Origin of the sequence: Citrobacter sp. RHBSTW-00881 (assembly GCF_013728515.1) — a bacterium.
GTDB lineage: Bacteria > Pseudomonadota > Gammaproteobacteria > Enterobacterales > Enterobacteriaceae > Citrobacter > Citrobacter braakii.
Map to the genome: position 1 here is coordinate 4548510 of NZ_CP056269.1, position 57671 is coordinate 4606180.

Here is a 57671-nt window from a genome sequence, read left to right on the forward strand (position 1 = left end):
TGTCGGCCATATTCTGGGAAATGCCCGTACAGAATCTGAAAGCCGCGATAGGCTATGGCGCCCTGAAGGGGTTATGGCCGATTGTGATTGTGATCCTCGGCGCCATCTTCAGTTATAACGTCATGCAGACGACCAAGGCGCTGGATATTCTGCGCGATATTCTCGCCAGCATTAGCGAAGATAAGCGTATTCAGGTGCTACTGATTTCATGGTGCTTCGGCGGATTCCTTGAAGCCGCGGCAGGTTATGGCACTGCGGTCGCCATTCCGATCGGCATTCTTATTGCGCTGGGATTCAACCCGCTGAAGGCGGCGATCGCTTCTCTCGTGGCGAATACCGTTCCCACCGCGTTCGGTGCGGTCGGGATCCCGGTTTCTATTCTGGCGGAACAGGTTAACCTGCCGGTGTATACCTTAGGCGGAACCATTATTCTGCAGCTCGCGCTGTTTAATATCCTGCTGCCGTTTGTCATTGTCTGCATTATTGGCGGCGGCCTGAAAGCCATTCGTGGCGTATTTCTGATCACGCTGATTTGCGGCATCACCACGCTGGTTCCGCAATATTTTGTCGCCATCCATCTTGGCGCGGAATTGCCCGCCTTTGCCGGTAGCCTGGTCAGCCTGTTTGCCGTGGCGATGGTCAGTCGCCTGCGCAAAGGGAAAACCGATCCCGAGTGGCGCATTGAGGTCAGCCATACCCGCGAAACCACGCCGCGCTCGGCAAAAGTGTTGTTCCGCGTAGGCTCTATCTATCTGTTTATTTTTGTTTTTATCCTGCTGTGCTCACCGCTGTTCCCGACGATCAAAGGCGCGGCGTCCCAACTGGCCTCGGTGCTGCATTTCACGCTCGCAGACGGCAACACGCTGGCGCTGAAAGTTGAATGGGTGACCACGCCGGGGATGCTGATCATCTTTGCGACCCTTATCGGCGGTTTTATTCAGGGAGCGTCCGCACGCGGGATGCTGGAAGTGTTTATCAAAACCATTTTCCAGCTTAAAAATTCCATTGTGGCGATTATGGCGATTGTCGCGCTGGCCACGGTAATGGATCTCAGCGGGATTATCTCCACGCTGGCCCAGTCGATTGTCGATCTGACCGGCAGTTCCTACGTCTTCCTTGCCCCAGTGATTGGCGCGCTGGGCACGTTTGTTACCGGCAGCGATACCAACTCGAATATTTTGTTCGGCAAACTGCAAACCATTGCCGCCAGTAAACTGCATATCGATCCCAACTGGCTCGCGGCGGCGAATACTTCTGGTGCAACGGGGGGGAAAATGATTTCGCCGCAGAGTATCGCCATTGCGGTTTCAGCCACCAAAATGGACGGACAGGCCAACCAGATAATGTCTGGCACCATGAAATACTGCTGCGCCTACATTGTGATCCTCGGCCTGAAAGTTGGTCTCTTTTATTACTGGTTTATGGCGTAATCCATTGTCAACCCCGTCAAATTCACGGCAACCGTATTTGACGACGCGGTGACCAAAAAGGTTTACACCGCTTCAGGATCGAAACGAAGCGACTGGCTTTACGATTTGTCGGCGCTGACTAAAATAGCGCCGATGTTTCAAATCGAGGATTGTTGTTATGTTGTTCTGGAAAAAGATGGTGAAGAAGTTCGACGCCTTTTCCGCGTTGATCCCACCACGCTACTTCCGCGTGTAATGCCTGGCGCTAATGCCTGATGGCGCTTCGCCAGTCGGGCCTACGTTTCACGCTCATTTGTAGGCCGGATAAGGCGCAAGCGCCGCATCCGGCAGCAGAGAAAAATGTTCTCCCCTTTCACTTACGCAGCCCGCACGCTCTTAACACCCTGACCCGCAGACGAAGCCATGCAAAACGGTAGATCAGCGGATGCTGAAATCGTAGCAGTGTCAGAAACATATAGCCTCCTTGCGGCGCTACAGCACCGTTGCCTGATAGCGAATTTGCGGCTCCATTATCTGGTGACGCGCGTCTATCAGCCGCAGTTCATACGAGTCGTGCTCTTTCGTCAGCCGCATCACCGCGTCGACGACACTGGTGGTCCGCTCCAGCGCCTGCTTGTCCTCATAACCGTTGAGCAGTGAAGCCAGCATCACGCTGCAAATCAGATCCCCAACGCCCACCGGCATTTTGGCAAAGGTATACAGCGGCCGGGCGATGTGTAACGTCTGTTCCGCCGTCACCAGCAGCATTTCAAACGCCTGTTTGTCGCGCGAGCAGTCGCCGAGATGTTTCACCAGCACCTTCTTCACGCCCCACGCCACCAACTGCTGCGCCGCTTCCACCACCTCGTCAAAACTACGTAGTTGTCTGCCCGTCAGCACGCCCAGCTCATAGAGATTCGGCCCCATCACATCGGCCAGTTGAATGGCGTCATCGACAAAAAAGGACTCCACGCCCTGCGCGACGATGCAGCCTTTTTGCGGGTCGCCCATTACCGGATCGCAAAAATAGAGCGCCTGCGGATTACGCTGGCGAATGGTGGTGACCGCGAGCTTCACCTCTTCGCAATGGCGTTTGTCCCCGAGATACCCGGACAGCACGGCATCGCATTGCGCCAGTTTTTGCAGGTCATCCAGCCCGCTGATGATGGCGCTCAACTCGCCGTGCGGCATCGCCATGCCCTGCCACATCCCGTACTGGGTGTGGTTGGAAAACTGTACGGTGTAAAACGGCCAGACATCGATCCCCGAGAGCTGCATCGGCAACACGGCGGCTTTATTTCCGGCATAGCCATAAACGACTGACGACTGAACAGACAACACGTTTTTCATTTTGACTCCGTCTAGCGAAACGTTGGCAGCAGACCAAATACGTCCAGAACAACCGTCAGATAGACAACCGCCCCACAGACAATGACCAGATTGAGCACGGTGTTATTACACGGCGCGGTATAGCTGGCGGTCGGAAAACGTTTCCGCGCCGCTTTCACCAGGAACGGCGGCAGGATCACGCTCCAGATGGTAAAGGCCAGACCGGCGTAACCAATGGCGTGCACAAACCCGTTCGGGAAGAAGAAGCACACGGCGGCTGGCGGGAAGTAGGTCACCAGCGCGGTTTTCAGGCGACCCATGCCGTCATCCGGGAAGTGAAACAGGTCGGCGATGTAATCGAACAGGCCAAGCGTCGCCGCCAGCAGGGAACTGGCTACCGCAAAGTTGCCGAAGAAGGTCAGGATCAGATCCATATAACGGCTGGTGAACAGCCCGCTGATAGCCTCGACAAACACGTCGATATTGCCGCCTTTGGCGATAATTGGCGGGAACGAGGAACGGCTGATGTTGCCCATCGTGACGCCCAGCCAGAAGATATACAGCAGCAGGGCAAACAGCGTGCCGATGATAATCGAACGCGTAATATTTGAGATCCCGCTCGTGCCATACAGCTTCACCAGGCTCGGCACGTTACCGTGAAAACCAAACGAGATAATGCAGAACGGCAGCGTCATCAGGATATACGGCAGGTACTGCGAATTGGGCAGCGCCACCGCCACGCTGTCGACGAGTTTCGCCACTTCGATATGACCCACCAGGCCAGAGAAGGTGGCAAAGAACGCGATAAACTTACCGATAATCAACACGGTAGTAATACGTCCAACCAACAAGGAGCTGTACCAGGCAATCGCCCCGACCAGCATACTGACGATCACCACCGAGATATTCGCCGGAAAGCGCACGCCGCTGTATTTGAACACGGTTTGCGCCATCACCGCCGACGAACCAGATATATAGGCATAGGTCAGAATATACAGCACAAAGCCGAAAGCGATACCGACCACAATATTCCACTTTCGGCCTAATAAATCCTGAGTAAAAGTATTAAAACTGGCACCAGCGCCATAATGCAGGTTAACTTCGACCAGCATCAGACCGGTTAATAACATCATGATGGCGATAAACAGAAGAATAACTGACGCACCGGGGAACCATACGCCAGCCATCGCAATCGGCAGGGAAAACATCCCTCCACCCACTACGGTCGCGATAACCAACATGGTTCCGCTAATCAGTCCGGGGGTACTACTCTGTCGCTCAATGGCATTAATATCCATGATAAATGTTCCTGTAGACTATTCGTTATAATTACAGCTGTCATTTGTACATCATGCGGATAATAAAAATGTCGGAGTCAGGGTTTACTTTTGTAGTTATGTCACGGTAACGGGCACCGCAAAGGCTTCCTGTTCATGGAAAAGAAATACAAAAAAGCCCCATCCTGAGATGGGGCCATAATTATTATTTAGATATAGTCAAAGCGTGCAGTAAAGAAACGGAGTTGCTTCGGCTCGTAAATAAACTTCAGCCCGCGAATATCTTCTTTGTGCTGGTAAAGTTTAATAATACCGTCAGCCACCACATCCATATGCGCGTAAGTATAAACGCGGCGTGGAATAGTCAGACGCACGGTTTCCAGTTTCGGCCTGTGGTGTTCACCGGTCACGTTATTACGGCCCGCAGAGATAATTCCGCGCTCCATACTACGTACGCCGGTTTCCACATAGATACTGGCAGCCAGGCTTTGCGCCGGGAACTCGTCCTGCGTCAGATGCTCGCAGAAGCGACGCGCATCAAGGAATACCGCGTGACCGCCCACCGGTTCAACAATCGGTACACCAGCGGCTTTCAGCTTGTCGCCCAGATAGCGAACCTGCTTCACGCGGTGCTCGATGTACTCATACTGCATGGCTTCGCGCAGACCAATCGCCATAGCTTCCATGTCGCGTCCGGCCAGGCCGCCGTAGGATGGCATACCTTCGTAAACAACGACTAACTCTTTGGCAGAAGAGAACATTTCGTCATCGTTCATGCACAGGAAGCCGCCGATATTCACCAGACAGTCTTTTTTACCACTCATGGTACAACCGTCGGCGTAGCTGAACATCTCATGCACGATCTCTGCGATGCTCTTGTTCTCAAAGCCCTGCTCTTGCTCTTTGATAAAGTAGGCGTTTTCTACACAGCGGGTAGCGTCGTAGAACACTTTAATGCCGTGTGCTGCAGTCAGTTCACGCACCGCGCGCATGTTAGCCATGGAGACCGGCTGCCCGCCTGCGAGGTTAACCGTGACTGCCAGGCAAATATAGGCAATATTCTCGGCGCCTTTTTCATCAATCAGTTTTTGTAATTTTTTAAGATCGATATCACCTTTAAAAGCAATATTCAGACCGGCATCGTGCGCTTCGTCACGAACGATATCGACAAACACCGCACCATTTTTTTCCTGGTGATAACGGGTGGTAGTGAAATACATATTCCCGGCAACATATTGCCCCGGTTTAATTGCCAGCTGCGATAACAGGTTTTCTGCGCCGCGCCCCTGGTGAGTAGGAACAATATGTTTAAAGCCAAACAGTTCCTGCACGGTTCTTTCCAGATGATAGAAGTTTTCGCTGCCCGCGTAGGCTTCATCACCCATCATCATTCCGGCCCACTGCTTGTCGCTCATTGCGTTGGTGCCACTGTCTGTCAGCAGGTCAATATAAATATCTTTCGAATTTAACAGGAAAGTATTGTATCCCGCTTCTTGCATTTTCTTAAGGCGTTCATCACGCGGGATCATAGATACAGTTTCAACGCTTTTAATACGGAAGGGTTCTGCCGGATAATTCATTTTGTTTCTCCAGTAACAGTGGTCATGTACGTATTAATGTGAAGTAAAGCATACCTGGTTCATCAATAAAGTCTGATGAAATATAACTATTCGCCTCCTGAGTCAGGGGGAGAAATAATGTGGAGGCACTATGCAAGATTTAATTGATTATGGAAATAGCCTGGTCAACATTAATCACTGGCAATAATTTAAAAAGCTGTAAATGTAGGTGATGCAAATCACACGTCATTTTTTTACCCGTTCATATTCAACAAGTTTTTTTTTGCGTGTTGATTTGCCATTTGCGATGGTGCCCCCGTGGAGAGGGGAAATACTGAAAACTTAACTTTCCAGGCTGTGCTCATACTGTATTGCTGAATGAGTACACCCCATTTTGTGAGAGTCGGATCACTTCACGGGTTTATATTTGTGATTCACATCACTAAAAGTGTAAAGCAAAGTGTACAAAACGGCGTTATTTCAGAGTTTGCTATTTGCTTCAGTGAGTTAGATCGCATTTTTGGCCTGATACACATGGGCGTTATTTTCTGGAAATGGCAGGTATCAGGAGGATGGGACAGGAATGAATTTATACGGTGAATAATACTATGTTTATTGGGATAGAGAGGATTTCTATTTATTCCGAAAGCGTGCTAATCGCGCTTATTTCATGTTATTTACATCTGGACTTCCCGCCAATTACTGGGGTAATTTACAGGGGTTTTATTAGCGCGATGCGAAGGTGCGCCAACACCTCCGCATCGCTAATCGCAGTAACTATTATCGGAGAATAGTCACCATGACTGACACGCATTGTATTGCAGTTTCATTTGATCCAGAAGTGTACGTCGCAGATAACCGTTGCCTGAAGGTGGGTTATGCGAGCGGTTATCCTGATTACAGCCGTTTGCCGGTGAAGTATGTCCAGTTTCCGTCCATCGTGATGAAGGGCCAGTGGCTTAAAGCCGCCGGATTCGACACCGGCACCCGCGTCGATGTGCGCGTCATGCAAGGCTGCATTGTGTTAACCGCCCGCACGCCCGAACCCGAAGAGTCAGAACTGATGAAATCCCTGCGCGCCGTGGAAAAGCTCTCCGCGCGTAAGCAAAAGCAGGTGCTGGAGTTTATCGGGGTGATTGCGGGGAAAGCGGTGAAGGGGTAACGGTCTTGCTAAAGGCGCCTGTGGGCGCCTTTATTAGGATGTATTGCGTCATCTTTGTTATGCCGTAGTACGTTCGTTCCAGGCGTCGGTATATTGAATATTGCCATCTACAATACACCAGGTGATTTTTTCATAGCGCAGTTGTACGCTTTCCAAATGCCCGGTTCCCGTTACCGTACGTGTGTCATGCACGATTGGTGTCACTGATACAACTTTTACACCTTCAAGCAGGGTATTAAAATATTCCACTTCCTGGCCTGCGTCGTTTATGTGATAGAACTTAAGTTCCGCACTTTGAAGTGTCTGACCTGTCGCAACTGCTTTGTAAAGGTATGGGCTGGAGGAATCGATCTCTTTGTCAAAAAGAAATGGGCCATGTTGGCGTGTGCCGGTTAGCTTTCCAGTGGCACCATCGGTTGGAATGCTAAGGTTATGTGTTAAACCACGTAACTCAATACTGCCTTCACGTCCCTGGACATCCGAGCCTCCACGAATCATCGCGCCACCATCGTCTTTTAAAAATAAATGAACGGGTACAGCCATTTTCAACACTCCTTGTAATCAATCATATAACCAGCGGCCTGCTCTGGCTGATTCTGCGAACATACGCACAGTAAGCGGTTTTGACTCTTGTTTGATGGGTTCGTTGGTAAACCATTTTCTATAGACCGATTCTCTTTCCCACGGGTAATAGGCATCGAAATCAATCACAGAAACATCAACGTTATATTTCTCTCCAAAATCATCAATGGCATACGGTAATTCATCCCATTCAGCGTAACCTTGCAGCGGCGTATCAAGTTCAATCGGGATAGGCTTGAAAGTAAACGTTACCGCGAGAGATAACTCCCCCCGAAAAAATTCTAATACCTCATTATCCGTCACCATACGCGATCTTCCTCTCTGGCAATGGTGTTGTAGGTATTCACCGTTTTATAAACAATTTGGGCGACATCATTTGCGAGTAATACCCAACCAATCACAGGAATTGTTCGTCCAACGAATGCCCCCAGATTGTTAGTCATCATTGGTTTTAAATATTTGATGCTGGCATTGGTGATGGTAGGAAGCCTGACGGGCAATCTTACGTTAAGAAACTCACGAGAATATTTGGAGGCAATTGATGTACCTTGTGTTGCCCCATATGGCTTACCCCGTGTTTTCAACAATGGTAGCCCAAGAATGATACATGACATTTCTACCACATCTTTAATTCCCCCAAATTGTTCATCAATCTTGTCGAGGAAAATCCAGAAAAATAGCTCACCTGCAGAAATGTTGCAGACCCCTTTATAAAAGTATGTTCCGTTAAGTTCCTCAACTGTGTCCACTAGAGATCCTTTGATATGCAATAATTTGCATACTTATCGTACTCCTGCGTACTCTGGTGGGGGAACGGTAACTGCCGTGGCGTATGTGTTTTTCAGAAAACATAAAAGTGAAGTCGTTGATGTCAGACAACGTGCCGCGCATAGTGCTTTATCAAATTGATACCAATAAGTGACGTCGATAGCGCATCAACCCGTCTTTGCTTGATCAGGTGATATTTTGCGAGCATCATCGCAATTATTTACCTGATAATGAAATCAATGGCTTCCAGTAAACCCCTGCAACAGGCAATTGCCGACATCACCATCTGGCGTAAAGGCGAGCAGCGTGCGCCGCACAAACCTTTGCTGCTGCTACATGTGCTGGCGGGTTATCAGCAGGGTCACGGTCGCCTGTTTGACTACGGTTCGGAGGTTCGCGACCCATTGCATAGCCTGCTGGAACGATTTGGACCACAGCGCGCGCAGTATCGCCCGGATATGCCCTTCTGGCGCTTACAGGGCGATGGGTTCTGGGAGCTACAAAACGCCGAGCATTGCTCAACATCTGGCAGCAGCAAACAGCCCCCTGCCGGAGAACTGGTGACGCATAACGTTGCCGGAGGCTTTGATGAAAAACATTTTGCCCTGCTGAAAAAGAACAAGAACCTCATCAACGCCCTGGCCCAGCAAATCCTCGAAGCGCACTTCACCGAAAGCATTCAGGAAGAAATCGCGGATGAACTGGGGTTTGATATCCTGCAAATCCGCAAACAGCGGGACCCGTTGTTCCGCCAGCAGGTTCTGCGTGCTTATAACTATGAATGCGCCATTTGTGGCTTCAATATGCGCCACGACAGCACTTCAGTTGCGCTTGAAGCGGCGCATATCAAATGGAAACAGCATGGCGGCCCGTGCGAGATTTCAAACGGACTGGCGCTGTGTGCAATCCACCATAAAGCCTTTGATAAAGGTTCGATTGGGCTGGATGAGAGTATGCGGGTTCAGGTGTCACCCGCAGTGAATGGCAGCGGCATGGTGGGCAGACTGTTCTGGGATTTCGACGGTAAATCGATAGCGCTGCCGATGATGCGCGAGAATTATCCAAAAGAAGGGTTTGTAGAGTGGCACAGGAAGGAGGTGTTTAGAGGGTGATTTGCATACCTTCTTTTTCCCTGATAAATATCAATAATACGTTATTTTAATATGGGAAATTATTACAATTTTAAAAAAACACAATAAACATGCATATTTATTACCAAAATAAATTTTAAGGACAAAATGAGTATGACAACCTTTAAAAATAAAAAAAGCAAAACAGAACAACAAAAAATAAAGGAATTACTAAAATCATTACTACCTCATCTGCCTCATCTTAGTTTATTATCAGCCGTCATAGGATTTATTAACATCTGGATATATCTTTCCCGCATTGGGAAATTAAACCTTCTTCCTTCATTCCTGGCAAGCCCATCCACGCTCCTAGCTATTTTTGCATCAATGTGTTTGATTTTAATACTATTTCTACTCTTTATTTTAATGCCTACAATTATTTTTTATTGGCTTTGTGCAATATCTAAAGACAAAGATTCAAAAATAACGATCTATCAAACAATAACGATTGGTCTTTTACTGTCAATTATAGGCTCCACTGACGTATTATATACTACAGGTTTTTTTATCTTCATCACTGCGTTTTATATTTGTTACTTTCTTTATACAGCCCTACATAATAAACTTAAAATTAATATATTTGCACTCATCAAAGGTTTTATAATAAACATACCCACATTTATAATTATATCAATAATTTATAATAATACCGCTTTATCTGGCATAGATCGACTAGCTAAGATTTTAATTTTGTTTGTTTATCTTATCATAATATATATGCCATTAATTGCATGTGATGGAATCTTAAATAAACAAAAAGGGAGAAAAAAGGAAAGTGCTGCACGAATAATAACAACAATCATCATAATCAGCATATATTTCATTGGTGTAATGACACCTGGAATACTTATTAAGTTAAACAACTACACTATATCATTCTCAGGTCTACGTAGTGATATTATGTTTTGGTATAAAATCAATAAAAATAACTTCCCATCAGAATGGTTGAAAAATAACTGGGAAATCAAAGAAACAAGTCAAAACGAAATTTGGATTCAAGGATACCCTGTAGTGCAAAACAATAATTTTACATTTGTTTGCCCCGAAAGAACACATAAGTTAATGAATGAGTATGTTAATACAAGGTTAAACTCATTTGTGAAAGAAAAATCTGGCTCTATGGACACAGGTAATTGCATATTAATCCAGAATAACCTTGAAACATCAATGAAAGTCACAGATGTAAAGAATAATAGATGAGCACCTCAGGGATAGAGATGTAGCAACCTACCTATGGTGGGTTGCTATATTATCACCAGTGTACCAATATCGAGTGTTCGGCCACTTTCCGCACCATCGATTCGGTTGACGGTGTGATACGTGCTGCGCCGGAGCCCTCCCGAGCCGGTGATGCCACCGCCGCCGCGTAAAGTACAGGGCTGCTACAGCTCGCCGTTCCGGCATTAATCAGGAGAGAGACACGTGACCACTGTGACATTACAGCAGACCTTTGAGGCCTGTCAGACGAACAAAAACACCTGGCTGAAACGTAAAGCCGAACTGGCTGACCTTGAACGGGAATACCGTGAACAGCTCCTTGCCGGTGACGAACAAATCCCGCGCAGAATGCAGGATTTGCGCGACAATATCGACGTGAAAAAATGGGAGATTAATCAGGCCGCCGGTCGCTATATCCGTTCACATGAGGAGGTGCAGCACATCAGCATCCGCAACCGGCTCCATGACTTTATGCAGCAGCACGGCGCAGAGCTGGCCGCCACGCTGGCACCTGAGCTGATGGGGTATAACAAACAGCTTCCCGCAGTAAAACAGAGCGCCATGCAGCACTCGGTTGATTATCTGCGTGAAGCCCTGTCGGTGTGGCTGGCCGCCGGTGAAAAAATTAATTATTCCGCGCAGGACAGCGACATTTTAACGGCCATCGGATTCAGGCCTGATGCGGCTTCGCGGGATGATAATCGCCAGAAATTCACTCCGACACAGAACCTGATTTACACCCGCCGACGTGCAGAACTGGCCGCACGGTAGCACGCAAAAAAATCCGCGAAAATTCCGCTATTTTTTCCGAAAAAAGCCATGCATCCATAAGGTGCATGGTTTTGCATGCAAATCCCCGTATTTTATTTTCCCCACCGCGCCAGTACCGGCACGGCCTGAGCCGGTTCATGCACCTGCATGAAAACTACCCTACAAAGCGGGCAGGCGTGGCGGGGAGAGCATTGCGCGCAACTATAACCAATTAATTCTCTTGATAACTTTTTTGCACGATTAACTTATATATATTATTTATTTACAATAATGAACATATTGAAGATAGCTCAGACAAATAGTAATGTATGAAAACTATCCTCTTTTGTTCAAAAGGAATTTTCATGGAATATACATTCGAAAAGTCTACACTCTGGCAGTCAACTTTGGGAAAAAGCGATGACAAAGGCATTGAAAAATTAAGAAACAGCTTCCTTGATTTTAGAAAGAAAGTTGAAGCGCTAGTCAAAAATATTGAAACAGAATTGCCTGGATTAACTATTCATGACATTACCCACATTGATTCTTTGTGGGAGGTTTCCGATCAAATAATTGGCGAGAGATTATATTTAAATCCGATGGAAGCTTATGTATTAGGAGGTGCATTCCTATTACATGATGCTGCTCATGTAAGTGTCGCTTATGAAGGTGGATTTGAAGCGCTTAAAGAAAAAGATGAATGGAAAGATCTAATATCATTAAAGTTCAATAACATTGAGCCGGAGCATGGTTCTGCTGAAGAAAAAAAAGCCATATTTGAAATTGTGAGACAATTGCATGCACATCAAGCTCGATCGCTTATAAAACGCTCATGGAAATCTGAGGCATCAAATAGTTATTATTTCTTAATATCTGATGAAGAAATTAGAAACTATTACAGTGAGTTAATCGGTGAAATAGCAGAGAGTCATCACTGGAGTTCAAAAAAAGTCTACGATACTTTTCTAGAGCGAAGAGTTAATGCTCCAGCATTTTTTGACAATAACACATGGGAAGTAGATGCTTTAAAAATAGCATTTATATTAAGAACGGCGGACGCAGCACATATAGATTCTCGAAGGGCACCAATATACTCATACAGTTTCCTTTCTCCTGAAGGGATATCTAGGGAACATTGGCACTTTCAAAATAAGTTAGGTCGAGCAACCTTAACAAATAATAATTTTTTAAGAATATCTTCAGGATCATCTTTCACTGAAAATGAAAGAAATTCTTGGTGGCTTGCTTTTGACACTGCAAAAATGATAAACACCGAGTTGCATGATGCCTATAATTACTTATCTGAAGCGGGGAGAGAACCATTCGAAGCAAGAAAAGTTTTAGCTGTAGATACCCCTAGTAACTTTTCTAAATATGTTAAGGCTGAAGGCTGGGAGCCTGAAGATATATCTATTCATGTAAGTAACTTACCAAGATTGATTTCTACCCTAGGTGGTAAAGCCTTGTATGGAGAAAAGAAACACGTAGGCATAAGGGAGCTAATTCAGAACGGACTGGATGCGATTTTTGCTGCAAGAAAACTTGGATATCTGGAAGACAATGAAGGTGCAATAAATATTAATTTGCAAAAAATTGAAAATGGAGACTGGTCAATAACAATTTCGGACAATGGCTTAGGCATGAGCAGGTATGTCTTATCTGATATTCTTCTTGATTTTGGTAAGTCCTTATGGAGTTGCGATGATGTACGGTACGAGCATCCAAAGTTATCCCAAACTGGATTCAGCTCCATAGGGCAATTTGGCATAGGGTTCTATTCTGTATTTATGTTATCGAACAAAGTCAGTGTCATAACTAATCGTTACAGATCAAAAACAGATGAAAGTGGAACTCACTGGAAGCTTACCTTCCCCAATGGACTTAATGAAAGACCATTTATTTCGCAACCAACTGAAGATGAACGCATCAAGAGGCATGGCACAAAAGTGTCTTTTACAATAGATGCCGAAAACTTCCAAAAATTATTAATATTGAAAAAAAAACAAAAGTATAACTTTATAGAAGATATATTTGAGATCGCTCCTAGCCCATTAGATGAGGATGGTGAGTCGAATGAAAAATATATACATAAGGGATTTTCAAACCTTATAAAATGGATTTTTCCTTCATGTGAGATAAATATAACACTAAGCTATAATGGAATTAAGGAAACAATTTTAACAGCGGATGACTGGAAAACAATATCAGATGAAGAACTACTTTCCCGGATACATAATGGCAATGAAGCCAAAAGACTTTACCCCTTGAAGTATAATGGAGAGGTTGTTGGCCGATTAAGAATCGTAGAGGCGCCATACTATTATGTGACAGAAAGACCTTCGGCAGTTGTTTCATTTAAAGGAGCTCGCGCAGGCCAAATTTACGGTCTACAGGGAATATGCAGATCTATTTCAAATAATGAAAAAGCTGAAAGAAATGATGCTTTACCAGATTACCCTATGGAATGCTGGAAAGATTGGGCATATCAAATAGTAAAATCTGAACCGCTGTTACTGACAACATATTTACTACGCTTACATGCGCTTATTCCAGATGAGGACTTGAGAGTATGGTACATTGGCCATGAGCGCTGTTATCTTTCCGACATAAAATCTCTTTTACGGGAACAAGATGAAATAATCGTTGTAAATGGTTCAATTGACTATGAAGATGACGACGACATCAAACCATCAGAATTTGAAGGAAGCTTAATTTTAAATGACAATGTTATTTTAGCACCAATAAGGCAGTCACATTATTCACAAAACAATAACATTACCCTAGATGATATAATGTCAAAATTCAACATGCCTGAAATAAAATATTATGACCTTTTAGAAGCCACAATGCGAGATGTTTGGGGGGAGTTCACGGAAGATGATGAGGGCTATAGAGTTGTCGGTTACGTCAATGGAACAGAGATAACACGACATACCAGCATATATAAAAAAATGGATTAAAAAATAACTTGGCTGATTTCTATGTAGCACAGTCAGCCATATTATTTTTTTGCAAAATCATAAGGTGTTATCCCCTCACTTATGTTTCCATCAAGGTAATCAGCCCACCACTGCACCATCAGCCTACGCTCATCTAAATGCTCTGAAGTGTGAATGTAGGCAGCACGAACATTATTACGTTCTTAATGACTCAATTGGCGTTCTATAGCATCATCGCTCCACAATCCAGACTCACCCATCGCACCACGCGCCATCGTCCTAAAACCATGCCCGCAAACTTCGGTTTTCGTGTCCTAACCCATTGCACGTAAAGCGCTGTTTACCGTGTTTTCACTCATAACCTTAGTTGCGTCATGATCTCCTGGGAACAACAGCTCTTTATCGCCACTAATCTGCTTAAGTTGCTCTAACAAAATCATCGCCTGCCGACTAAGCGGAACGATATGCTCCTCTTTCATCTTCATGCCTCGGTACGAGTAACGCACACCTTTAATTTCTTCTCGTTTTGCAGGTACACGCCAGAGAGATTTATCGAAGTCAAACTCATCCCAACGCGCGAAACGTAACTCACTGGAACGCACAAAAGTGAGTAAGGAAAGCTCGACAGCGATCCGTGTCATCACACGGCCACGATAAGCAGCAAGACGAGCAAGAAACTCTGGGAATCGGCTAGAGGGTAAACCGGGGTAATGTCGCGCTTTGGTTGTCGATAGCGCACCGGCCATATCACTGGCTGGATTTGAGTCGATGTAATCGTTCTGTACGGCATAACGCATAATGGCCGTAACTCGCTGTTGCAGGCGCTGAGCAACATCATGCCTACCACTGGCATCAACTTTTTTAATCGGGGCTAATAGGTGACTGGTTTTGAGCTGGCGAATGTCGGACGAACCGATATGAGGGAAAATATAAAGCTCAAGATAGCGAAGTACGCGCGATCGATGGTCTTCACTCCAGCGCTTGTTACTGGCATGCCATTCACATGCGATTGTTTCGAAAGTATATGCCCCCGAATTCTCGGCCTGAGCTTCTTTCTGTTCAACTTTTGGATCGATGCCCTGCACTAACAGCTTTTTAGCTTCGTCGCGCTTTGCTCTTGCCTGAGCAAGCGTCACAGTAGGCCAAACACCAAAAGCGAGGCGATCTTCTTTTTTGTCTGAGGGGCGTCTGTATTTCATGCGCCAGTATTTAGAACCCTTGGCCGAAACTTCGAGATACAAACCGCCGCCATCGGCCATTTTATAAGTTTTGTCTTTTGGCTTTGCGGTCTCGACCTGTTTGGCGTTGAGCTTCATTTGGGGGCACATTTCTAATCGAAGTTAAGATGCCCCCAATTATGCCCCCAATGACATCCGGATTTCAACGGACTACCTCGGACGACTCAGGACGTAAAAATCGCTGCAAGCATTGATTCTTAAGGGATAATTGGACTTTCTCGGATGATCTTGGAAGTACTAATGGTGCCGAAGGCCGGACTCGAATTTCAAAGTTAATCAACTGAATTACAAGTTATTAATTGTTAATGCATTGATGATATATACTCAGTTATATACTCAACTATTTTCTTTCAAAAATTAGCGCTTAACGCAGCACATAAACCAACTCAAAGATGGCGCTGTGATTATACCCGATTGCATCATTTCAGCCTGGGGCGTTTTTTATTATCGGGAGGTAGCATCTCCGGATAATATTTCGGTCGGTTAAAACTACGACTTCAGTTTGCATGGTATTTTTTCCGTAAAAAAGTAAACGCACCCACCAGTACCAGCAGGCGCATTATGCAATGAGTAAACAAGGAACAAAGATCGGCGGTGTAAATCGGGAGATAGTTCGCAATATTCACAACGCAGAGTTATTACAGTTTCTTCGTAACAAGCCAGTTGCCTGTCGTGCCCGCAGGATATCGACAGCCCGGAGATAAGGGGATTGTTCCTGCCAGCTAAATCCTTTGCGATCTATTCGAATCAGCTCGTATTTTTCCACCAGAAAGTTAACGGCATCGGCCAGCGTGATACCGGCATCAATGTGTTCCTGAATAACCGTTTCATTACTGAACGGCGTGTCGTTCAGGGCCAAACCATAGTGTTGCTTCAGCAGACGTGTCAGCAGCATTTGCCAGACAGCCACAGGCGACAGACATAGCTTCGCCGCCTGCTGAGTTGTTGCAGGTAGAGTTTTCATGCTTGCTCTCGTGAAATTAGTTAGCGTTGAGTGGGATAAACAGCGATGTATACGTAGCCGCAATTGCCAAGGGTATCGGCTTCGCAGGTAAAACCGTTGTGATACAGGGTGACGCAGTGGGCATGGCGAGGATTCATTTCACCAGTGGTCAGCATCGACTCCATCTGGCTGATAAAATGTGGAAATACGACATCCAACTTCAGGCTTTCGACATCACTAAACTTACCGGTGATACTTGCCCGGTCAGCCAGATAGTGCAGTCGGTTGCTCTCCTGCACCAGACGTGCTCCCAGGCACGGCGTGATATCCCGCTGCAGGCCCCATGTGGGATTGCTCATTTATAACCTCTTTATTGTCAGTTCAGGGTGATACTCATCAGACAGGTATAAGGTCCATTGCGGTCCTGGCGGCGTTCGGCGTATACCGCCAGCACGCCGGGAATGTCAGGAACTACCTTACCGATGTAATGACAGACACTGCCGTGCCACTGGTATCTGCCGATGCAGTATCGAAAAATGCGTGAGGCTGGATGCTGACGGTAAATTGTCATCGCCCGGCGTTTACTGATAATTTTCATGTAATACCTCAAAGCAGACCATGCTCAGCGAACGACAATATCTGCGTACCACCGACGATAAGGTGGTCAGGCACACGGATATCAACGAGCTGAAGCGCCTGCACCAGACGCTGCGTTATGGTCTTATCTGCCTGGCTGGGCGTGGTATCGCCGGAGGGGTGGTTATGCGCCAGTATCACTGCTGCTGCATTGAAGTACAGGGCGCGTTTGACCACCTCACGGGGATGTACCTCGGTGCTGCTAATGGAACCGGCAAACAGGGTTTCATGGGCAATCAATTGGTTCTGCTGATTCAGGTACAGCACCATAAACTCTTCGCGCTCCAGCCCCGCCATTTTCAGTTTCAGCCAGTCACGGGCAGCCTGAGTGGAGGTAAATGCCACGCCTGTTTCGCGCAGGTGTCGGTCAAGCAGGGTTAAGGCGCGTTTTACCGTACGTTGTGCGGTCAGTGGAAGTGCCGGAGCCTGTGGGATAAGTGACTGTTCTATCATGAATATCCTTAATCAATAATGCGAAAAATGGCGTGGGATTCAGGGTGCTGCAGGGCGTAATCCAGCAGGCGGTAATAGTGCTCCGTCATGGCATCGCATTCGGTGCGACAGGCGTGATGGCTGTATTCAATCAGGCAGATAGCAATACCTGCGGCTTCTGCGCTCATTTGCGCACCATTACCGTTCATGCTGTTGAAAAGATGCCATTTATCGTCACTGTCAGCATCAGGAGCCATAAACGCGCCGCCATTGCTGAGCGTGTAAAAGGACCAGATACCACCGCTGTACTCATCACAGAAGCGGTCCATCCAGGCGAAAATACGGGGTTCCAGCGTTATCCACTGTGTGATAGCACCAAAGTGCAGCGGCCAGAAATCGAGACGCTGCTCGTCAGGTACTGGTGATGCAGTAAGGTCAAATTGAGGTTCATTAGCGGACATCAATTTGCATTGCGTTTGTGTCGTCATGGATATTCTCCGTCAATAAAAACGCCAGCGACGATGGCTGGCGTATGGGAAATAAAGGACATGCAGGGATGATGAATGGGTGTGGTCAGGAGGAGGATGCTCTGAGGATGCCATACTGCAGAATATAACGGTTAAGCCCTTCACCGGCATCCGGTTCAAAGCACCACGCCCGCCAGACCATCCAGCTTTCAGAACAGCGAATCGCTGGGCTAAAGTGGATATGCTTGCAATCTTCGAGGGGCATGTTGTTATTCAGGTAACTAACAACTTCAGCTGCTACTGGATGAATGATTTGCGTGAAGGAAAAAATAATTTCTGCTTTCACATAGACTTTAAGTAAAATTAACCCCCGCAACATGAGCACAGGGGCTAAGCTAAGTACCTTGATTCTCAATTTCTAATCGCCCAAAAATAGAGCGCTTACATGGTAGTGAGGCGGATTATTTTTGTGTCTGATCTTTATCTGTTCCTGTTGTCTTCTTTATATAATTCATAATCCCACCGGCATCGTTTACAGCTTGATTAATGTCGTTTGAGGTACCAGAAAAACCACGCCCCCCCATTTTTTGCGCAGCCTCCATTTTTTCCAATTCCTCTGGGGTGTAAGTTGGTTTCTCCATCGGCTCTTCGTTAGTTTGGTAAATAGAACCTCTACCATATTCCTTTTCCTTCCATTTCGGACGGTTACTGCCGGAAAAGGATTTTGCCAATGACCAGTATTCGATTGGGAAACGTTTGACCAGTTCTCCATTAAGGTGAACATCGATTGTACGATATTGACCATTATTCATTGTCCCTTCAGCAAAATAGGCGTCTCTGCTGCAGGTGCCTGTATCGTACTGACTCCAAAACTGCTCAGGTCTACTTACGACGTAGAAATCTCCCATGGCGCATCCGTTGAGAGATTTATGATTAACTACGGCCACGAGGTTTGTCGTGTTCATTACGATGGCGCAGGTACCCGGTTTTCCAGCGCACACATCCCCCAACAGCCGCCCGCTCTTGTCTTTTAGTTCCCAGATAGTTTTGTCTGAATTTTCTCCACTCTCAGATGGTCCCTTTGGTGCTAAAGGGGCGATAGTTGTGGTGGCAATATTTTCATCTTTTAGCAGAAAGTTAGTAACGTCCTCTGGTGGCTTACCCATCAAAGTAGCTTTATCACCTTCGATATATACAGATGCGGCTGTTTTGGTAACGACGTTGTAGATGAAATTGAAGTGGGTAAAACAGTCACTGGCGCAAATTGAGCCGGTAATCACGGTATCGCCTTTATATTGATACGAGCTTACCGGCGATTCAGTGCCATTAAGCGCGCCGGTTCTGGTAAAAGCGTCCTTAATCCCAATAGCACGCAAGTTCCCGGCTAAGGCATCCGCAAATGCTTTGTCTGATTTGTACAGCTCGCTAGGATAAGGGCAATTATCGGTGCAGTTGGCAGCAGCCTCCATCGGGGTGGCTTTAACGCTAAAGCTCAAACATAGAGTCAGGACAATCAATAATATTTTCACAGCTATCCTCTTTGAAAATTTAAAAAAACATCAGTTAATAACTATCGGCAAACATCCTGGCTAACTTAAATATGGCAGTTACGTTGGATAGTCGTTTCGATTCAGTACAGTTACCATGAGCGTTGTTGAAATTGATTTCTGTTCCTTAAGTTAATGCCATTACACCAGTGCGGTAGCGTTCGCTTCACCGCGTAAAATCAGGCCGATGAGGTCGTCTTTGGTCATATTGCCGTAACGTATGCCATTTTTCTCGTAATGCCAGGTCATTGCTTTTCCTTCTTAACAGAGGTTATTAAATTAGTGTGTTGTCCGGCTTCTCCTCAGAGGGACCAGGAGACAGGACTTCGCGGATACAGCTGAAGTGCGGAAGAGCCCGGATAAAGCCCGCCTGTGTGGTTAACTGGCTGAGACGTTTTAGCGGGGTAAAAGTGGTGTTCAGAACCGTCACCGCATGGATAGTCGCCAGAGGATGCACGGTGATATACCCGTTAAGTTCACCAGTGAGGTACCAGCAGCCGTCGAGTGATATCAGGCGGTACGGGGCCAGCCCGTCACAGCGCTCTCCCTCGGCCAGCAACAGTACCCGCTGGCAGGCAGTAATGGCACTGACAAGACGGTAGAAGACCAGTGAGCTGGCCGGTGACACAGACTGTGGCGGCTGCCATACCAGACACGGCATCCCTCCTGCAGTGAGCAGCATGCCCGCCAGACGCCGGTCCAGCCCCGGAAAAATATCGGCCAGTCCGGCCCGGTGCGCGAAGGTCAGCGCATCGAGTTCCCCCTGTACGCCCCCACCGGTGCTGCGCAGGCGGCATTGCCCCCGTCGATACTCAAGGTCGAGGTACATCAGCCGTTCACGAAAATCCCGTCGCAGGGTACGGACTGACACTCCAAACTCTGCAGCAAGCCGCGTCATGTTCAGCGTTTCACCGGCAACCAGGCGGCTGATTATCAGTGACAGCCTGACAGCCAGCCGGTCATGACGGCGCTCTGCCTGTGTCATCTCGAATCTCCGTAATAATTAACTGACTGAATATGAAATGATTCTAAAGAGGGGGGCGGACAGGGTATGGACATGGAATGAACTATTTTTTCTCTGCCACCGGAGGCAGGCCCGACGCGGCACACCGTGAAATGCGGTGATAAAACACTCAATCCAATGGAGGTAAAACGGACAGGGAGCGTCCTTTGTTAACATGGCGATAACACTCTCAGGACTGAAACCCACTCAGCATAGCTTCCGCCATCACCCAGAGAGCCCGGTTGAGCTTCACATCTCCGTCGATACCACGCACGGCGCGGGTATGTGTTCGCCCGCCTTTTGCACTCCGGCCACTGAGCCCGCCCTTAATCAGGTTCTCCTGAATACGCTGGTATGTGGTCCACAGATCATTGCTCTCATCCTGCCAGCGGCGTGGGGAGAGTATCTGAGGTGCTGTCACCGGCTGGTGGTCCTCACCAAAACGGTACGTCAGTGCAGCCTGTGCCAAAGCCTGTTGTGCAGGTGGCGGCAGCATCAGCGACTGCATGGCATCCCGCTTCTCTTCCACACGGTCAAAAATACCCAGCACTTCATACGCCCCTTCAATCACCTGACTCACCACATCCCCTTTGTGCGGCACCCGCACCTCGCCAAACGACTCACCGCAGACGAGGCCGTTCTGGCATACCGCACGAAATAATCCCGGCAGCATCTGATACGAGCTGGTGCCATCATGGGAGTTGAGCAGAATAATTTCCGGGACCTGTTTACCGGTGATCTGTCCCTCCCGGCGCAGACGCAACATGTGCTTTGTGTGTTCCCGACGATTCGGGTCACGTACCCGGGTCTGACAGGCAAAGAATGGCTGAAAGCCTTCGCGCTGCAGGCTGTCCAGGAGGGAGATAGTCGGAATATAGGTATAACGTTTACTGCGGGATTCGTGTTTATCCTCGCTGAATACGCTGGGCACCACACGAAACAACTCTTCACGGGTTAACGGGCGGTCACGACGAATAAGGTTTGCTGCGCCAAAGCGCGAGGCCAGACGGGTCATAAGCAGACTCCTCATGATGGGAAAATAAAGACAGAAAAGCCCTGCCGCTCAATCGCGACAGGGCTCAGGAAACTACGGGTTAGAAGGGTTAAGTGTTCAGAAGAAGAAATTCCAGACAGCACGAGCGACCGATACCACGGTGTCGCGTGCAGCCTGAATGATTGCCCGTATTGGGGGCGGTATCAGTGGCATGGAACTTATTGTGTCCAGTACCGAGCCGACTGTTTCACCAAAATCGTCACGGGCTTTTTTATTAACGGCATCGGTACGAAGTGGAACACTAAGCTGTACCGCCACCGGACTACTGGCCTCCCGTGGCAGGCAACGAATCATCCGTTCAGCCATCACCCGCAGCCCCCACTGCAAACGTACCGACACCGCACAGACAGGGTTTACAGGTTGGAACAACTCATGCAGCAGACAGATTTTTCGGCTGATATTCTGTTTCTGCTCTGTAGACAGCTTTTCATCACCGCAGGTGGGTTCAACCTTGTCGGACTGACTGATAACAAACAACACCTTATGCCGGTATGCCTCACCAATCACCTCCCGGTAAAAATGCTCATCCACCGCCAGCGCTCGATCATCGGCCTTGATCAACCACAGCATCAGGTCGAGCCGGGGAAGTTGTTCACGGTAGAGTGCGGCATATTCAGCATCCCGTAGTTCAGACTCTCCAACACCGGGTAGGTCCATAATTGTCATAAAGCGTTTGCCGAGCTGCAGGCGAAAGCGCATGGGTTCGCGTGTGCAGGCAGCCACGTCGCTGACCGGTGAAACGTCCCCGGCAAACAGCGCATTGCACAGACTGCTCTTGCCCGCGCCGGTTTTCCCCATAATGCCTATTACTGGCTCGTAGTGGGTTAACTGATTTATCTGCTGCAGAATGCGTTCAGAGACCCACTGGGGCAGGCCGGAAAGCGGTTGCTGCAGTGACTGCAGACCGTCAAATTGTTTCATTACTGCTCCTCCGAAAAAGAATACAAAAACGGCAGAACCACGAGATTCTGCCGTTAATGGGGTATGTTCAGAGTGATGATATATATCTGTGATCTTTTTTAATTCTCCCAACTTTTCAGTTTAGCTTTTGCGTATGCATCATTGATCAGCATCTCAATCAATTCATTGATTTTCATTTCATTTTGGCTTGCTAGATAATCAAGCTGTCTCTTACTGTCTTTGCTAATATAGGTATTGAGAACTTTTTTGTTTGCAACACTATCTCTGAATTTTTTCTGACCCCATGTTTTTTTTGTTTTTATAATAAACAATTCACCTTCAGCATCGGATTTATTCTCAACCCATTGATCAAAGATTGAATGAACTTTCAGATTCAAATTTTTTTCAAACCAAAAATCAACATTACCATTAATCATTTTGTTCTTATCGAAGTAAGACATCACCCACTGATAATCCGCCAAGTATTTAGCATCATATCTGGTGGATGAGAACCAGAACGGATTGCCAAATTTTTTCTGGATACGGAGCCAAGAGTTTTTCAAACGCTCTAAGTTTGAGCGGATATGGTTAAAGCTTGATACACGACATTGATAGTCGATCAAAAGAATTAACCCCTCATAATTTACACCACCCTTGTCAGAATCAAGGCTCCATTCAGGTAAAGTGATATCAAGAAGAGAGGGGTTTTTATTATTGGTATATAGCTTATATTCGGAATGAATGTAATTAGAAACAAATGACAAAGAACGCTCACAATTAATCCACTCAAGTTCACTAAAAGGTATTAATTTACCCTCAACCTCTCGTTTACTCTTTTCAAAGAATCCCTCCGCACTCCCATATTCAACCATTTCTTTTTTATTCATACAGTTAATGCAAGACTCTTTGAAAAGATTGGCATCATCTATTCTTCCCACTATTTCACGAGACTCATCAACATGCATTAATGCTGAGCGAAAGATATCCCAGTAAAGCCATAAATTTACTCTTTTCGTCCAGAGACTGGTCACTCTTTTTCCTGCACTCATCATAACCTCAAACGTAACAACAATCGTAGAAAAAATCGTAGCACTCTACGTAGTAGACTACGTCATTTTTTTGTTATCACAAGCCTTTCAACGTGCACTACATTCCTGGATTTCAATGATACCTGAGAAACTTTGACGTACATCATGTAGAACGTTTACTTGGAACACTAAAAATTGGCTATGTGTCACCCCGACGGCTGTCACGGATAGCAGGCAATATAAATGTAAAAGCCATAGGGAAACTGTGGAGTGCCATCAGGTCAAAAAATAATTAAGGTTAATTGGTATTATAGAGAGTAGATCTCAATTTATAGCCATCTAACATCCCCACAGCAGGATAATTAATATCCGTCAAAAGCGATTGGACCCTGCTTTATAAGCATCCTTAAAGAGACAAAAAACAGATGTGCCATTTCCTTTGAATTCATCCAAAGGAACAGAACAATGCAAAGACATTACCCACACTTTAAAAAATTCACACCAAATGATTTTCTGCTGAATATGATCAATCACCATCTTAATCAGATCCTGGCATGTCACTCCAAAATACTGGCGTTTCGAATGGATTTTGATTATCAGCGAAGTACCAACCGATTCATTCGTAATTCCTCATTTGAGATACAGGATAGCCTCCGGGAGTTAACCCAGGCTGTAATGCAAATGTCTCAATTCTGTGGCTGTTTCTGGGTACTGGAATGGACAAAGACAAATGCCATCCACGCACATGCCATTTTTTATCTCAAAGGACAGAAACATCAGAAGTCATTTCCGCTTATTGAGCAGACAGGTGAATTGTGGCGGAAGATAACTAACGACGAAGGGAAATACGAACGTTGCAAACCGAAGGACTGCTACCAGGACAACATCAATAACGTCGTTGACTATAACAACGACGAAGAAGTTAAAAGTTTGAGGCGTATTGCCAGCTATCTGACGAAAGAATCCCAGAAGAATGGTTATCTGATTTGGGGATGTAATGAGGATCCTGAACCTACAAGACAGGGCAGACCTAGAAAAACAAAATAAGCTAACGACACTTTTTTACAGCACCACCGGTTGCTATGCCGGAGAGGGCAGCAGTAATTCATAACCCTTCTTCGGTTTCCCTTTAGCTACCGGAGGATCTCATCATGACCACGACTTTACCCCTGCTCGAAGACCAGTTTATCGATATGGCATTCATTACCCGTCTCACCGGATTAACCGATAAGTGGTTTTACAAGCTCATCAAAGATGGTGAGTTTCCAAAACCTACCAAGTTTGGCCGCAGTTCCCGCTGGTTGCAGAGTGAGGTGGAAGTCTGGCTACTACAACGAATTAACGCTTCCCGTGGCGTTAATTCAACGCCATCCCTGACCAGCCACCCACAACGCCCGCTTACGATAACCGCAGTAAAAGATACGGGGGCATCGTTATCGTGAAAACGCCTCATTCCCGTCATGACTTCCTGCTGCAACATTACCAGCGCTGGCTGGACGATTTTATCCGACTGGATATACGGCACGGGTTGTGTCACCCGAATATTCAGGCCAGCCATCATCTCATCCTCGGTTCGCTCTGGTTCACGGACACGGATCAGGTCACTGCTGTTGTCCCCCATGCTCTGAACCGGCTATTTCACCGTAACCAAACGCCGGTTATCACTGTAACAGAGGACATGTCCACCCGGCTGGACTCAGACACCGCAATGCTGCTTCACCATCCCATGCTCGAAGGCATATTGCTGAGCGAATGCGCCGGCTGAAGTTGTTCCCGATACAACGGCATTGCTGAGGATGTTACAGCGGCTGACCAGTCAGGAGATTTGACACAAGATTGTCTGGCTGTGCTGGCGCGATTTGATGTGCGGAGTGGATCCCTGCTTCTGGCTCGAGCGCCTGGCTTCACAGCCAGACGAAGCACTGTATCTCTGGCTGGGTGACCGCTAGGATAACGATTCCGTTTTCACCCTGATGATGGATGAATACCTGCTGTTTACCGGCCACTGATATCAGTGAAGGCTTAGTTGCGAACGACGTTCGCACCCGTGACGAAAGAAAACGCGTTTTCCCCGAAAACCCCATTAATTCCCGCAGACAACGTCCCCTTCACCGATTCACGCAGGCGGAATGCTGCTGTCTGCCATTTAAAAATAAGGCGTTACAGATGAATTCAACCATTTTTACAGCTCATTGCCAGGCCTGGCTTGATGACCTTACCCGGTTGCATGTCACCCATGGGCTCTGTCGGCCTGAAATCAAAAAGTGGCACAGGCTGACCATGACGACCTGCCCGTTACCGGGTGATTTTACCGACCTACTCATTATTCCTCAGTTTTTACTGGAGGCTGTGCAGGCTGGCACTGTGGAAGAAGAATCCGTCCCGGGACGCATTATCAAGCGTGCTGAGGGGATTCCACTGATGAGTATGCTGCGCAGTGAATGTTACCGACTGGGATTGAGCGCCCTTGCTGAACAGTTGCAGCTTTTAATCCGCCAGTATCCACAGCCCGGTATACGTGAATCGCTGACGCTACTGTGTTGGTGTGAACTGGTGGGTGGGATTGATCTGGGAGCATGGTACGCATTGCATTTGCCACTCCCCCACACACTGAAAAAGTGGATCAGCACACGACAAAAAAAGTTCAGTTGTCTGACAGCACTGACTAAAGAATACATTCGTATCAGTAAACCACTCTGAGGGCATGGAGCATGCACATTCAGAAATGCTATATCGCACAGCGCAAAACGGGTGAGATTTTCGCTATCAGCCAGCTTAACTCAACCGGGGACGAATGGTTCTGTCACCACTGCCAGTGCCCGTTGATTTTCCATTCGTCCACCAGAGCATCACCGCCCTGGTTTGAACACGATATTCCCAATGGACAACCGGAAGCGCTGCTACAGTGCCCTTACCTGGCACCAGCCAATGGGAAGTCTTCTGCCGTAGAGAAACTCCAGCAACTCGTGACACAGTTGCCCCCGGTTATGACGACCACCCGGTGGCGATGCACGATGTGCGGCCTGTCGTATGGCGGTGAGAAACGGTGCCCTCAGTGCAGAACGGGGATATACAGCCGGGAGGAATGAACAGAGTATTCGGACTCACGAACCACCAGTGCTTTACCGCTCGCAAAGAGGGTGTCACCAGGGGCATTTTAATTTCGGTTAATTAATATAATTAATACTCACTCCCTGTCTGTAATCTATTTTTTCTTTGCAGTCTGTAACCCAATAATCCCTGACGTTTGTTCCCTGTAATTCCCCCCACGCTCAGTATCCCATTGCTGCGTATGCAACACGCAGCATGTTGACTGCTGTATGGCGCACAGACACGACTACCACGATGCCCGCTTCAGGGCGTCGCTACTCTCCCACATATCCATTCAAACTGATCCTGTCCTCAGCGATCAGGAGGTCACGCTATGAAAAAACGCACCTGGGAACCGGACTGGTTTCTGAAATCTGTTCTTGATTCGCATATTAATGCGATGGTTAATCGCTATTCCTGCCTGAGGGTAATACGGCTGGATCTTTTCTATCGAAATAATACCGTTAAATATCGCCACCCGGATCACCGCCAGTTGGAGCCTGACGTCCGTCAACTCATGGATATGATGATGAGTATGTCCGCAGTGGTGGGTTATTTCTGGGTAATTGAATGGACCGAGGATCACCTGTTCCATGCGCATGTGGCTTTCTGGCTGGATGGTAATAAGACTCAGAAGCCCTTTTTCTGGATGGAGAAGGCCGGGGCATGCTGGCGTGAAATCACGGAACATGACGGCTGTTACTATCGTTGTGAACATAAACCGAACTACGAATCCGATATCAATATACCGGTGCACTACAGCGATCCGGGAAGCATTACCAACATGCGCCAGGTACTGGAGTACATGACCAAGATTGAACAGAAGAATGATTTATTACTGTACGGGTGCAACGAAGTACCCGATCGCCCATTAACCGGACGTCCCCGAACCGGTACAGAGGAACGGATTATCTGAGCTTATTTACGTCATCTTCCCATCGTTTGAACCACCGCATCTCTTGTTAATTCTTATCCCTCACACTTAACACATATGGCGTCTGTCTGCCCTTGCGGGACGGCTTACGCCTGCGTGTTGTCTGACAGGAACCTGAAATATGTTTGCCAAATCTTTTATCGCTCTCGACGGTAACGGTCGCCTGACCGGTGCCCGTACTGCGCAAACTGCACTCTACGACCGCTACACCTGCCATTTTTGCAACAGCGCACTGCAATACCATCCTGAGTACGAAACTGAGCGTCCGTGGTTTGAGCACATCGAAGCGGGCCTTACCGATAATGGTCAGCAACATTGCCCTTATGTGAAACTTGATGCGGGTGAAAGTCAATTAACCAGACGGCTACAGCGCTTCCTCCCCAATGTTATCCCCAGAGTCAGTAAAGCCGACTGGCAGTGCACACAATGCAAGACCAATTACTATGGTGAACGATACTGCCTGATTTGTCGTACTGGAAACTTCAGCCTTCCAGCAACTGTGGCAACATGAGAATGCTGAGGTTTTTTCTTGTCGCCAATCTTTAAACCATTAAGTGGGAACCACGCGCAGCGATCAATGTTGGGCAGTGGCCGGCGATAACCCGCAATTTAGTTGCATACTCAGCCTGCACATAGGCTCACACTCGAAAACAGCCCGGATTAAGCTCGACCGGAATATTTTTGTCTATCAATAGAGTAGTGGTAACTAACTCAGAAATGCTAGGAAATCCTGGTTCTTATTGTTACTGTATAACAAAAAATGAGGTCACCATGAAAACTACGTTATACAAAGATTTCACCTTTGAAGCTGCACACCGTCTTCCCAATGTTCCGGAAGGCCATAAATGCGGCCGCTTACACGGCCACTCTTTTGTCGTGCGCCTTGAGATTACCGGTGAAGTGGATAAGCATACCGGTTGGATTATCGATTTTGCCGAACTAAAAGCAATTTTTAAACCGACTTTAGATAGGCTGGATCATTACTATCTCAATGACATTCCAGGCTTGGAAAACCCCACCAGCGAAGTGCTTGCTGAATGGATTTGGAATCAGATTAAGACACAACTCCCGATCCTTAGCGCAGTTGTCGTGAAAGAGACATGCTCCGCAGGCTGCATCTACCGTGGTGAATAACAATAAAGAATAGCAGAAGCTATTCCTTATTTGCTGTTTACCCCAGTGCACTGACGAAGGCGGCGATCATACTCGACGCCCCTTTACCTGAGGGATAGATTATCTCTTTGCGATAATCCGTCACGGTATAGAACGCCTGATGCTTTGAGCTGCCGCTGGCGAAGATAAAGTATTCAGCTTTTTCCGCCAGGTTCACCAGCGCCGGAGTAGCGACGTGATCGTGGTTGAGTTCCACTCGTAGCCCTGGATAAAGCTGAAGCAACGCCTCTTTCCCACGTCTTGCCGCCCCTTCCATCAGGCTATAAATCGCCAACGTTTTACCACTGAGATCGCGATGAAGCGAAGACGCTACACCCGGCGTATTATCCTCTTCCGGGAAAGCATGTCCCGCATGTTCGCCGAGATAGAGCCTTTCCACCAAGCGTGCAGAAAGTTGCATGCTGACATCCAGACGCTCCCAGCGCTGCTTGAGCAACTCCTGCAAGGTGACCCAGAAACCTAATCTGGCGGCATCGTCAGCCGTGACTTTATCATAAAGAAGTTCAGCAATATCAAGTGAGTAGCCCAAGGTTCTTACCGACAGGTTTTCAGAGCACAGCATTGCCACCGATTCAATTGCGGACGCATATTCCTCGCGGGTGAAGGTACCGGAAAGGAATTTATCCAGAATCATTCCACCGAGACGCACATCCTCCTCTGAGCGAATATCCTCAACGGCCAGCAACATAAGCCAGTCCGGCCACAAGGAGGCAGATACCTGAACGTCATATTCTTCCAGCCAGTTCAGAAAGGTTGGCAGTACGTCTCGTAAAACTTTGCTCAACTGGGCGTTGGACTGCTGCTCCAGCAGCGCCTGCCACTGCGTTTCGTTGAAGGTTGACGGCGTCCAGTCCATGTAGTGAACGGTCGCCTGCTGGCGCAGTGATTCAAACCGTTCGGATTCCGTAGCCTGTTGTATATCTGCAAGCCAGCGGCTCCAGCCATAGTCTTGTGGTTCACAGCGTTTTTTCAGCGCCTGCCACGCCTCCCAGAGTTTGGGTATTTTTTGCAATGCCTGTCGTGTTGCTTCAGGCATCGCCGCCAGTTGTGCGTAGATCTCACTTTCGCGCTCAGCGTCCGCCAGTAGCGCTTCAAGTAACAAATCGGTCGCGTTTTCAAGGCTTATCAGCATGACAACCGGCGCCTGGATCAACGCCTGTTCTTCCGCTTCTATCGGCGCGGGCAGCGAACTTGCGCCTGTCACCCACCCCTCGACCTGCTGTATCCAGTCAGGATCTAATAGAGGCGACGCCGTTTGCCATTCGTCGATCCCCAGCAGCGCGGCCCCCATGGTCCACATTTGCCAGTCAGGCAGAAAACTCGCCTGATGAGCAAAGCGGGGCTTATGCTTGTACAGCGGCAATAAGCCCAGCACCAGTCGCCTTGCATCCTCACGCCTGTCCAGCGGGAAGTGCGCATCGCGGATGGCGTTAAGCATTAAATGGCCAGAGGATCGCAACAGCAGGCGCTGGATACGCTCCGGCACCCGACCGCGCAACAATACTTCTAGCCGAGGGTGGTTGAGAATCGAGTCCCATTTTGCCGAAGCCGCCATCCCCTGTAGCTCAAGAAACAGGAGATTAAGAGAAGAAAGCATCTGATTTCCGCGTAACTCTTCCAGATACTGTTCGGCAATCTTGCCATCGCGAGCGTGGCATGCTGTGTAGAAATCTCTGAGGATTCGTCCAGTTTGCCGACTGACCAGCGAATGTAAGACGGGTCTCTGATGATAAAGATCCATCACCATTTGCAGCATGGCGTAGACCCGTTTCATTCGGGCTATCTGCCATTCTTTTACCTGTTGCGGCGATCCATCCGGCACCGGTAAAAAGTCAAAGGTCAGAATTCCGTCCGGAGATTTATCCAGAAGCAACTGTTCCCCTGGATCGTTAGTGTGATAGAGGGATCTGATATCCGCATTAGTGTCGGCGGAACCCAGCGCCGCGGTCAAAATGCGCCGTAATTCGTCCAGGCTTCTCGCATTCTCTGCCAGAGCATAAAACACCGTTTTTCCCGTTCGCGTAGAAGGAACGATGCAGGGCATCCGTTGCGCATCGGCCCGCTGAATCAGCGTGTTCATTTGTTGGATGCTATAACCGCCCTGCATCGCCCTGTCATAATCCAGATGTTTATCTTCAGCGTAAAAGTTTTTCAGCCAATCTGCACACATCAGAACGCTTCCTGTGATCCACTAAAAAGATACTGACTTTCAAATTCGGCCATCGCTTCACCGATCATATGCGAATCGCAGTTCAGTTCTACAAATTCTTCATTTCGATTGACGCCACTCCGGGTAAAATTCATAGAGCCCTTCAGGAAGACGTTAGGCGTCAAAAAACCTTTTGTATGCAGCTGGTTACGCCATTCCAGACGAAAATTCGCAAAGCTGCTCAGGCGCTTTTCCAATGCTTTTACAAAGATACGGTTCATAGGGTCGTCGCGGGTCACCAGCGAAAGCGGCGCACCGTTATTCGCCGCACAGGCTAGCAGTTCAATGAAATCCATCTCCCGGCCTCCCCATGCAGGATCAATGCTGTCCCAATGGCCTGAGCGATTGTCCAGTAGTGGGAAGTTACTCACCCACGGCGAAACCAGCCAGATTGGCTCTGGCTGCATAATCAGAGCAACAAGCTGGGCGCTGAGGACTTCTCGCAACTGCCGTTGCCCTGCGGAGCCATGTAAAAAAATCTGCCGCTGTTTTGCTCGTCCGATCATTGCATCGCCTCCGCCAGTTCAATACGCAATATGAGCAAATCCTGCTCACGGCGGACTTCACCGAGACGCGGATACAGCAGCAGTCCCAAATGATCGATGGGTTCAATTTGCACGGTGGTAATGACCTGATGTAATTGATTTCGCTGCTGGCGAGTGAGGATCAGCTCCGCACGACCGCCTTTACGCAGCGCCGCATGCAAATGCCCAAGCCAGTCATCGTCAAGAGCAATCTTTTCGATTTGTTCGCTAAATAACGCGCCAGCAAGCAGACGCTCGGTTGTGACTTTGCGCGAGCAAAACATATTGTAAAAGCCGAGCTCAGCCTGGCGGATCGTGTAGCCACGCGGCCAGAGCAGGTTTTGGTTCCGGCACTGCGCGTTAAACACGACGGAAGCATCGGTTTCCACACTAAGCGCGTTCACCGCCAGCGCGTGTGCCATGGTGTTCATACTGAACTCAATACCCGCGCTCACTTCAAGCGACGACCAGTCCGACAGTAACTGATAAAGCTGGGTGTCTGTGTCATCGCTGCTGCCCGCCCGCAGAATCCGCGAGTACAGCACCGTGGTAAAGCTGTGGGAAAGGCGCAGACCGCGCTGTGAAAGCCGCAAATGCAGATTCTTGTTAGCCTCCCGCCGGGCGTCCATGTTGCTGGCTTCACGTACGGCTGAGATCGCCATACGAAGCGCCTCATCCGTTTGCAGCATCTGCAACACAGTTCGCAGATCGTAATCGATCTGCTCGTAGTCGCTGGCTGAAAGATTACGCACCAGCACATTGAGGAAGGAGACAGGATCTTCTGCCCACTTCTGCTGTAAACGAATCAGAATACCGCTACCACCAGACTCCATTTCACAGAGCCAGATCTCCAGCCATTCAGCGCCCTTGTCGGGATCGCTCATCCAAAAGGAGTCTGTCACCACCGCCCGCTCATCAACGTCTGGAAGCAGCGTGCTTAGCGTTTGCTGCACACCCGCAGCCAAGGTATCCGCTAATACCTGGCGTGCCCATTCAACAAAACCGTCGATTTCAGCCAGGGGTTTCCAGAGCGCCTGCGCGCAGTTCAGCAGCAGTTGCTGTATTTCCGGTCGCTGAAGAAGTTTGTTGAGGCCAATCTGTAGCGCCTGGTCAGTGCCTGCTTCATTGTCGGTATCCGGCTGGAACAGGCTGGCCGGGATCTCTGCCAGCCTTTCTACCCCTCTTTCGGAGGCCATTTCTCGTAATGCCGACTCAACCGAGGAGTGAGCGCCGTTTGCCAGTGTCTCCGCAAGCTGAGCCATAAAACATTCAATGGCCCAGTCCGCGTTGAAGCTGTCAAATTCAAATTCCGGCGACTGTCTTACAAGATGTTGAAAATAAACGGGGCGCATGCCTCGCTGAATTTCTTCCTGATGCAGCAGACCAAGCACATCATCACAGGTGAGGTTAAAACGCAGGCGCATTGCATCCACCCATTGACGACTTCCTACGCCAACCTGTTCCTCGCCATTAACCCAGGTGAAATCAACGTGAGCCCGCTCCTTATTCCTGAACCGAAGCGACGCCTGCGATCCGGTAGAAAAGCGGACCAGTTCCAGCGGGGTCATATGCTGGTGGTTGTAGAACGTGACATCACTCAGCGTGTGCTTCCAGGGTCCCTTCGGCACCTCGTCTGGCGTAGCAATAGCGGGGTTAATGACGTTGAGTACCCATTGCAGTTGCGCATTACTTTTATCATTTATACGGCGAATGTCGGCCCGGGTGGTCATGACCTTCGACGGTTTAACAACCTTGATGGTTTTTCCCTGATAGTCAACTTCACACTCGTTTTGCCAGCTATCACCGAACGCATCGCTTATCTGGAAATCAACGAATTGCCGCCCTTCCCCTGCCATCGGCTCGTAGGATTGTGGCACCAGCCAGTCGGTACTTTTGTTCGATTTGACGGCATAGCGTTTAGAGAGTCGCCCAGGCGCAAATTCACGTATTCCCTGCCAGAAAGAGAGAGTTTCCCAGTGGTCTTCATCGTCAAATCCACGCTTCAGGCGAATGTCCAGTTCCGGCAAATTCAGCTCGCTAAACAGGTTCTGCGGGATGTATTCCGGGGCGGGTGAATTGCTCCGGTGCTGTTCGCCCTCGCCATTCGGCTGATTCGGGCGCAGTCCGGCCCACTCCACGCCGTTAACCGACCAGCGAGTTCTGAGGTTACGTAGTATGGTTGGGAGAAACTCAAACATGACCGAGCGCGGCGGGCTCCAGAGGATATTCTGCACCGCGTCGTCAGATAATTGCAGGGCGTCCTGAAGGTAGCGCGTCAACTCGTTCAGCCGTCTGCCGCCGCTCAGAACCTCCTCAATCAGCTTGATAAGCGGGCCATACATTCGGTCATATTTCAGCTGATTATGTTCAACTTTTTTCAACATGCCCCAGAGGTCTTTGAACTGCCCGACTTTGCTGATCCAGTCGAGGGTCGCCATAGCTGCCTGCATTTTCTGCACGTGCTGGTTGCCCAGCGGGAGGCCCTGACGTTTGATCTCCGGGCTCATCAGCCCTTCATAACGCTGGAACTCGACGCGATCGCGGCCAAACTCGGAAAGCACTACCAGCATCCAAGGACGCATGCCCCGTGGACGTCCGGCACGACCTTTACGCTGTAAATAAGAGGCGACATCGTTAGGCGCTTTATGCTGAACAACAGCACCGACCAGCGGGTCGTTATATCCCACCTCGAGCGAAGAGGTAGCGACCACGACATCCGCTGATGCATCAACACCAGCATCCTGGCTCGACGTTCGGGAAATAGATTTGTTTTGCGCGAGGTCGTGACCAATCTCCATAGCCGCCTTCCAGTTCTGCCCCAGTTCGGTTTTAGACCGCTCAGGTGCAGTATCATCAAAGGGGCTGCGTAATACGGCCAACGGTGGGTGATCAATGCGCGACGCCCCTGGCCCCGTGACCCAGCCTTCGGCATCGCTGAGGTCATGGTACAGACGGTTGTTACCATCAAGAGTGTCGGTGAAGATGAAGGTTTTCTTACCCCACGTGCCTTTCGACTTATTCGCTTCACTATCCAACATGCGCGCCATCAGCATACTGGCCTGGATGGTGGTGGAGAGTAATGCCGTTTCAGAGACAGGATCGCCTCGCAGCGCCAGCAGGTACTCAGCCCCCTCTTCGATCATATCTTCCGCGTAGGGGTGGATCAGCGCAACCTGCTCTTCAGGTGCGCCCACCAGTTTGGCAAAGAAGTGCCGCGCGTCGGCAAGCGTTGCCGACAAGCCAACAAAATGCGGCAGGCAATCGGTGCGCTGCATCCAGCGCCGTAGCAACAGCGCAGTTTGAGCGCCGGTGGTTCCGCTGTAGGTATGGACCTCATCAAGCAGGACCAGCGTCGGGCCATAGCCCTCTCCGACGCCAAACAGATGATTACTCCAGGTGGAGTTCAACTGGAGATTCAGCATCTCCGTTGTGGTAAATAGAATATCCGGGGCATCGCCGCGATTTTGCTGCGCATCACGGGTGATCATGATTTCACTCTGATCCAATTGATGCTGGCACTGCGTACAGGTGAGCACCTCTCGCGCGTCAAATATGTCCTCACGACGCCAAATCAATGCCCCTCCGCACGCTTGCTTAGGATGATGCGGGTGGGGATGCTGGCATTTCATCAACCCGAACGGCAGCCCAACCTTACCCTTAACGTCTTTCCTCGACCATTCCGCTTTCACTGGCGTATCGCCAAAAAAGGCGCCGATTCGAATTTTTCGTCCGGCCGCCGTGAGCATATAGTCGTCAAGCTTGCGGCACTGTGAAAAAGTTTCAGCAAACTGGTCCTTTAGCAGTTCTTTTCGCGGATAGATAGCGAGGATACGCACCTTGCGCTCAGGGTTGCTGCAAATCTCCTCGGCAAGACGGGTCAGCGCAGGCAGGTAAAACGACAGCGTTTTACCGCTACCGGTACCGGCACAAATAATGGTTCCGCTGGCCGTGTCGCTTTTCACCTTGTGATCCTGCCAGCACTGCATAATGCGTTCGGTAGATCGCACCTGAAAACCCGCCAGCAGGAAGGACTTATCTGACGCCAGCGCTTGGCGCATAATGTCACAAACGCGCTCGCTTAATTTCAGCTGCTTTTTCCAGCCAGTAATCAGCGTGGTCGGTTCGTAAATGCGATCGGGATAAGTGCGCGGCCGGCGAATAAAGCGATAGTCCGATACCAGCGTTTTGCTCTGGTCCAGCTTTTGCCCATGCATCCACTGGCGCAAGTTACGCAAGAGATGGACCGTCTCCCCCATTCGGGTTCGCCAGACAGGCATGCCGCTGAGGTGCGGCACTTGGATCAGCATGGCGGCGTCTAGCATCGCCAATTGTGTATTATCACATTCCTCATCGGTCGGAGTGCGTTTAAAAACAACGCCCAACTCTCTTCTGATGTGAGTCAGTAACTCTTCTTCACTGAAGAAGCCACCTGTGTCTCCCCACACCAGCAATGCATTTTCCTCTGCTTCAAGAGCGTCGAGGACGTGATGCAGCACAGCAGTAGTGATTTCACTCATCCCAGTAAACCTTTGCGCATCACATTGAATGAGTTCAGCATTTCTTTTTCCGTCAGCCAGCTAAGGACTTCAGGCGTCAGCAAAGTCAACGGTGCGCGATTGTTATTATTGAGCGCCTGGAAAAAATCAAGGACGCAGGCTGGCGCTTTAAAATCCATTTTGCCTTTTAACTCGACCATTTCATCACAGTACTGCTGTAGTTTTTTAATCACAATGGGATTAGCGGGCCCCATCATTTTCTGATGATTGAACCCATCAAGAGCCGTTCGGTACTCGTTGTAGATACGAATGAGCCCCAACGTCTTTTGCTGTTCAAGGAAGACAGTTTCCAGCATCTGTTGGCTTTCAAGATTGTGGATGAATGCCTGCCAGTTACTATCAATTTTATCTGCAAATTTCGACTGGACGGCCATCAGCGCATTGAGCGTCTCGCCTAATCCCCCTTTTTGCTGAGCCTCATCGGCCATATGCTGGTATTTTTCCGCAAATTCTTTCAGAGCGATTTCAGCGTCATAAATCGCCGCTTTTTCATGGCTATCAAGAGTGATTTGCGACAACGGTGAAGGCAGTTGAGTAATGACATCAAGCTGAGTTGCCGTCTCCTTTAAAGATGAAGCAACGTTGTGCAAATCGTCGCGAATTTGCCGGTACTTTTCGTAAACATTATCTTCTTGTTTCACCTGCTTCTTCAGTTGAAAATCCTTGCGAAGTTGGATGAGTTGCTGCTTAAGCGTGTTCATCGCTACCTCCTGCATTCTCTTTGAGGATCTGAAGATCCTGCATCATCTCCATCAGGACTCTGTCAATTTGCGCGCGACACTCACTGATTCGGTGACCACCTTTATCCTGGTTGTACCCCGTAATCGCACTAAAGGTTTGCTTACAAATCTTTTGCCACCGCTGCAGAGTATCTGTAAAACGCTTGAGTAATTTTCCATCTAAATCGCAAAGCAACTGCCACAAAGCAAGTGGTTCTTCTTTCTGCGTAATGCTTCGTAATTTGAGGATCATTGCCCACGTGCCACCTTCTTTTAAAGCACTTAGTTCTGCTTGCAGCGTACTGCAGTCCACCTCAGCATTAACCGGATAGTCACCTTCTTCACGTAACTCTTCCAACAACGATACGGCATCCTCGATAAGTTGAGCGAATGCCTCACTGTTTTCGCAATCAGAGAAATACGTGACCTCGGTCAGCGTTGACGCAATCTCTCTTACCGTTCTGTTCGCCGCCTGCTCTATCCTGCTGTCTGCTGGTTGTTTCAGGGCCTCCAGCACCATTTTCTGCACAATATCGCCTTCCAGTGCATGATCGTTTGGGGCATAGAGATTTAGCCATTTCGACTTCACCTCCTCCCACTTATCAAGAGCGTCAGAGCGTACTTTGGCAATGCTCTCTGTGGCGGCAGATTTATGTTGGCCGATCAATGCCTCTTTGTTCATTAGCAATTGATTCAGCACCTCTTTGGAGGTCGCATTCGGTTTGATAATGCCAAGGGCCCGGGCCAACTGCAGATGTTCAGTCAGTATCATCCCCTGATTTTCACGCTTGCTGCGCAGGAGTTCAGTGAGAGCGTAGGGCACCCAACGGTCAGCAAAGGACTGTATAACCAGATAATCTTCCGCAGCTTTCGAATAAGTCCAGTCCGGACCATTTTTTTTGTCCATATAGAGCCCGAAACGTGCAAGGGCCATCGATACCTCAGTTATCCAGACTGACCGTTTCTTATACTCCGCCTCGGAGACAAAATTCACTACCTGTTTCAGCCTGTTACCGTGCGCATTTGGGACATTAATGTTAACGAAATTCCCACTGCGAATATCGGGCTTAGACTTCGCACCATACCAGTCAGCATTGGCGTGCTGGTCATAAATCATTGCCAGCGAGTTACGGATATATTTCGCCGTATCCTGATCGAGTAATACATCTTTCAGTATCCAGTCGGAAACGCTGGCCTCCATCTTGTAAACACGTGCTTCGAGGGGATCAACAGGCTCAACCGATTCTTGCGGAACAGGGTTTGGCTTCACCGTTTTCGCACTGACAGGCTCGATTTTTCGTCCAACCGTTGCAGCATTACCGGGGTTGATCGCGCCTTTCTCAGTCGACGCGAGTTCGTTTGCCAAATCATTGAGGCCAAAGCAGCGCACAACCGCAGGAGGCAATGCGGTAGCAAGGGCGGGACCATTGTCTGCCGGATATCCCCAAATAGCCGCGACGGTTTCAGAGCGGTCCTGCTCCGCCAACGTTTTTCGACTCAGCCAGGTTCGCAGCCCATGAGGTGCGGTAATGCCATCAAGTTGCGGAGGCGGAAACCGTCCTTCTTGTGCCATAACCCGATAGTTGAACAAGATGTTTAACAGGATTTTGTTAAGGATGATTCTGGGATTAAATTTTATGCCCTTATTACCATCGCCACAGTGAACATCCGCCAGCGCATGAATTGCGCGTTCATTAAAGGGAAAAAGCGCATAGCCCAGAGAGCTGTAGCCAAAAGCATCAATACCCTCAATGGCTTCAGCATGCTGATCCCAGTTTGGCACCCAGTTCGTATCGCTGGTACGTTTTTTCCAGAACTCGAGCAAAGACTTATCCCCAAAACGCGCGGCATTGATATAGCGACTGCAAAAGTCGACAATCCGCTGCCGCGTCTCTGAACGCTCACCTACAACCTCTTCGATCCGCCATTCACCTTTCGCACGGTCACGCATACCCTGGCGACGACGGTTATATCCCTGATAACCTTCAGTCGTCGCAAAGGCCGAGCACACCGGACAAAGCACTTCTTCACCATCGCGCGTCCCCTCACGCTCCAGGCTGTCGATAAGCACATCTTCAATAGCGGTGATCAGAGACATATCTTCCACCAGCACCATCAGGGTCATTCCCCGTTCATGCAATGCTTTTCGAATCTGTAGAAATAGATCGGAAAAGCTGCGCCCCCGGAAATTAAACAGCTGATTAAAAAGGGTTTGTGCTGCTTTACCGAGCACCAGGTTCAGAATATCAGCGGCTTCCTGCCGACCAGGTTCATGCGTATTGAGTCGCGTCCGACTGATATACGAACGCGTCGGAAGGCTCAGATCACTTAGGTGTATTTGGAAATCAAGATCGCTGGCTTTAAGTTGCTGTTCACCCTCTTCAAGTTCATCGCTGTTTGCGCCACTGATTAGACGGCTGGCGAAACGGAACAGGCACTGTTCTTCCTTTAGTAAGAACTGTTTGAAATAAGCGTCGTTGATCAGCGTCGGCAGGGCATTTTCTGCGGCATGAATATTGATTTTCTTTAACTCAGAGGACTTCTTGCGCAGTGCATTCTGCTGCTCCGGGCTTGCTTCCGCCGCTTCCTGCTTAAGCTGCTCATAATCAGCGCTTGAACGCGCATGAAGATCGCGAAGCTCTTGCCCCATCAACATCAAAAGCCATTCAGCGATCTCTTTGGGTGAGCGTTTATCGCTGACCTTGTTGATATCCTCACGCGCTTCATCAAAAATTTCGCCCTCAAGCCCTTCCAGTAAAAGCTCAAGTACTTCCCGTAGGCTTGCACTTTTGGGTATACGGACAATATGCCACTGTTTATTTTTAAATTCAGGGCGCAGGCGCAGGTTCGCATCCAGCCAACGGATAATATGGGACTTCCCTACCCCTGTGTTGCCTATGATTGGCAGTGGGCGCTGCACTTCCAGAAAGTGTTTTAGCAACTGCTCTTCCGTTTCATACGCCAACGGACTGCCGTCGGTATTCATTCGTAAGATTCGGGCTGGCTCATGAACGGCCAGCAGCGTATGGTCCGAAAGCTCTTCCGCCTCGGTACGAATGCACTGTCTGATGTTCGGTAAAGACGGCCAATATTCCAGCATTTTCATTTTAAAAGCTCCCCAGGGCTAATGGCGCTTATCCGTTGGGTATTACCGTCCGGCCCGGTTAACAATAGCGCCTGATGATCATCAGCCCTAATCTCAAACTTTATCTTCAGTGCCAGCTCAAGACGCACCAGCGCCTGACTCAGAGAGGCGCTCAAATGTAATGGTTCTTTCGGTGTCCAGTTATCTGCCGTAATCATTGGTTCAACCTGCTGACGATAGCTTCCGCCATCGATCATCGGTAAGACTTCTGCAAGCCGGGATATGAAGTCAATTGCGGGAAGGTTGCTGTGGTTCTCCAGCACACGGTCTAGTACGCCCTCAATAGCTCGCGTCGGATCAACCAGATATCCATCCATAAATGGCTCAACAAAACCGAGGAAAAAAGCAAATTCAAGGAACGTTGTCGCTTCATTTGATAAGTTGATCTGGCGACGTACGCCTTCGTTGTTCGAATCCTTGAGCAGCGGTCCAACGCCTCCCGTGACACTCTCTTTTGTCAGCGTGCTCTTGCCGATGAAGGCAAAATTATCCTGCGCAAGCAACGCGGTGATACTGAGTAGGAAAGGCTGTCCACGGGTGCCTTCCAGCAATGACTCTTTTGGCTCGTTTGTTATCAATGTGCGTAATACGCGGCTCGGCAGATTGCGCTCATTCGCGAGTGGAGTATGTCGGGAAATACCCGCCTCAGTCTGCTGCCATAGCCCTTCTTCCAACCAGAAATCCAGGTTCTTCCGAAAACGATCCGCACCAATATCGGATTGCGGCAGCGCCTGGGGACGCAGCAGTTCAACCAAATCTTCATGCAAAATCGGTTTTCCTCCACGGCGATTGAGGACCCTATCAATTGTGCAGATCAAGCGAATCTGGCTACCCGGATGGGCGTTATTAATGATTGCCACTGCTTAAACTCCTTATAAATTGGTCCAGCGTACGAGCTCTGGGATCACTCTCCCACCACAGCCTTCCCCGAACGTTTTTTTCAGGGAGCGTCTCTGGGGCCACAATGATTCGTTTGATATCACTAAACGGGTCAAGTTCTGGCAGGCTCTCTCCGGGCAGGACAAGTACCAGTTCATTCCAGTTTGTCGAGGGATCGTCATGTGAAAGCGCGCACCAGAATGGCACGCTCTTATAAAGTTGTTGGCTTAATTGGGATAGTACGGTCGAGCTTGCGCGGATGGCCTGAATCTCACGTGTGACTAGCAAACGTGCGATCCAGTCGATCCACTGGCGAAGCAGCAAAGCGGAGGATCGGGCCGGAGGGTAATAAATACGCATATCGCTACCGATGCGCTCGCGTTCTTCGCCAGAAATCAAATATGCATTCAAGCCCAGCGTAGGCGTATATGCTGACAACGCCTGAGAGCGACAACCAGGGCAACCACCACAAGCCAGTTCTGGGGCGTAACCATCAAGCGTGTAGAACGATTCAAGGACACTACATAGCGGATTTTCCTGATGATTCAACCAATCTTCAAGCACCTGAAACCCTTTTTGCCGGGCACGCAACTCTCTGGAACGCAGTTCTTTTAACGTGCCATTCCACTCCTGCACATCAAGATGACCTTCACGATGGAGTTTGACGCCAATATGGCTGAAATAATGGTTAAAGTACTGTTCTACCTTCGCATCGTCCACATTATCTGAGGCAAACTGTTCGAGATCCGGTGCAGCAAAATGCAGACTCAAGAAGCCGGCACGTTGGAGCATGAGGAGTGTGCGCCAGTTCCACGCGACATTAGCACGAGAATCAATTTTGATGCTGTCGTGCTTGGTATCCAGATAAACTGAGAAATAACCGGGTGATTCCGATTCCCGGTTCTGATGCATTTTTTGCCAACGTAGAAACCCTTTTTTTGCACCGATAAGGTTATCGCGGTTAAGGTGACGAGCCAAAGAGATCTGATCGTCCCTATAAATGAGTTGTGCTACTGAAGCATAGCCGTCACGCCCTCCACGCCCGCTCTCCTGATAGAGACGGTCGATGTTTTCCGGGACGGTAACATGCAGCACCGCGCGTACGTTGTTTTTATCCATCCCGACGCCAAATGCAGAGGTCGCAACCATGATATCAACGTTATCCTCAGCCCAGTCGGCTATCTGCTTTTCTCTCTGGCGTGGAGATACTTTACCGTGGACCAATCCGCAGCGCTTATAGCCGGCTTTGAGCAAATACTGGTGCCAGTCGATGGCGTCCTCGACCGTCGTAACGTAAAGGATCAACGGCCGCGGTAGCGTTGAAATCGCATCTTCCACCTGCCGACGATGATCTTCACGATCGTCCGCTTTGCTGACGTACCACATAGGCTCTGGTCGCAGGAAACTGCCGTTAACTTCAACGATCGCCTGAGGGTTATCACCGGCAAAGAGCTCTTTAAGGGTATTGAGCGTTGCCTGACTCCACGTCGCGGAAAGAAGTACCGTGCGAATGCTCGCCTTACTCACTTCCACCAATGATTTTACCAACGGCGCAAGCAGTTGGAATTCCGGCCGGAATTCCGCACCCCATTGATCGATAAGATGGGCTTCGTCCACGACCAGGGCGCCAATCATTTTCCGCTTGGCCAGTGAAAATAGAAGCAATAGCAGCGAACCACTGGATGCCGCCTCCGGTGAACAAAACAGTAACCTTTGTTTACCGGCTTTGATACGGGCCTTAATCGCCTCGCGTGCCTCTGGTGTTTGCCCAGAGTGCCAAGTGTATTCGCCACCATGGTCGGCGTTTGCCTGCAGTAACATGGACTGAGCGCGCTGAGCCTGCTCAATAGCAAGGCTGATAGTCGGAACAATCACCAGTGTCAGTTGACTTGCGGGAGTTGCCAGCATCAGAGAATGGATAATGAACGTCTTACCAGCCCCCGTTGGCAGGTTAATAAACAAAAAACGGTCTTTATCACTCGTCAACACCGTGCGTACAGCAAGCTGCTGCCCAACAGATGTGTAATGAGTGTATTTAGTGTCATTCAACAGAATCGGTAACAACGTATCCAGCGGCGGGGTCTGGAGCAGACGTCTTTTCTCCTTTCGCCACACTGCCAATAACTCTGGCGCGATCTGTAATGCGTTCTCGTCTAACAGAACCTCACCAGGATAATCCCGGCTGCGCCGTAGGCCAGCACGCAGTAAATCCTCTGATAAGATTCGCTCTTTGAGCGGCAGCCGCAACGGCAGAAGCCCATGAGCTCGGGCACATTGTAAAGCGTCATAATAGCCATGTAATCGGTCTGAGATCCCCGCGCCTGCATCGTTCAGACATAGCCAGAGACGATAGAAAAACTGACCGTCATCCTGATGGATTACAAAATTATTGTCCTGACACTCGTCCATCGCGAGTAGCTCACGGAGTTGCCTCCATTGGAATTCCATTCTTTACTCCATCTGGAAAGTCTCTTTGCTGCACAAAATTATCGCCTTCACCGCCATCAACTGGTGCCCAATAGGCAATACGTCACTCGAAGGGTAGCGAATTTGCTGACGCTGCTTCGCTTTTTCTGTTAACTCCAGCACCGTATTTTTCCAGGCTTCGGGATCAAACCAACGCGTCATCTGTGGCCATACATCGGTTCGCAGGTTCATATCTTCGTAGAGCACAGTCCCTTTTTTATCGTACGGTTTTTCCAAAACAGCGATAATCTTTTCATCAACTTCGCGACCATTAGCATCGAGCCAGAAGGTTTCCAGCCGCGGGGCAAAACGCTCATCTCCCTGACGTTGAGCTACCAGCTTATTATCGCCATCCAGGCTAGCGCTGCTTAACCATTGAAAATGGAAATAAAACTGTGGCGACGGGAGTTTAATCGTTTTCATCATGCGTAGGATCGCCATCGTCGTACCGCGAGGATCACTCTGCATAAGTTGCCAGACGGTATCCACGAAAGGTTGCCCGTAGCGGAGAGGATAAGTATTTTTGTGCAAACTAGCCTGGGTACGCGAGAGGGTCATGATTGCTGTAGAAGGAGGATAGCCCTCTGAAAAATCCAGTCCAAGCAAACAGTTGTCGATGAAAGTTTGCACATCAACGAGCGTGCGCCCCTTATATTCATCTCGTTCAAAGCGTAACCTGAACCCGGTTTTATCTTCCTCAATTTGTTGATTAAACTGGAGCGCTTTGGTGATCCATTGCAGCATGTCAAGCGCACGCTGTTCCGCATCATCTTCAGACTCCAGCAATGCCTCAGAAAATGCCTGTGAAGCAATGACCTCTCGCTCCATAGAAAGCAGGTTCTCCTGCTCAAACACTTTTTTACGCTCAACGGCTACGAACCCTTTTTCTCCCCCCAGGGCATCGATGGTAGTACTGATGACGGCAAGACCGCCCTCAAAATAACGCCGCCACATAGCCTCTATTTGCTCATCCAACACAAACTGCAGGCTGGCTACGCTTTGTCTGAACAGGTTAATGCCCTGATCTAAAAGCCTGGTCCACTCCGATGACAGGCCATCTCTTCCAGGCAGGATGACGAGGCTTTCTACCGGCTTGATGCCCCTTAAGTTGCCTGAGTAGCGGTTGAAGCGCCCAAGACGTTGCTCAAAACGGTTGAAATCGCGACTCAGGCTGTAATGAACGGCCAGACGATTTTTCCCATGAAGATTAAGGCCATCTTCCCCACGCCTGTCGCATATCAGCACCTGCCAGTGGTTGTTAAGCGCGTACTTATCCGGCGCGTGGCGGACGATTTTCCAAGTGGACTGTAGATCCAGCTTTGTGAAAAGATGAGCGGATTCCGCTTCTTCACTACAGAATATGACCGCTTTCCCTTCTTTGTGATTCGCAAACCATGCGTTAAGGGCGATCATCAATTGCTCGTCTTTTTGGCGTTGCTCTTGCTTCGCAATTGCCAGCGCTTGTTCAAGGTAATTTTGTTCATCTATGCTGGCGGGTCCCTGTTCCAGCGCTAAGCGTGCCCGACGTGAAAATGTCAGGGGACTGGTGAACAGCGCATCCACCCAATCGCTCAGATTCTCCGTGGTGATATGGCGATGCTTCTCAGGAGAATTTTTGGCACTAGAACGCCAGTCTTCAAGAAGTTCGTCTAAGGTGACATCTTCAGGCTTGACGGCCCAGTGCGCGATATTCAGCCCCGCTAACCCAGGGAAAAGCCAGGCAAGAGAAGGATCTTCGCGGCGGTTACGTAACAGTCGATGAAACAGACGGTAATGCTCACCTAACCAATTGCGAAGCGCCAAAATTTTCTCGCTACGCTCTTCGCCTTCTTCATCGGCGATAAAATCAACAAGCGGCCGCACCTCATCAATTAAACCCTGAAGTTCCTCATCATCAGGAAACTTTGCGGACAACTCCTCAAGACAGCTTTCGATAATCCCGTTGTCGTTTTCAGGCTGGAGCGCGGTATAGATCCCGCCAAGGCTCTCACGCTCTGCCACGCGTTGGATAAAATGCTCACAACCTGCCGGGTCCAGTGGCCAGGCTTCTTCATTGAGGCAATGCAACATCGCAAGAAAGTTCAGTTCGTTGCCATGCATCGGCGTCCCTGAGAGTAACAATACAATGCCCGTTTGATGGCAAAGTGTTGTCAACGCGGTATATTGAGCGCGTTTAGCAACGTCTTCAGCCCAAGCGTGACGTGCGAGTTGGTGGGCTTCGTCCACCACAATCAACGTCGGCCCCCATGTTTGCATCAAGGAGTCGGTAATCTCATCATGGTTGCAAAGCCGGATTTGCCGCGTCCGCCCTCCTCCCATCATCACTTCACCTAATGCAAAGCGTCCGATCAACTCCTCACTCCACTGGCCTTTTAACGCTTGCGGCACGACTACCAAAACCCTGGCGTCGCGATTACATTCCAGAATATGCTCGCGGATGACCAGCCCCGCTTCGATGGTTTTGCCCAGTCCTACTTCGTCTGCCAACAGGTATTTGGGGTTTTGGTCCTGGAGAATTCGACGAACAACAGCAATCTGATGAGGCTCGACCTCAACGCGACTGCTGATCAACGAAGACATAGATCGGCATGCTGCACGCTGCTTAATCCACGCGCTGACAAATCGCTCGCGCAGAGGGTAAAAAAACGGAGCATCGTTTGAACGGGCAGCAAGAAAATGGGCTGGGTTCATTGCTAAGCCCTGCCCATAGTTGGGATAAAATATGTCTGCCAGATCCACAACGACATTCTGGCCAGAACGGATAATTATCAGATGCTTATTACCAGGCCTTGGTCCGCCATAGCGTCCGCGGCACCATAACCCACTTTCCGCCGATCGAAAGTAGACGGTACTTTCGTCATAAAGTTTTGCTGGCGCCAGCGTACAAATCTCTGCCATCTGGCGATTAACCTCTGATTCCAGAGGTGAAACAAACCATGCGATTTCAGCCTTTTCAGCTGAGTATAAACGCAGAATTTTAGCAATCCCACTAAATAACGGAGAAGTAACCAAGTCACCTTCTGATAATGTACCAGGTTGTGTAGTCATTGTATTTTTTCAGCCATGAAGGGAATCGTTGTTACGATCGGAAAAATAGCATTCCGTAATGAAAAAATAATACACGTGAAAGATAAGTTTGATCAATTCAAACAGACGATTGCCGCCAGCAAGAGGACTGAGAAGGTGTGATATAGTTCACATAACAAAAAAGACAATGAAATCAATCATACTTATGGATTGCAGCTCATGTTTTGAGATGAAAAATGAATACTATGCAGAAATAATCCCAACATGAGATTATTGCATTAACAATTAAAAAGCCCCCTATTAACAATAGAAGGCTTTTTATTTAACTTATGGATTAAATATCTGCATTTACGGTTTTCATATAGCTGGTTACTAAGTAATCAGTGACCAAAGATATATCTTTTGAAAGATTTTGCAGTTCATTCCATTTACGAATAACGGGCTGGCCATCAATGTCTGTTCCAAAGTTCCATACCCCGCTACTCCATGCGCAAAGTGGCTTAATTCGGTTTAACTCTTCGACAAAACGAGTATAGGAAGGGATCTCAGTCCAACCAGGTTCACCTTTATAGTCCTGATGTACATGATCGATTTCATCCATCAAGCTTCCAAGCGCAAGAATACCAACGCCATGTAACAAGCGGGAATAGCGAGGCTTTTTATCCCAGTCATCAGTAAACACGGTTTCCACAGCTGACCAGAAGTTGTTCAGCAGCTTCACCATCTTCCCTTCATCCCCCAACCCTGTCGCCGGATCACGGAAGCGATACAATGCTCCCTCACGAAGACTGGCATCAATCATTTTGATCATCGAGTTGTCAGCAATAACCCCATCAGGATTGGTCGCCGTTTTGATGCGCCCCGCAAGTGGACCTTCGCCGAAGTTCAGTCGTTGAGTCAGCAGTGAAGGAAACTTACGCATTTGCAGATCGGATGGCAGACGGCCGTGGGTATGCGGTGCCAGTTCGTATAACAACGTTTTGGGCAACGGTTTTGTGGAGTTAACCAGCATAAACTGTTCACGCTGTTCTTCTGCGTCATTAGCGATAAAAGCGGAGACCGGCATCATAAACGAGTCGATTTCCGCATCCCGCAAAGCAGCGGTACGTTGTTGACCATCCACAATAAACCCTGGCTTCTCAAAATCCTTATCTTCGGAGAAAGGTATCACCAGATGCCCCATGTCGCCATTATCTGTAAGCGGTTCAAAACGCACACGCTTATCAAAAGCGATAATCACCGGGTTTGGTATCATCGGATTTGCGCTCTCAATGTAGCGCTGAATTTCGCGAATATGGTTACGTACTTCTGGACGCTGATAACCAACCAAACTCTCTTCGCCGCGACGAATACGCGAAATCGCTGCAATTTTGCTGATCTGTTTACCTTCTATCGCAAGGCTATAGAGTTGCCTCTCCTCACCCTGTCGGATTCTCAGGGCGGGAACACGATATTCACTCATGACAGTTCCTCTGAGCGTAATGACAATGTGTGCTGTAAACGGTTGTACAACACCTGAATATTATGGAAACCGCGGCGACGGTTACGTTCTGCTCCGCGGAAAATGATGACGTTGATACCGATGGCCTGGCAAATATTGCACTGGCATTGTTTCCAGGGGCGTTCTCCCAGCGTGCGTTCATAATCCGCACGGATTTTGTCGGCCTCTTTTTCACCCGAATGCAGGCGTTCATAAGCCAGGACTGCATCAAGAGTCTTCTCAAGGGACAAAGCCCCTTTATCGTATTCGAACAGGGCATTCATGGCATCCTTTTCCAGATGCCGTGCAATATCCTGATCAATCACGCCAGATTTTATTTTGCGACTCAAACTTGGATTCGCATCAAACTGAGGGACACGCACAGCGGTATAGGCCGGGCCATCAAGCATATGGTAGTTATTTTTCCGATCTTTGAAAGCCTGCTGCAGAGGTGTAGTTGAGTCAATGCTGGTCACACCAAACTTGATAAAGTCGGCGAAACTCTCTGGACGGGCAATGCCAAGCAAGTGGACACGCGTATCACTTTTCAGCAACGGTTTAATCTCTTCGAGAGTCTCAAGGATCTGCGCCGTTTTCAACGGCACCATCCCCCCCATGGTGATATTTTTATATCCCATGGCCAGCAGAGCCTCTACAGACTGACGGTAGGAGGTTTTGCTCCATCCATGTGCAACGCCAAAGGCGGTGAAACAAGATCTTTGGGACTTGTTCAAAAACTCTTGAGCCAAGGTCAGCGTGATATCCTGGCGTCGGCGGCATTCAGCCAACACGTCACCACTGAATACTTCACCTGGCTTCTCATAGCCAAAGATGATGTGATCGAGAGAAACGCCATAGTTAAAGCGGGAAGTTTCGTAAAACTCAATTACCTCTTCCACACGGTATGGCGGGACGTCCTGGTTAACATAGGTGAAGGCTCCGCAATCACCCATAGTTTCCATATTTTCCGGCAGGCGGAAAAAGTGCTTCATTCCATTACGGAAGTAACGCAAACGCTGGGCACGAGTATATTTGCTCTCACCACCGCCAAGACCATCTACTACAGCTTTAGAAACCAGCATACCATCGTAAGGATGAGGAAAAACCTCATGCGGATAATGATCGTCACGTTGACGCACGCGATGTTCGTTACGCGTTTCGCGGAAGAAGTCGAAACTGGGATCGATAAAATCCTGACTATCAGGGAAAAAATACTTTAGCTTCGACAACTTACTCTCCTGTGATGCCACTGCAAAGCCTCAAAAAACGGGGGATTCTACCATGAAACCCAGGCAAGTAGAATTAAGGTTTAGCTTCCATCAGGGCCTTAAACTCAGCCCGGAAACGTTTTTCCTCAAATGAATTTCCCGCGTCGCGAAACTCTCGCAACGCATGTGTTGCACTGATACCAGGTTTTTGTTGCATAAGCTTTAAAATGAAAGACTTAACTTCCGCTGGGCTGCGGCGAATTCCTTTTTTTACTTCACGCTCAGGTAACTCCTTGAGTTCTTCTACTAACTTTTGAGATAACTCATTTAAATCATTAAGTTGTTTTGACGTAAATTCCTTCACAATGTATTTTGCCACACTGATATTAAGCATGAGCATATTGCATCTTAACCACTGAGCCATATTTTGGTTGGTTTTGAAAAGATATGCAGTCAACCTGCCATTGATTTTTTTGGAAGTGATAATAAGCAGTTGTTTTTTTGCATCAACCAGATACTCAAGACCATTAATAATATCCAGTTCAATTGCATTAATATAATCTGGAGAACCACAGATAATATAATAGTCTTTTTTTCTTTTTTTCATTAACTCTACAATAGATGTAGGATGCTTAGATTTAAAAATAGACCTATTGGTTATTTCTTTCCACCATGTTCTATGAAAACTTTTCCCTACATATTCTTGAGAATATAATGGTATTGATTCATCATATCCAACAGCAAAGGTCGCTTTATACGGTACTACATTGTCTTTGTGGTGAAGGAGGCCCAAGCCAGCAGAAAGCACCCATAAATCAATAGGATAATCATTTAAAATCACTTTAGCCGTCGCCCAGTGCCCACCTTTATAAAGATCCTCTACACATACTGTTGCAGATGTAGATATAGCTTCATTCAGAGCATTACACCAAGAATTTACGAGCACACTTGAAGAAATTCGGCCTGATGAAAATTGACTCAGGCTCAATATATCTCCGCAACCGAAGTGTTTTCCATTTGTACATGTAGTTATTAAGTTGATGTTGCTCACAATCGCCCCCCCCCGAATCGTGTTACACAAGCTACAGTAGAAAAAGGGGGATGACAAGAACGGAGTTATCTGTCCCTGAAAATTTTTTCAGGGACAGATGTTAGTGGGGAATATACTCGAAATACTCATCTTGAGAATGAGAACATCTGTGGCATCGTCTCAAAATGCCTTTTTCCTCAAGCGATAAACAAAAGCTTCGACATGACTCAAGAAGGACGTCAGGGCTTTCATTTTTATCTTTAGAAATCAACGCTCTAGCAAGAGTGTCATAACTAAAACCTCCAGTTGAGTGCGATACAATGCTCATCGCAAGTTGGGCATCGAAAGTTTTCATAGTGCACCTCAGAGTCGCCTGAATAATACAGTTATAAAAAAGTATTGATTATAGTTCAAGCCGGCTTTTCAAATTCACGCATAGCAAGCGCCAGGAATTATACTATTTACCAAAATCATAAGGGCTAACTTCCCTTGCCCGATTCGCATCCAAAAAATCAGCCCACCACTGCAGCATCAGTCGCCGCTCATCAAGATGCTCAGCCTTATGAATGTAAGCAGCACGTACTGAGTTACGTTCCATATGGCTCATTTGCCGTTCCACTGCGTCCCTTGACCACAATCCAGATTCGATCAATGAACTACAAGCCATTGTCCTGAAACCATGTCCGCAAACCTCTACCTTCGTGTCATAACCCATAACGCGCAGGGCCTTGTTCACCGTGTTTTCACTCATAGGTTTGCGATGGTCGTGATCGCCAATGAAAACAAAATCGCGATCGCCACTAAGTTTGTGAACGTGTTTAAGGATTGCTAACGCTTGTTGAGATAGCGGCACCAGATGAGGCGTACGCATTTTTGAGCCACGCTGGGAGTGTTTTACCCCTTCAATAGTTTCTCGCTCAGCTGGAATCGTCCACATTGATGTTTCAAAATCGATCTCAGACCACCGAGCAAAGCGCAATTCGCTGGAACGAATAAAGATCAATAACGTAAGTTCGACGGCCAAACGAGTCATAGGGCGACCTGTGTAACCATCAATTCTGCGGAGTAGTTCTGATAAGCGTTTCAGCTCAAGCGCTGGACGATGGACACGATTACTTGAAGCTACAGCCCCAGCCATTTCCTGGGCCGGATTGTAATCAATCAACCCACTTTGCACGGCGTACCGCATGATGGCTGTGGTTCGCTGCTGAAGGCGAGAAGCAACTTCAAGGCGGCCTGTTGCTTCGACAACTTTAATAGGTGCAAGCAGATCGCGAGTCTTCAGCTCTTCAATGCTACGCTTGCCAATAGTTGGAAACAGATTATCTTCTAGGCTCTTCAGCACCCGTCGGCTGTGTTCCTCAGACCATTTCTTGTTAGTTGCATGCCACTCTCGGGCAACAGACTCAAAGGTAATAGCCTCTTTCGCCTGTTCTTCTTTCACAGCACGTTTATGCTCGCGAGGATCGATTCCAGCAGCAACAAGCCTCCTTGCCTCTTCCCTCTTCTGCCTCGCATCGGCTAATGATGTTTCAGGATAAACACCAAATGCGATCAAGTGCTGCTTACCACCAAAGCGAAAGCGGAACCGCCAGTATTTTGAGCCGTTAGGATGAACCAGCAAAAACATGCCATCCCCATCGACAAGGGTGTACTCCTTTTCCTGCGGTTTTGCAGAACGCACTTTGATATCTGTCAGAGCCATAAAAGTTCTCCTTCCATGTGCCGCTGTGAGTATACAACCATTATCGAACCAGCATATATACTCGGTTCTATACTCACAAGCGACTTGATGTGGGTTGACTCAGATTGACTTCTGTTGAAAGGAAAATCGCGGAAAGCCTTGTGTGGCGCGGATTTCAGGCACAAAAAAAGACGTCCGTTGACGTCTATTGATGTTCCGATGGTGCCGAAGGCCGGACTCGAACCGGCACGTATTTCTACGGTTGATTTTGAATCAACTGCGTCTACCGATTTCGCCACTCCGGCACGGAAGGGATGCGGAAAACGTTGTGGATTATACCTGTCATGCGCCACCATGCAAGCACCAGCGTGTACCTGACTCGCTAAGTGTTGAAAATTTCAGCATTCCCTTTCTCACCTGCAACCATCGTCACAGTTTGCCCCCTTATTAATCCCCCCTTCTGCGAAGCGTCCCGTTTCCCCATGCTCTACACTTCCAGTTCAACACCACACTGAGGGAAACACGATGTCGATGATAAAAAGCTACGCCGCAAAAGCGGCGGGCAGCGAACTCGAACTCTATGAATATGATGCGGGCGAGCTTAAGCCGGAAGATGTCGAAGTCCTGGTCGATTACTGCGGTATCTGCCATTCCGATTTGTCGATGATCGACAACGAATGGGGGTTCTCTCAGTATCCGCTGGTGGCCGGGCATGAGGTGATTGGTCGCGTAGCGGCGCTCGGCAGCGCGGCGCAAGATAAAGGTCTGAAGGTTGGTCAGCGCGTCGGCATTGGCTGGACGGCGCGCAGCTGCGGGCACTGCGACGCCTGTATCAGCGGCAATCAGATTAACTGTCTCGAAGGTTCCGTTCCCACTATTCTCAATCGCGGTGGCTTTGCCGAGAAGCTGCGTGCCGACTGGCAGTGGGTGATCCCGCTGCCGGAAAGCATCGATCTGGCGGCGGCGGGTCCCTTGCTGTGCGGTGGTATCACGGTGTTCAAACCGCTGCTGATGCACCATATCACCGCCACCAGCCGCGTTGGGGTGATCGGCATCGGCGGCCTGGGGCATATCGCCATTAAGCTGTTACACACGATGGGGTGCGAAGTGACCGCGTTCAGCTCCAATCCGGCGAAAGAGCAGGAAGTGCTGGCGATGGGGGCGGATAAGGTGGTTAACAGCCGCGATCCGGATGCGCTAAAAGCGCTGGCGGGCCAGTTCGATCTCATTATTAACACGGTTAACGTCGATCTCGACTGGCAGCCTTATTTTGAAGCACTGGCCTACGGCGGTAACTTCCATACCGTCGGCGCGGTGCTGAAGCCGCTGCCGGTGCCAGCGTTCACCTTAATTGCCGGCGATCGCAGCATCTCCGGTTCGGCAACCGGTACGCCGTTCGAACTGCGCAAGCTGATGAAGTTTGCCGGGCGCAGCAAGGTGTCGCCCACCACCGAACTGTACCCGATGTCGCGAATTAACGAAGCTATCCAGCACGTGCGTGACGGCAAAGCCCGCTACCGCGTGGTGCTGAAAGCCGACTTCTGATGCAAGGCTCAGTCCCGCAAGGGGCTGAGCTTATTGCCTGTTACGAAACGCGAGCACCGCCTGGCGGCACTGTTCCGTCACATGCTCGATGTCATGGTTCACGTCGATGCGGGCAATATCACGTTCGTCCTCCTGCGGGCACTCCAGCGCATCGAACTGGCTTTTGAGTAATCCCACCGGCATAAAGTGGCCTGCCCGACGCTGCATGCGCGCCAGAATGGTCTCGTAATCGCCGTCCAGCCACAAAAAATGCACATTCGGACTGCCCTGCCGCAATATATCGCGATACTGTTTTTTTAATGACGAGCAGACAATAAACCCGGTCTCATTCTTTTTATATAAACTGTATGAAGCGTCATTTAATCGCGCTAACCACGGTAGTCGGTCTTCATCGGTTAATGGAATACCTTCAGACATTTTATCAATATTTTTGGCCGGATGGAGATCGTCACCATCAATGAATTTAGCCGATAATACTGCAGCAATTTTGCTGCCAATTAAAGATTTACCGCTACCCGAAACGCCCATCAAAATATAACATTCCCCGGCCATTGAAAAAACTCCAGATTCATATTCCATGGCGCGATACTACGCCTTCCACATTGCAGAATTCACCTTTTTTCGGCGTGGCTGAGCAGATTTATAAGGCGCATCACGTTATGCGTAACATTGTAGTGTAACAATTTTCCAGCGTGATCTTTATCACAAATAATAACAATCAAAACCGTTTAAATGCTGCCGAGGTTACTACCTGACCAGTGAGGCATTTATGCAAGTCAAAACACAATCCTGCGTTGTCGCGGGTAAGAAAACTGTTGCCATTACCGACCAAAATATTGAATGGAATAATAAAGGAACGCTGGTGCAAATTACCCGCGGTGGAATTTGTGGTTCCGACTTACATTATTATCAGGAAGGAAAAGTCGGTAATTTTACCGTTAAAGCACCGATGATTTTAGGCCATGAAGTTATTGGTAAAGTAGTGCACAGCGACTCAAAAGAATTACATGAAGGTCAGTCGGTGGCTATTAATCCGTCGAAGCCCTGTGGCCACTGTAAATACTGTCTGCAGCACGAAGAAAACCAGTGCACGGAAATGCGCTTTTTTGGCAGCGCCATGTATTTTCCCCACGTTGACGGCGGCTTTACCCGATTTAAAACCGTCGATACCGCGCAGTGCATCCCCTACCCCCAGCACGCCGATGAAAAAGTCATGGCCTTTGCCGAACCGCTGGCAGTCGCAATCCACGCCGCGCATGAAGCAGGAGACCTGCAGGGCAAACGCGTGTTTATCTCCGGCGTGGGGCCTATCGGCTGCCTGATCGTCAGCGCAGTGAAAACGCTCGGCGCAGCAGAAATTGTCTGTGCTGATATCAGCCCGCGCTCGCTGTCGCTGGCCCAGCAGATGGGTGCTGACACGCTGATTAACCCGCAGCAGGACTCGCTCGATGAGTGGAAAAAAGAAAAAGGCTACTTCGACGTCAGCTTCGAAGTCTCTGGTCATCCGTCCTCAATCACCACCTGCCTGGAGGTCACCCGCGCGAAAGGCGTGATGGTGCAGGTCGGCATGGGCGGTGCGGTGCCGGACTTCCCGATGATGATGCTGATCGGCAAAGAGATCGCGCTCAAAGGCTCGTTCCGCTTTACCACCGAGTTCAACACCGCGGTGTCGTGGCTGGCGAATAACGTTATCGATCCACTGCCGTTACTCAGCGCTGAATATCCATTTACCGAGCTTGAACAGGCGCTGATCTTTGCCGGGGATAAAACCCAGGCAGCGAAAGTCCAGCTCGTTTTTGCTGAAACAAAATAAGGAAGAACATAATGAACGATCTTTTTTCACTGGATGGCAAAAATATTCTGATCACCGGTTCGGCCCAGGGTATTGGTTATTTACTGGCGACCGGGCTGGGTAAATATGGCGCGCAGATTATCGTCAATGATATTACGCCGGAGCGCGCGGAGGCTGCCGTCGCTAAACTGCAACAGGAAGGGATCCGCGCCGTTGCCGCGCCCTTCAATGTTACGCAGAAACAGGACATTGATGCCGCCATCGACCATATCGAAAAAGACATTGGCCCAATCGATGTGCTGGTGAATAACGCCGGTATTCAGCGCCGCCATCCGTTTACCGAGTTCCCGGAGCAGGACTGGAACGATGTGATTGCCGTTAACCAGACGGCGGTGTTCCTGGTCTCGCAGGCAGTAACGCGTCGGATGGTGGAACGTCAGGCCGGGAAGGTCATCAACATCTGCTCCATGCAGAGCGAACTGGGCCGCGACACCATCACGCCGTATGCCGCCTCGAAAGGCGCGGTGAAAATGCTCACCCGCGGTATGTGCGTTGAGCTGGCGCGCCACAATATCCAGGTCAACGGTATCGCACCGGGCTACTTCAAAACCGAGATGACCAAAGCGCTGGTCGAGGATGAAGCCTTCACCGCCTGGCTGTGCAAACGTACGCCAGCCGCGCGCTGGGGCGATCCGCAGGAGCTGATTGGCGCAGCGGTCTTCCTCTCTTCCAAAGCATCCGATTTTGTTAACGGGCACCTGTTGTTTGTCGATGGCGGCATGCTGGTCGCCGTCTGATGCAACACAACGCAACATCACGCAGCGCCCAGGCGCTGCATTTTTGGCCACCCCTAAATAATTCGAGTTGCGGGACGGCGGCAAGTGAATGAACCCGATGAGCTTACTTGAGTAAGTGATTCGGGTGAGTGAGCGTAGCCAACACACCTGCAACTTGAAGTATGACGGGGATATAAGAGAAACGATTATGCCATTAATAATAATTGCGGCAGGCGTCGCGCTGCTCCTGGTCCTGATGATTGGTTTTAAAGTTAACGGCTTTATTGCTCTGGTCCTGGTGGCGGCGGTCGTCGGTTTTGCCGAAGGGATGGATGCCCAGGCCGTTTTGCACTCAATACAAAATGGGATCGGCGGGACGCTAGGCGGTCTGGCGATGATCCTTGGCTTCGGTGCAATGCTCGGTAAGCTGATTTCCGATACCGGCGCGGCTCAGCGCATCGCCACCACGCTGATTGGCACGTTTGGTAAGAAACGCGTGCAGTGGGCGCTGGTGATCACCGGTCTGGTGGTGGGTCTGGCGATGTTTTTCGAAGTCGGCTTTGTTCTGCTGCTGCCGCTGGTGTTTACGGTGGTGGCCTCTTCCGGCCTGCCGCTGCTATATGTTGGCGTCCCGATGGTAGCTGCGCTGTCCGTGACCCACTGTTTTCTGCCGCCGCATCCGGGGCCGACCGCGATTGCCACCATTTTCGAGGCTAATCTCGGCACCACCCTGCTGTACGGCTTTATTATTACTATCCCGACGGTGATTGTTGCCGGGCCGCTGTTTTCTAAGCTGCTGACCCGCTTTGAGAAAGCGCCGCCGGAAGGGTTATTCAACCCGCATCTGTTCACCGAAGAAGAGATGCCGTCGTTCTGGAACAGTATCTTTGCCGCAGTAATCCCGGTCATACTGATGGCGGTCGCCGCAGTGTGCGAAATCACGCTGCCGAAAACCAACAGCGTACGGGTGTTCTTTGAATTTATCGGTAACCCTGCGGTCGCGTTGTTTATCGCTATCGTGCTCGCCATTTTTACCCTTGGTCGACGTAACGGACGTACGATCGAGCAAATTATGGATATCATTGGCGACTCTATCGGTGCGATTGCGATGATTGTGTTTATCATCGCCGGGGGCGGCGCGTTTAAGCAGGTTCTGGTCGACAGCGGCGTCGGGCAATATATCTCGCACCTGATGACCGGCACGTCGCTTTCTCCGTTGCTGATGTGCTGGACGGTCGCCGCCTTGCTGCGTATCGCGCTCGGTTCAGCCACCGTGGCGGCGATCACCACCGCAGGCGTGGTGCTGCCGATTATCAACGTCACTCATGCCGACCCGGCGCTGATGGTGCTGGCTACCGGCGCGGGCAGCGTGATTGCCTCCCACGTTAACGATCCGGGATTCTGGCTGTTTAAAGGCTATTTTAATCTCAGCGTCGGGGAAACGTTGCGTACCTGGACGGTAATGGAGACGCTGATTTCCATTATGGGGCTGCTGGGGGTTCTGGCGCTGAACGCCATTCTGCATTAAGACGGTCATCACCGGGGAGCACAGATCCGCGCTCCCCGGCACTGGAGAGAAAATGAGGAACCACAGAATTTCTTTGCAAGACATCGCCACGCTGGCGGGCGTGACCAAAATGACGGTGAGCCGCTACATTCGCTCGCCAAAAAAGGTCGCAAAGGAAACCGGTGAACGCATCGCGCAGATTATGGAGGAGATTAATTACATCCCCAACCGCGCGCCCGCGATGCTGCTGAATGCGCAAAGCTATACGCTTGGCGTGCTGATCCCCTCGTTTCAAAACCAACTGTTCGCAGACATTCTGGCCGGCATTGAGTCGGTCACCTCGGATCATAACTATCAGACGCTGATCGCTAACTACAATTACGACCGGGAATCCGAGGAAGAGTCGGTGATCAATCTGCTGTCATACAATATCGACGGCATTATCCTGTCCGAGAAATATCACACCCTGCGCACGGTGAAGTTTCTGCGTTCAGCCAACATTCCGGTGGTGGAGCTGATGGATATTCAGGGCGATCGTCTGGACATGGAAGTAGGC

Annotated in this window: 49 protein-coding genes, 1 tRNA gene and 3 pseudogenes (2 of these 53 cut by a window edge); 20 read left to right on the plus strand and 33 right to left on the minus strand. The window is 49.0% G+C overall.

Going from position 1 to position 57671, the window contains the following annotated elements:
* Positions 1–1430: the 3' portion of an L-lactate permease gene (locus tag HV311_RS21930; RefSeq protein WP_191220466.1), read on the plus strand. 124 nt of this gene lie to the left of the window's left edge; 1430 of the gene's 1554 nt are visible here — the last part of the coding sequence; its start codon lies off the left edge, out of view; it ends in the stop codon at positions 1428–1430.
* 471 nt (positions 1431–1901) lie between these two features.
* Here the strand turns inward: HV311_RS21930 and pdxY are convergent, their stop codons facing one another.
* The 3 genes from pdxY to HV311_RS21945 all read right to left on the minus strand — a co-directional run bounded on the left by pdxY (position 1902) and on the right by HV311_RS21945 (position 5595).
* A complete protein-coding gene (gene pdxY / locus HV311_RS21935) occupies positions 1902–2759 on the minus strand; it encodes a pyridoxal kinase PdxY (RefSeq protein WP_016151549.1) in 858 nt (285 codons plus the stop codon).
* Positions 2760–2770: 11 nt separating this feature from the next.
* Positions 2771–4036, minus strand: coding sequence for an aromatic amino acid transporter (locus tag HV311_RS21940; protein ID WP_016151548.1), 1266 nt, complete (start codon positions 4034–4036; stop codon positions 2771–2773).
* A 188-nt stretch (positions 4037–4224) separates the two neighbouring features.
* A complete protein-coding gene (locus tag HV311_RS21945; RefSeq protein WP_016155590.1) occupies positions 4225–5595 on the minus strand; it encodes a tyrosine phenol-lyase in 1371 nt (456 codons plus the stop codon).
* Positions 5596–6373: 778 nt separating this feature from the next.
* On the opposite strand from HV311_RS21945, the gene symE reads away from it, so the two are divergent.
* Positions 6374–6736: an endoribonuclease SymE gene (gene symE / locus HV311_RS21950; protein ID WP_181632949.1), complete on the plus strand. Its 363-nt coding sequence runs from the start codon at positions 6374–6376 to the stop codon at positions 6734–6736.
* A gap of 57 nt (positions 6737–6793) precedes the next feature.
* Here symE and HV311_RS21955 read toward each other — a convergent pair whose 3' ends face one another.
* From HV311_RS21955 to HV311_RS21965, 3 genes are read right to left on the minus strand one after another with little or no spacing between them, the layout of a single operon-like run.
* Complete coding sequence (locus tag HV311_RS21955; RefSeq protein WP_016151545.1) at positions 6794–7279, minus strand: Hcp family type VI secretion system effector; 486 nt, start codon at positions 7277–7279, stop codon at positions 6794–6796.
* 18 nt (positions 7280–7297) lie between these two features.
* Positions 7298–7624, minus strand: coding sequence for a DUF1493 family protein (locus HV311_RS21960; protein WP_191220467.1), 327 nt, complete (start codon positions 7622–7624; stop codon positions 7298–7300).
* Entirely contained in the window at positions 7618–8067 is a 450-nt protein-coding gene (locus HV311_RS21965) for an STM2901 family protein (RefSeq protein WP_191220468.1), read from the minus strand. Before HV311_RS21965 ends, HV311_RS21960 begins: the two co-directional genes overlap by 7 nt.
* A gap of 258 nt (positions 8068–8325) precedes the next feature.
* On the opposite strand from HV311_RS21965, the gene HV311_RS21970 reads away from it, so the two are divergent.
* The 5 genes and pseudogenes from HV311_RS21970 to HV311_RS21990 all read left to right on the plus strand — a co-directional run bounded on the left by HV311_RS21970 (position 8326) and on the right by HV311_RS21990 (position 14144).
* Positions 8326–9198, plus strand: a complete 873-nt coding sequence (locus HV311_RS21970; RefSeq protein WP_191220469.1) for a phosphorothioated DNA-binding restriction endonuclease — start codon at positions 8326–8328, stop codon at positions 9196–9198.
* Between the two features lie 126 nt (positions 9199–9324).
* A complete protein-coding gene (locus HV311_RS21975) occupies positions 9325–10416 on the plus strand; it encodes a hypothetical protein (RefSeq protein WP_220131808.1) in 1092 nt (363 codons plus the stop codon).
* A 41-nt stretch (positions 10417–10457) separates the two neighbouring features.
* Positions 10458–10623, plus strand: a pseudogene (locus HV311_RS21980) (ogr/Delta-like zinc finger family protein).
* Positions 10624–10638: 15 nt separating this feature from the next.
* Entirely contained in the window at positions 10639–11205 is a 567-nt protein-coding gene (locus HV311_RS21985; RefSeq protein ID WP_191220471.1) for a phage polarity suppression protein, read from the plus strand.
* A 344-nt stretch (positions 11206–11549) separates the two neighbouring features.
* Entirely contained in the window at positions 11550–14144 is a 2595-nt protein-coding gene (locus tag HV311_RS21990; RefSeq protein WP_191220472.1) for an HD domain-containing protein, read from the plus strand.
* A gap of 41 nt (positions 14145–14185) precedes the next feature.
* Here the strand turns inward: HV311_RS21990 and HV311_RS21995 are convergent.
* The 13 genes and pseudogenes from HV311_RS21995 to HV311_RS22055 form a co-directional block, all read right to left on the minus strand.
* A pseudogene (locus HV311_RS21995) lies at positions 14186–15439 on the minus strand (tyrosine-type recombinase/integrase).
* A 544-nt stretch (positions 15440–15983) separates the two neighbouring features.
* Positions 15984–16325 carry a TA system toxin CbtA family protein gene (locus tag HV311_RS22000; RefSeq protein ID WP_174349101.1) on the minus strand — a complete coding sequence of 114 codons (342 nt, stop codon included), beginning with the start codon at positions 16323–16325 and terminating at the stop codon, positions 15984–15986.
* A 20-nt stretch (positions 16326–16345) separates the two neighbouring features.
* Positions 16346–16663, minus strand: a complete 318-nt coding sequence (locus tag HV311_RS22005; protein ID WP_174349102.1) for a type IV toxin-antitoxin system YeeU family antitoxin — start codon at positions 16661–16663, stop codon at positions 16346–16348.
* A gap of 17 nt (positions 16664–16680) precedes the next feature.
* The gene (locus HV311_RS22010) at positions 16681–16902 is read right to left on the minus strand and encodes a DUF987 domain-containing protein (protein WP_174349103.1); all 222 of its coding nucleotides are present in this window, start codon (positions 16900–16902) and stop codon (positions 16681–16683) included.
* 8 nt (positions 16903–16910) lie between these two features.
* A complete protein-coding gene (locus HV311_RS22015) occupies positions 16911–17393 on the minus strand; it encodes a JAB domain-containing protein (RefSeq protein WP_058649301.1) in 483 nt (160 codons plus the stop codon).
* An 8-nt stretch (positions 17394–17401) separates the two neighbouring features.
* Entirely contained in the window at positions 17402–17860 is a 459-nt protein-coding gene (locus HV311_RS22020; protein WP_191220473.1) for an antirestriction protein, read from the minus strand.
* Positions 17861–17945: 85 nt separating this feature from the next.
* Positions 17946–18173, minus strand: coding sequence for a DUF905 family protein (locus HV311_RS22025; protein WP_370655833.1), 228 nt, complete (start codon positions 18171–18173; stop codon positions 17946–17948).
* 127 nt (positions 18174–18300) lie between these two features.
* Positions 18301–19368, minus strand: a complete 1068-nt coding sequence (locus HV311_RS22030) for a hypothetical protein (RefSeq protein WP_008783819.1) — start codon at positions 19366–19368, stop codon at positions 18301–18303.
* A gap of 159 nt (positions 19369–19527) precedes the next feature.
* The gene (locus HV311_RS22035) at positions 19528–19635 is read right to left on the minus strand and encodes a DUF4339 domain-containing protein (RefSeq protein ID WP_116541151.1); all 108 of its coding nucleotides are present in this window, start codon (positions 19633–19635) and stop codon (positions 19528–19530) included.
* A 25-nt stretch (positions 19636–19660) separates the two neighbouring features.
* Entirely contained in the window at positions 19661–20371 is a 711-nt protein-coding gene (locus HV311_RS22040; protein WP_116541150.1) for a DeoR family transcriptional regulator, read from the minus strand.
* A gap of 208 nt (positions 20372–20579) precedes the next feature.
* Positions 20580–21404 (minus strand): DUF932 domain-containing protein, encoded by an 825-nt coding sequence (locus HV311_RS22045; protein ID WP_191220474.1) that lies wholly within the window; start codon positions 21402–21404, stop codon positions 20580–20582.
* Positions 21405–21500: 96 nt separating this feature from the next.
* Positions 21501–22364 (minus strand): GTPase family protein, encoded by an 864-nt coding sequence (locus HV311_RS22050; protein WP_191220475.1) that lies wholly within the window; start codon positions 22362–22364, stop codon positions 21501–21503.
* A 98-nt stretch (positions 22365–22462) separates the two neighbouring features.
* Positions 22463–23374: a hypothetical protein gene (locus HV311_RS22055; protein ID WP_326928878.1), complete on the minus strand. Its 912-nt coding sequence runs from the start codon at positions 23372–23374 to the stop codon at positions 22463–22465.
* Positions 23375–23836: 462 nt separating this feature from the next.
* On the opposite strand from HV311_RS22055, the gene HV311_RS22060 reads away from it, so the two are divergent.
* From HV311_RS22060 to queD, 8 genes and pseudogenes are all read left to right on the plus strand, one after another.
* On the plus strand, positions 23837–24418 hold the full coding sequence (locus tag HV311_RS22060) for a rolling circle replication-associated protein (RefSeq protein WP_174349108.1): 582 nt from the start codon (positions 23837–23839) through the stop codon (positions 24416–24418).
* Between the two features lie 104 nt (positions 24419–24522).
* Positions 24523–24726 (plus strand): annotated as a pseudogene (locus HV311_RS22065) (helix-turn-helix transcriptional regulator); the annotation flags it as partial.
* Between the two features lie 83 nt (positions 24727–24809).
* On the plus strand, positions 24810–25136 hold the full coding sequence (locus HV311_RS28115) for a hypothetical protein (RefSeq protein ID WP_248180111.1): 327 nt from the start codon (positions 24810–24812) through the stop codon (positions 25134–25136).
* Positions 25137–25537: 401 nt separating this feature from the next.
* A complete protein-coding gene (locus HV311_RS22075) occupies positions 25538–26071 on the plus strand; it encodes a secretoglobin family protein (RefSeq protein WP_174349110.1) in 534 nt (177 codons plus the stop codon).
* 11 nt (positions 26072–26082) lie between these two features.
* Positions 26083–26460, plus strand: coding sequence for a putative zinc ribbon protein (locus tag HV311_RS22080; protein WP_131347512.1), 378 nt, complete (start codon positions 26083–26085; stop codon positions 26458–26460).
* Positions 26461–26795: 335 nt separating this feature from the next.
* On the plus strand, positions 26796–27377 hold the full coding sequence (locus HV311_RS22085; protein ID WP_032175797.1) for an inovirus-type Gp2 protein: 582 nt from the start codon (positions 26796–26798) through the stop codon (positions 27375–27377).
* Between the two features lie 139 nt (positions 27378–27516).
* Positions 27517–27906 carry a putative zinc ribbon protein gene (locus HV311_RS22090; protein ID WP_032175796.1) on the plus strand — a complete coding sequence of 130 codons (390 nt, stop codon included), beginning with the start codon at positions 27517–27519 and terminating at the stop codon, positions 27904–27906.
* Between the two features lie 260 nt (positions 27907–28166).
* On the plus strand, positions 28167–28529 hold the full coding sequence (gene queD, locus HV311_RS22095) for a 6-carboxytetrahydropterin synthase QueD (protein ID WP_032175795.1): 363 nt from the start codon (positions 28167–28169) through the stop codon (positions 28527–28529).
* 37 nt (positions 28530–28566) lie between these two features.
* Here queD and dpdD read toward each other — a convergent pair whose 3' ends face one another.
* From dpdD to HV311_RS22160, 13 genes are all read right to left on the minus strand, one after another.
* Complete coding sequence (gene dpdD, locus HV311_RS22100; RefSeq protein ID WP_182037647.1) at positions 28567–30738, minus strand: protein DpdD; 2172 nt, start codon at positions 30736–30738, stop codon at positions 28567–28569.
* Positions 30738–31283, minus strand: coding sequence for a phospholipase D-like domain-containing protein DpdK (dpdK, locus tag HV311_RS22105; protein WP_032175793.1), 546 nt, complete (start codon positions 31281–31283; stop codon positions 30738–30740). Before dpdK ends, dpdD begins: the two co-directional genes overlap by 1 nt.
* On the minus strand, positions 31280–35818 hold the full coding sequence (gene dpdJ / locus HV311_RS22110; RefSeq protein WP_182037646.1) for a protein DpdJ: 4539 nt from the start codon (positions 35816–35818) through the stop codon (positions 31280–31282). The genes dpdK and dpdJ overlap by 4 nt, the downstream gene beginning before the upstream one ends.
* Positions 35815–36558 carry a protein DpdI gene (dpdI, locus tag HV311_RS22115; protein WP_182037645.1) on the minus strand — a complete coding sequence of 248 codons (744 nt, stop codon included), beginning with the start codon at positions 36556–36558 and terminating at the stop codon, positions 35815–35817. The genes dpdJ and dpdI overlap by 4 nt, the downstream gene beginning before the upstream one ends.
* On the minus strand, positions 36545–39682 hold the full coding sequence (gene dpdH / locus HV311_RS22120; protein WP_248180114.1) for a protein DpdH: 3138 nt from the start codon (positions 39680–39682) through the stop codon (positions 36545–36547). Before dpdH ends, dpdI begins: the two co-directional genes overlap by 14 nt.
* Positions 39679–40581, minus strand: coding sequence for a protein DpdG (gene dpdG, locus HV311_RS22125; protein ID WP_032175789.1), 903 nt, complete (start codon positions 40579–40581; stop codon positions 39679–39681). Before dpdG ends, dpdH begins: the two co-directional genes overlap by 4 nt.
* On the minus strand, positions 40568–43048 hold the full coding sequence (gene dpdF / locus HV311_RS22130) for a protein DpdF (protein WP_191220476.1): 2481 nt from the start codon (positions 43046–43048) through the stop codon (positions 40568–40570). The genes dpdG and dpdF overlap by 14 nt, the downstream gene beginning before the upstream one ends.
* 3 nt (positions 43049–43051) lie before the next feature.
* The gene (gene dpdE, locus HV311_RS22135) at positions 43052–46114 is read right to left on the minus strand and encodes a protein DpdE (protein ID WP_259345941.1); all 3063 of its coding nucleotides are present in this window, start codon (positions 46112–46114) and stop codon (positions 43052–43054) included.
* A gap of 313 nt (positions 46115–46427) precedes the next feature.
* The gene (gene dbpB / locus HV311_RS22140) at positions 46428–47555 is read right to left on the minus strand and encodes a DGQHR domain-containing protein DpdB (RefSeq protein ID WP_032175787.1); all 1128 of its coding nucleotides are present in this window, start codon (positions 47553–47555) and stop codon (positions 46428–46430) included.
* Entirely contained in the window at positions 47552–48802 is a 1251-nt protein-coding gene (dpdA, locus tag HV311_RS22145; RefSeq protein ID WP_191220477.1) for a tRNA-guanine transglycosylase DpdA, read from the minus strand. The genes dbpB and dpdA overlap by 4 nt, the downstream gene beginning before the upstream one ends.
* Before the next feature lie 73 nt (positions 48803–48875).
* Positions 48876–49727, minus strand: coding sequence for a hypothetical protein (locus HV311_RS22150; protein ID WP_050487632.1), 852 nt, complete (start codon positions 49725–49727; stop codon positions 48876–48878).
* Positions 49728–50268: 541 nt separating this feature from the next.
* Positions 50269–51516 (minus strand): tyrosine-type recombinase/integrase, encoded by a 1248-nt coding sequence (locus HV311_RS22155; RefSeq protein WP_032175785.1) that lies wholly within the window; start codon positions 51514–51516, stop codon positions 50269–50271.
* Between the two features lie 199 nt (positions 51517–51715).
* A tRNA-Leu gene (locus HV311_RS22160) sits at positions 51716–51800 on the minus strand.
* A gap of 220 nt (positions 51801–52020) precedes the next feature.
* On the opposite strand from HV311_RS22160, the gene ahr reads away from it, so the two are divergent.
* Positions 52021–53040 (plus strand): NADPH-dependent aldehyde reductase Ahr, encoded by a 1020-nt coding sequence (ahr, locus tag HV311_RS22165; protein ID WP_191220478.1) that lies wholly within the window; start codon positions 52021–52023, stop codon positions 53038–53040.
* Positions 53041–53070: 30 nt separating this feature from the next.
* Here ahr and idnK read toward each other — a convergent pair whose 3' ends face one another.
* A complete protein-coding gene (gene idnK, locus HV311_RS22170) occupies positions 53071–53592 on the minus strand; it encodes a gluconokinase (RefSeq protein ID WP_191220479.1) in 522 nt (173 codons plus the stop codon).
* A gap of 217 nt (positions 53593–53809) precedes the next feature.
* Between idnK and idnD the strand changes: the two genes are divergently transcribed.
* From idnD to idnR, 4 genes are all read left to right on the plus strand, one after another.
* A complete protein-coding gene (gene idnD, locus HV311_RS22175; protein WP_016155582.1) occupies positions 53810–54853 on the plus strand; it encodes an L-idonate 5-dehydrogenase in 1044 nt (347 codons plus the stop codon).
* An 11-nt stretch (positions 54854–54864) separates the two neighbouring features.
* Positions 54865–55629 (plus strand): gluconate 5-dehydrogenase, encoded by a 765-nt coding sequence (gene idnO / locus HV311_RS22180; protein WP_016151510.1) that lies wholly within the window; start codon positions 54865–54867, stop codon positions 55627–55629.
* A 187-nt stretch (positions 55630–55816) separates the two neighbouring features.
* The gene (idnT, locus tag HV311_RS22185; protein WP_016155581.1) at positions 55817–57136 is read left to right on the plus strand and encodes a gnt-II system L-idonate transporter; all 1320 of its coding nucleotides are present in this window, start codon (positions 55817–55819) and stop codon (positions 57134–57136) included.
* A gap of 52 nt (positions 57137–57188) precedes the next feature.
* Positions 57189–57671, plus strand: partial view of a DNA-binding transcriptional regulator IdnR gene (idnR, locus tag HV311_RS22190; protein WP_016151508.1) — the beginning only. The gene runs 516 nt beyond the window's last position; the window shows 483 of its 999 coding nt (coding positions 1–483); it begins with the start codon at positions 57189–57191; its stop codon lies off the right edge, out of view.

What these genes read in the sequence shown, in the direction of transcription:
- HV311_RS22000 (WP_174349101.1), bottom strand. Translation starts at nt 16,325, where the DNA reads ATGAAAACTCTACCTGCAACAACTCAGCAGGCGGCGAAGCTATGTCTG.
- dpdE (WP_259345941.1), bottom strand. Translation starts at nt 46,114, where the DNA reads ATGACTACACAACCTGGTACATTATCAGAAGGTGACTTGGTTACTTCT.
- ahr (WP_191220478.1), top strand. Translation starts at nt 52,021, where the DNA reads ATGTCGATGATAAAAAGCTACGCCGCAAAAGCGGCGGGCAGCGAACTC.
- HV311_RS21970 (WP_191220469.1), top strand. Translation starts at nt 8,326, where the DNA reads ATGGCTTCCAGTAAACCCCTGCAACAGGCAATTGCCGACATCACCATC.
- dbpB (WP_032175787.1), bottom strand. Translation starts at nt 47,555, where the DNA reads ATGAGTGAATATCGTGTTCCCGCCCTGAGAATCCGACAGGGTGAGGAG.
- HV311_RS22005 (WP_174349102.1), bottom strand. Translation starts at nt 16,663, where the DNA reads ATGAGCAATCCCACATGGGGCCTGCAGCGGGATATCACGCCGTGCCTG.
- idnD (WP_016155582.1), top strand. Translation starts at nt 53,810, where the DNA reads ATGCAAGTCAAAACACAATCCTGCGTTGTCGCGGGTAAGAAAACTGTT.
- idnT (WP_016155581.1), top strand. Translation starts at nt 55,817, where the DNA reads ATGCCATTAATAATAATTGCGGCAGGCGTCGCGCTGCTCCTGGTCCTG.
- HV311_RS22045 (WP_191220474.1), bottom strand. Translation starts at nt 21,404, where the DNA reads ATGACCCGTCTGGCCTCGCGCTTTGGCGCAGCAAACCTTATTCGTCGT.
- dpdI (WP_182037645.1), bottom strand. Translation starts at nt 36,558, where the DNA reads ATGAACACGCTTAAGCAGCAACTCATCCAACTTCGCAAGGATTTTCAA.
- HV311_RS22020 (WP_191220473.1), bottom strand. Translation starts at nt 17,860, where the DNA reads ATGACGACACAAACGCAATGCAAATTGATGTCCGCTAATGAACCTCAA.
- HV311_RS22050 (WP_191220475.1), bottom strand. Translation starts at nt 22,364, where the DNA reads ATGAAACAATTTGACGGTCTGCAGTCACTGCAGCAACCGCTTTCCGGC.
- idnO (WP_016151510.1), top strand. Translation starts at nt 54,865, where the DNA reads ATGAACGATCTTTTTTCACTGGATGGCAAAAATATTCTGATCACCGGT.
- HV311_RS22010 (WP_174349103.1), bottom strand. Translation starts at nt 16,902, where the DNA reads ATGAAAATTATCAGTAAACGCCGGGCGATGACAATTTACCGTCAGCAT.
- HV311_RS21945 (WP_016155590.1), bottom strand. Translation starts at nt 5,595, where the DNA reads ATGAATTATCCGGCAGAACCCTTCCGTATTAAAAGCGTTGAAACTGTA.
- dpdK (WP_032175793.1), bottom strand. Translation starts at nt 31,283, where the DNA reads ATGATCGGACGAGCAAAACAGCGGCAGATTTTTTTACATGGCTCCGCA.
- queD (WP_032175795.1), top strand. Translation starts at nt 28,167, where the DNA reads ATGAAAACTACGTTATACAAAGATTTCACCTTTGAAGCTGCACACCGT.
- dpdJ (WP_182037646.1), bottom strand. Translation starts at nt 35,818, where the DNA reads ATGAGTGAAATCACTACTGCTGTGCTGCATCACGTCCTCGACGCTCTT.
- HV311_RS22060 (WP_174349108.1), top strand. Translation starts at nt 23,837, where the DNA reads ATGCAAAGACATTACCCACACTTTAAAAAATTCACACCAAATGATTTT.
- HV311_RS22035 (WP_116541151.1), bottom strand. Translation starts at nt 19,635, where the DNA reads ATGACCTGGCATTACGAGAAAAATGGCATACGTTACGGCAATATGACC.
- pdxY (WP_016151549.1), bottom strand. Translation starts at nt 2,759, where the DNA reads ATGAAAAACGTGTTGTCTGTTCAGTCGTCAGTCGTTTATGGCTATGCC.
- HV311_RS21955 (WP_016151545.1), bottom strand. Translation starts at nt 7,279, where the DNA reads ATGGCTGTACCCGTTCATTTATTTTTAAAAGACGATGGTGGCGCGATG.
- dpdD (WP_182037647.1), bottom strand. Translation starts at nt 30,738, where the DNA reads ATGTGTGCAGATTGGCTGAAAAACTTTTACGCTGAAGATAAACATCTG.
- HV311_RS22155 (WP_032175785.1), bottom strand. Translation starts at nt 51,516, where the DNA reads ATGGCTCTGACAGATATCAAAGTGCGTTCTGCAAAACCGCAGGAAAAG.
- HV311_RS21940 (WP_016151548.1), bottom strand. Translation starts at nt 4,036, where the DNA reads ATGGATATTAATGCCATTGAGCGACAGAGTAGTACCCCCGGACTGATT.
- HV311_RS21990 (WP_191220472.1), top strand. Translation starts at nt 11,550, where the DNA reads ATGGAATATACATTCGAAAAGTCTACACTCTGGCAGTCAACTTTGGGA.
- idnK (WP_191220479.1), bottom strand. Translation starts at nt 53,592, where the DNA reads ATGGCCGGGGAATGTTATATTTTGATGGGCGTTTCGGGTAGCGGTAAA.
- HV311_RS22080 (WP_131347512.1), top strand. Translation starts at nt 26,083, where the DNA reads ATGCACATTCAGAAATGCTATATCGCACAGCGCAAAACGGGTGAGATT.
- dpdF (WP_191220476.1), bottom strand. Translation starts at nt 43,048, where the DNA reads ATGGAATTCCAATGGAGGCAACTCCGTGAGCTACTCGCGATGGACGAG.
- HV311_RS22075 (WP_174349110.1), top strand. Translation starts at nt 25,538, where the DNA reads ATGAATTCAACCATTTTTACAGCTCATTGCCAGGCCTGGCTTGATGAC.
- HV311_RS21960 (WP_191220467.1), bottom strand. Translation starts at nt 7,624, where the DNA reads ATGGTGACGGATAATGAGGTATTAGAATTTTTTCGGGGGGAGTTATCT.
- HV311_RS22090 (WP_032175796.1), top strand. Translation starts at nt 27,517, where the DNA reads ATGTTTGCCAAATCTTTTATCGCTCTCGACGGTAACGGTCGCCTGACC.
- HV311_RS22015 (WP_058649301.1), bottom strand. Translation starts at nt 17,393, where the DNA reads ATGATAGAACAGTCACTTATCCCACAGGCTCCGGCACTTCCACTGACC.
- HV311_RS22085 (WP_032175797.1), top strand. Translation starts at nt 26,796, where the DNA reads ATGAAAAAACGCACCTGGGAACCGGACTGGTTTCTGAAATCTGTTCTT.
- HV311_RS22040 (WP_116541150.1), bottom strand. Translation starts at nt 20,371, where the DNA reads ATGACACAGGCAGAGCGCCGTCATGACCGGCTGGCTGTCAGGCTGTCA.
- dpdH (WP_248180114.1), bottom strand. Translation starts at nt 39,682, where the DNA reads ATGAAAATGCTGGAATATTGGCCGTCTTTACCGAACATCAGACAGTGC.
- HV311_RS21975 (WP_220131808.1), top strand. Translation starts at nt 9,325, where the DNA reads ATGAGTATGACAACCTTTAAAAATAAAAAAAGCAAAACAGAACAACAA.
- symE (WP_181632949.1), top strand. Translation starts at nt 6,374, where the DNA reads ATGACTGACACGCATTGTATTGCAGTTTCATTTGATCCAGAAGTGTAC.